A 57,671-nucleotide genomic window follows, 5' to 3' on the forward strand; every position below is an offset into this window, starting at 1 on the left:
TTTCTCGTTTTGACAAATTGGCCAGGAACTTCTTGAGTTTTCTCTATCTCGTCAGTGCTCTCTTTTGGCTCAAATGAAAGATCAACACAACCTAGGGACTTCAAAAAAAAGATTATGGTGAGCAATAGCTAGTCAATGTCAATGTGTCTGGGGTGAGCACATTGAATCATTCCAGTCGGATCTGGTAGTGGGGTGCTAAAATTATACAAAGTTTTATTAAGAGAGACATGAGTAGGGCTGCAAGTCAATTAAAGTGGATTAAAGTTTTAATCACCTTGCTGTACGGGAGACTGTGAGCTATGAAGGTCGTTGCAAGCACTGCGGCTCTGCGAGTTTATTTGGGGATCTCGGCGTTGTTACCCTTGGGAGGACAAGCGGAGATCATGTCTTGTGAATAGCGGGTGATTCCGCAGAGTTTTCATAGCAATCTAAATGGTGGTGGAGCAGCGGTACCTATTGGCTCCGCCAAATGTGATTCCGGAGGGATGTCAAAATCACCCTTTGCACAAGGTTCTATTGATGCGGCTCAATCCGGTGAATTGGTTGCGGATCTGGTTCGGCTGAAGGTATTTGTGAAATCTTAAGCCTGTGAGGTTGATATGTCGGGATCCATCGTGCTACAAATCTTGGGAACCAGCGATGTCCAGGTGGATGGACAGCCGGGAAGGGAGCAGATTAGGGGCTTTGATCTCCATGAAATGCAAGAGCTTGCTCAAGATCTCAAGAACGAATTGTTAGGTAACCTAAACCGTGTAGATTTTCCCCTAATTCGTCAGGCGCATCAGTATGTTCAGCATGTAAAGGGATCCCCCACATTCGTAGTGCTGTTAACAGATCAGACGGCTTGGTTTAGCACTCAGCCGATGGCGGCGGTGGGTTGGAAGGAGATCATTACATCCGATGGGCATTGGTGGGAGGAGGTGTTGCTGGCCTGGGCTGAAGAACACGGGATCCGCTGTCATTGTGTGCGGTTTGTGGTGCCACCAGAGGTGAGATCAGGGGTCGCAGATTGGGAAGGAATGGCAAAACTCGCTACCCAGTTTCTGAGCCAGCTTGTGCAAGACAACCAGATTCAGTTACCCAATAGCCAGGTTCTCCCTTTTGAAACACTCCTTATCCAGCACAGCAGCGGGACTCCGGCGTTGAGTAGTGCCCTGTATTTGTGGGGGATTGAGCAACGGCTAGAGGGACGAGCGGTGGAGTTTTTGTATATGTCTCGTCAGGATGAAGAACCCAGACATCATCCTGGATCCCATTGGCAGTGGCGGTTAAAAGTGCCTCAAATCCGACAATTATTGGCAGTGCAAGATTTTGCAGGGATCCTTCAGTTGGTGAAGGGACATGTGGGCAAGGATATGGAGAAACAGATCCGGCGACTGGATCGGGCGGTGTCTTTTAATTTGCGGGAGCTCAATTTGGGGCTGAATCCTGAAGAAGAAGTTCTGGAGCGGATTGCGATTGCCTGCTGGAGTGAGCGGGCGTTTCGGGAGCGGGGGCAATGGATGCACTGGATTTTAAGGGTGGCTGGAGCGTTTGAGTTGGTGTTGAAGTGTTTGGTTGTGCAGCAGGGGCAAGGGCAATTCTCGTGGCGGCGTAGGAACAATGGGTCGGTAGATTTGTTCCATCAACAGGATCCCGTTTTTGCCAACATCACAGCGATTGCGAGGGGGATCTCTCAAGGGAATTTCCTAGGAAGAAAGGATAATCAAGATTTCACATATCGGTTCGATCCTATTGCTAGAAGCCAGGAACTGAGTTATTTTCAGTCCTTTTACTGTGATGATCCAGGCTGGATCCTGAATAAAAATAAACAGATCAAATTTGCAGAGATTCGGAACGACCTCTATCACTCTTTGCAGGGGGATGTGATCGATCAAGCCTTGGATCAAAAGACGCTGGAGTTGGGATCCGTAACCCGTGCAGATCATCCGGCTCAGGTGGCGGTGGGTCACTTGGAGTTTTTGATTGGACTGGCAGGGATCCAGTCCAAAATCCAAGAGCGGGTGCGGGATTATCAAACTCAGGTGCAACGGATCGAGGAGCAACTGTAAATGGATTTGGAGCAATGGTTGGTTCAGCAGCGGCGGCTTTATGTGGGAGGGATCCCAGAGGGTGAAACGCGGTTGGCAACCCATCCGGTGAGTGGCGAGTGGCAAGAATCAGAGTATTTGCAAAACCAGTTTTGGTGGGGCGGAGGGGCGAGTCGAGAGTCGTGGCGGCAGATTGAGCAGGATTTGGGGGAACGACCCGAGCTGACTCAGGTGGCGGCCTTGACTTTTGGGCCGGTGCAGACATTTTTGGGGGCAGGGCAACGGCTACGGGACTGGGCGGTGGCGTCCTGGTTGTGTCATTACTTGGCGGCGGTAACGGTGTATCGCTGGCAGGAGCGAGGTGGGGTGGTGCTGTTGCCGCGTCATCAGGGGGTGGATTTGGTGCAGTGGTTGCGGGATCCCGACTACCCCGGTGGGGAAGGATTTTGGCGGGCAGAGTTGCCGAATGTGTTAACGGGATTACATCCTAGTCAGCCGGAATGGATTGAGAGTCAGCGTCAGGTGATCCGGCAGGAGTGGTCGCGGTTGATTGCAGTCCTTGAAGAGGTGGTGGTGGAGCGTTTTCCGAAGCTGCTGAATGGGATCGGGTGGCGGGTGATTCATCGGGATCATGCCTGCTTGTGGACGGTGTATGCCGAGTCGGAGCCGATGCAGGCTGAAGGGCTAAGTGAGCAGATTGGTAGGTTGCACGGGCAAATTGAGGCGCGGAAGTTAGCGCGACAGTGGCAGTATCCCTGGTGGGGGGGGCGAACGAGTCCGACGGCGGGGAGTCTTTCGACTTGGCATCCGGGTCTGAAGCCGCTGGATCAGGGGGGGACGTGGGGAATGCCGGATGAGCAGCTCCAGTCCTGGTGGGAAGGGGTGGCAGACCGCAGTGGTTTGGCGGGCTTGTTTTCTAAAGATGAGCGGCTGAATAGCCTGGAGATGGTGAAGCGGTTGGCATCGGCCCCTGATGTGATGGAGTTGGTTTTGCAGCGGTTGTGGGGGAAGAAACCTCCGGCCTGTCCTTGGGAGCGGTTTCCGGATCAGACGGCGACGGCAGCGGCTTGGATCACGCAGGTGGTGGATCCTGGGGTGTGGAATGAGAAGGTAGAGACGTTTAATGAGCTGATTTTTGAGCGGCAACCGTTGACGGAATGGGGGATCCCTGGGGTGGATGAGGCCGGGGAGAGGTTTGCCCATCCGCGGATTTTGGAGCGGCGAACGGTGCGGGATCAGGCTCCGGATCTACTGGATGAGTGGGAGCAAGAGAAGCTGGCGGGCTGGTAGAGTGTGATCGAGTGGACGGTGGGCTGGCGAGGCGATGGGGATCAAATGGGGCAATGGCTGTCGGGGACTCAGTATCGAGAGCGACAGTTCGCCTGGGAACGCTGGCACGTGGATGAGAGCAAGATCGAGGTCTATCGACTGGGGATCCAACCACCGCTTGTGCCATCCCAGCCCAGACAAATTGAACTGCCTCACGTATTAGACCTGTCGGTGTTGTTTAGCTATTGGAATGAGGTGTTGTATCCGCTGGTGGAAGATCACCATCTGGGACGGGTGGTGTTTGCCGGGGGGGATGATTTTCTGCTGCTGGGGCCGATCACCGAGGCGGTAGCGTTGACCAGCGATCTCTTGAAGCTCTGGCGAGGGTTACCCAATCCGGTGACAAAGCCGTTGGATCCGGTGTGTGATGGCTGGGTGCGGCGAGGAGATCAGGTGTATCCGGTGCCGGGTGGAGGGATGGATTTTAGTTTGGGGGTGGTGATTGCCCAGAGACGGATCCCCCAATCTCTTTGGCATCGCAACCTCAATCAGGCGTACAAGCAGGCAAAGAAAACAGGGCGTAACCGCGTGTGTGTGCGGGTGCTGTTTAACAGTGGCCAAAGCCTGGAGTGGGTGTGTCCGTGGCCGTTGTGGCTCCTGCTGATGGAGGAGGTGCAGCCGAAGCGGGATCCCAAGCAGACGGAGCTGAATCGCTGGGAGAAGTTGTTGGGGTATGTGGAGAGCACGCGGCTATCCTCGCAGGCGCAGACGGTGCTGGGGGTGGGATCTCTGATTCGGACGTTGTGGGCCAGTGTGGGCATCGATCCGGGGTTGTGGGATCAGGTGTTGGGATATCGGCAGAAATTTAGGGCAGAGCTATCGAGCTGGGAGTGGTGGCTGAGTTGGATCAGCCTACGGGGCTTTTTGGCTCGGCAAGAGCGGGATCGGCAGCGGTGGATTGAGAGAGTGGGAGGTCGGAGGGATGCTTGAGCAAGGGGTGAATTGGCTAACCTTGACGCCGGCGGGGCCGTTGAGTTTGGGTAATTTGACTCCGGTGGGGCAGAACAGTGGTCAGGTGGGGTGTCGTTGGCCTCCCAATGGGCATCAGTTGGCGGCGTGTTTGGGGTTGCCCAGTTCGGCGCGGTTGTGGGGGCCATTTTGGCATTCGCTCGCCTCGCCCAAATCCTTTTATGTGCCGTTGCCGTTGCCGGTGTATGCCTTGGATGAGGGCAAAGACAAGTTAGAGCGGGTGTTTCGCCTGCGGGAGGTGAGGGGATATTGGCAACCCCGACCTGAGCATGAAGGGAAGCCGAGCCAGGTGGTGGGCGGATCCCGGCTGATTTCGGGGGTGGGGCTCCGCAGTCTGTGGCGGGATGGAACGGTGAAAGGGGATGTGTTGGTGGAACTCCCTTGGCGGACGCTGACCTTGAGCCATAACAGCCGTGATGATTATCAGGTGAAGGAGGAGGGGGGCTTTTTTGCGGAGATGACGACGCTGATGGATCCCGGTTGGTCCATTTTGGTGGGGATCCTGGGGGACTATGAGCCGCCGCAGTGGGGCACTCTGGGAGCGGGCGGGATGCCGGTGGCCATTCAAGCGGTGAAGTTGATGGGTTGGGAGTGGCTGGGCGAAGAGTGCGAGGGGACAACCGGAGGGGTGCTGTTGACCGGGGCCTTGTGGAGCAAACAAACCTATTCGGTGCCCTGTCCTGAGGGGGTGCGGGCCTATGCGGCGGAGGCGGGGGTGCCGTGGCAGTCGTGGAAGAAGGTGAAGGATCGAAAGGATCCAGGGCGGCGGGTGGCGGTGTTGACGCCTGGAGAATGGCTAACTCCGGCAGGGGCGGTGTATTTGTGGCAAGAGGGATCCTCAATCCAGAAGTCGGGACCCATGCCGGATCCCTTTCATCGGGATGCGTTGGGGTATGGCCATATCTGGTTGTTTCGGGATGAGGAAAGGTAACGATGCCCAATGCGTGGTTGGTGTGTTTGTCGCCGGTGCATATTGGCGGGGCAGATAGCGAGAGCCGGGGCAACAATAATCCGGTGTTTCGCTTGCCGGATCGGACGCCTGCCATTCCGGGGAGTTCGTTACGGGGGGCATTGCGGGAGGATGCCGAAGGTAAAGATGCCTATAGGGGCCATGTCAAGAACTGGTTTGGAGGGCCGACAGAGGATATTTCGCCGGGGCGGATCTCGTTGGGGTGGGGCTGGCCGGTGTGGTGGCCGGTGCACGTACTGGGCTACGGCAATTGGTGGGTGAGTTGTCCGGCTTGGCTCAACCGTTTTCAACAACTGAATCACGGATCCCCGTTTAACTTTGCCCTGGATCAGGTGTATATGACCCATCCTGAATTGGCAGCGGGATCCAGCCTGTATTTGCGCTGGCTGAAGTTGACCAATATCCAGAAGTGGACAGAGGTGTTACCGGCTCCAGAGGGGGTGGATCCTGATTGTCGGATTGTGGTACCCAACCATTGCATCAATTTGATTGTGGATATGGGGTTGGTGCGGCAGCCGAGGGTAAGTTTGCGGGATGAACCGGATGCCAAGGGCAATTTGGTGGAAAACCTGTTTGCCGTAGAGGGGTATCCGCCGGGGGCAGTGTTTATGTTTAGCTGGACGGTGCGCCAAAAGGTAGAACATCTGGATCAGTGGCAATCCTTTTTGCAGGGGGATCACTCCCTGGGCGGACTGTGGAGCGTTGGTTATGGCAATGTGCGGATCACGAACATTGGGGGTGCATGATGGCGGTCGAACATTACGACTTGGATCGGCGGGTGTTTCATCGCCTCCAAGCAGGGATCCAACATCTGCAGGACTGGCAGGGAGCCGCCAGTGGCATTGCCGATTATGTGGCCACATGGGGGTTGGAGCGGTTTTGGTCGATGTCGCGGTCGATGGCTTTGCTGGGGGGAGCGATCCCGGCGGCGGGGCAGGGCAACAATGAACAACGGCGATATTTTGCCTGGGGAGTGGCGCGGATTGTGTTGGGAGAGATTGCGGGAGCAGAGTTGGGTATCCGGGGCGATATGACCACCCATGAGTTTCAGGAGCGGCTAAGGCAGTTGACCTTTAATCAGCAGGTGTTGATGAGTGACCTGTTGATTGCCATTGCCGAGACCATTCAGTTCTGGACGATGCGACTCAAAGACGCTCAACAGGCGGGTATGAATGCCTGAGCAATCACCTCGGCCAATGCCCTCAAAGGCTGATTCTTTCGTTGACCCGGTCGATGCCGCTCTGGATAAGGGTTTCAGCGATTTTGGATCCCTGTTTTGCGGCCTGGATGGGGTGGTTTTTGGGAGGCGGTCGAAAATGGTCTCTGGATCCCGCTCTGGGCAAGGGATGTAGAATGGAGGGGTCGCAGACCTTCCCAGAAGGTAAAGGTGTTGAAACGCTTAAAGAATGTTGACGTGTTTGAATGCGAAGTATAAGTCGCAGACCTTCCCAGAAGGTAAAGGTGTTGAAACTTAAAGTCTCGACGAATATCAGTCCGCTTAGCTGCCATACGAGCGTCGCAGACCTTCCCAGAAGGTAAAGGTGTTGAAACATGATCCAACCCTGCCCCCAGGGTTCGTAACCTCCACGCCGTCGCAGACCTTCCCAGAAGGTAAAGGTGTTGAAACACGTAATTCGCCTGTTTTACAATCTCTAAATTGAATTGTCGCAGACCTTCCCAGAAGGTAAAGGTGTTGAAACCTTACAGGCTTTGGAAGCAAGGCGGGAACGGGACGGTGTCGCAGACCTTCCCAGAAGGTAAAGGTGTTGAAACAAGTCAACGTGTAACGCCCCTGGGAACAGAAATCCCAGTCGCAGACCTTCCCAGAAGGTAAAGGTGTTGAAACTCAGGGACAAAGTCGGGGTTGTACTCGTACTCGTAGTCGCAGACCTTCCCAGAAGGTAAAGGTGTTGAAACTAGCTTGCAGCCTTGGAAAACTACCAAGACTACGTGGTCGCAGACCTTCCCAGAAGGTAAAGGTGTTGAAACTCCTTGGGCTCTAGCTTTCCACCATTCCCCACCCAATCTGGTCGCAGACCTTCCCAGAAGGTAAAGGTGTTGAAACGGTACACGGTATTGCTCCTCATTGATAAGGATGCAGGTCGCAGACCTTCCCAGAAGGTAAAGGTGTTGAAACATAAAGGTATAATTTATAGTATTTTTCTTGAAGAAGGAGAGTCGCAGACCTTCCCAGAAGGTAAAGGTGTTGAAACACGAAGCCGTTCGCCACTTGCAACGTGTAGGAGTTGCCGGTCGCGGACCTTCTCAGAAGGTGAGGGGGCTAAAATGCCCTATGAATTCTAAAAGTCCTCTCGTAGGTTGTCTCAGATTAAAACAATGGAGGATCCTAAACAATGCGCAAACTTTTACCTGCTGAACCTCCCCGCTGGTATGGACTGAAAAAAGAATGCGGCTATACCCCCCAAACCTCCGACATTACCGACAGTCGGGCTAATAGAGATATTACGGAAGCCTGGAATGGAAAGCCCTGCTTTGCCCTCAACAAAACTAAAGATCCACGCACAATATCCATCGGCGATCTCAAGCTGATCAGCCCCCTACAAATCGGCGGGGGTAGCTTTCCTGAAGGTGGGATCCTTCCAGCCCAAGCAGCCGGAATACCCTGGATCCCTGGCTCAAGTGTGAGAGGATCCTTGTTGCACTATTTGCGGAAACATTGGGACAGGATCCCGGCGAATGAGCAAGCCTTTTGGCGGACGCTACTGAATGAGAATCAAACCGCTTGGCTACCCAGAAAGATCCGGTTTGAGAATCTCTTTTTGGAGAAATCTAACCTCAAGCCTTATCCACTTAACCCTCAGCAACCTTGGCAAGTTTTTAATCAAAGGGATCCAAAGTTGGGCGTACAATGGCAGATCCCTGCCGGAGAAGGCATGAATGCTCCCAAATATGCTCTCAACATCACCCTTAAAGAGATCCCGACCGAAGAGCAGAAAAGCTGGGTTACTCAGCGGATGAAGGAAATGTTGCGCCATCAAGGGCTAGGACGTGGGATCCATGCAGGATTTGGACGGATAGCAGAACGGATCCCTGAGGGGCAATGGACGATAGAGTTACAGGGGATGAAGCCCTGTGTGCAGCAGCATAAAGTTGAGAGCGGTCAGGTGACGCAACAAGGGCAATATCGTTGGAGTCCGCAAGTTTTACGGGCCAATCTGCGGGGATGGTTTACTCGTTTGGCCTTGCCTTTGTTGGGAATACAGAACACTGAAAGGCTAACTAACAAAATCTTTGGCGGTTTGGGTTGTCCTGCCGATTTGGTGCTGTGTAGCTACAAAGCCTCGGATCCATTGCCTGCTCTCAGTATTGAGGATGGGTTGGCCAATGGCTACGCCAATATACCTGCCCGTGACGCCCATGAAACCTGGGGGATCCAAGTTGAATGCAATGAGCCATTTCAGCCCTTGATTGGCGATCTGCTGAACCTGGCCCAACAACTGGGCGGACTTGGCCCTGGCTGGAGAAGACCCCCGCATCAACTCACCAGCTTCCGAGGCTTTCGGGGCAGCCAATTTACCCTCAGAAATGTCAAGCCCTTGCCATTGGCTCCGTTGATCGACAGCCTCAAGGTTCAGATCAGAAGTTTGGCCGGACAATATGGGATCCCGGTTTTAAGTCAGCCTTATCTGGGGACGGGGTGTATCTTCAGCATTTGGGAATCAGAGGATCGCAAGGCTTGGATGGAGATTGTACATGGGGTGTGTAGTACCAAGACCAACCCTCGACCGGATTGGTGTGGCAGCTCAGAGCATCGACCCTCTGGGTATTCTGTTAGGGAACTCAAGGATCGGTGTCGGATTACAGTGCTGGATCCCGATGTGGTGCCAACCTTGAAAGACATAGGGTTTCAACAGGTCTGGAGCGCTTGATCACGGCCCAGGATCCAGGCGATAAGGGGGGGATCCCTGTGGTCAAGATAATACCGGACGGTTTGGGTCAGGTCGATCTCCAAGATGCTGGTGATCATCCTGTGCATGAGCTCCAGATGGATCCGGTCGTCCTAGGTAAGCAGAGCATACCTGCCATGGAGGCTGTTGTTGAGAGCGGCCAAGGCTGTTTGGGTGGCAGTAGCCATTCAAAGGGAGGCTTGAGGCAGGCATCCCACAGCAAGCGGAGTCGGGCCTCGGTGATGTGGAGAGGAGAATATGTTTTTGAAGGGATCCCTTTCAGCTCTCTCCCTCTGTTTTTTTCCGCGAGCGAGTTGAGGTCGCTTTCTTCGCGCCAGCGGATGCCGCAGATCTCTTGGATGATTTCTTCAGAGTAGGGGGCAACGCTGTAGGAGTTACGAAAAATACTTCCGATAGGGCATCCAGTTTTTTGCCTCGCGTAATTTTGCACCCAAGCTTGGTTATGGGGGTTAAGTCCTGCCACCAACTTCTATCCGCCTCTGCAATCCGGGCAGCTGCAATGGTTACATCGACTCCCTTGAGGGGACTGCTGGGTTGCTCGGCTAGGTATCTTAGCGCAGCCAAGATAGTCTCTCTCGATGTATTGGTCAAATTTACCTTCGGAACAATTTCTTTGGCGAGAATCTGGGCCTGCTTAACCTGCTCTGGATCAGGATCGACAACGATACACCATAGCCTTTCCAGTCCCGCTTCTTGAGCAACTGCATAGACAAAATGGTTACCAATGGCCTTGTACTGATAGTCGCCAGCCTCGACCACCAGCAGAGGAACCCAGTTGTGTCCTCCTGTCGCCCTTAGCTGATCTGCGGCTGCGGCAACAAGGAAGGAGGGAGCAGAAAACCCATCGGCGGGCGTAATGCTCTCAAGGGGTAAGTTAACCAACCTACCTAGATCTGAAAACTCACTCATCGATAAAGTACTCACGGGCAAGACTCTGGTAGTATTCTAAAACTCTCCGATTAAAGACGGCAGGCCTTCGATCAAAGCTTGCAGAGGATATCACTGCATAGTCAGGTATCCTAAAAATGCTTTTGTTTTCATTACCTCTCTTAAAATGCGGCCAGAAATATGGAAGTAGGTTCATGCTTCTCTCTTGGCTGACAATTTTTTCTATCTCATCATTTGCTCGTTTAATAGTGTTTTCGCTTTCTGAGGGGACGCCATTGAAAAAGATAGGCAAAGTCCTGGGGCCACCATCCTGTCGTGACCTAGCAGTTTCTGGAACAAATCTGGTGATTACTCTAGCAGCATTATTCAGGGAAGACAGATCGTCGGGGCGGGTAGGTATCAAAATAACATCGGCAGCAAAAACACCACTCTGGCTGAAGTAAAGCCATTGAGTTGGGCAGTCAATTAGGATGTAATCATACTCATTGCGAAGAGGGGCAATCAGATCGCGAAGGCGCCGAGTTCCCTTCTGGATATATGCTACCGCCTGGCTATCAGTTAACGTTTCCAGTTCAGGGTCTCTTGGGATGATGTCAAAGATGGAAACTATACTCTGTTTGCCTTGTCTAACCGTCTTGAGTCTGTATGTTTGGACAACGGAATGAACATCTATTTTGGGATCCTTTAAGCACTGCGTCAGTGTAATTTTTCCAGTAGTAACTCCCAAGCTTCTTGTCAGATCTCCTTGGGAATCAAAGTCAACAACTAAGACTTTCTTTCTCTTTGTTGCTAGTGCTGCTGCAAGGTTAATAACTGTTGTTGTTTTGCCTACGCCCCCTTTATTGTTATACACGCATACAGTCAGAGCGCGCTCATAGTTTTCTATCTTGTCTCGCAAGTTACGCACTATGCTCTCAATGTTATCTGAGCTAATATCAAGGTTTGCTGTAGCGGGGTGAACGACTTTTCCGTGCTTCCTCCAAAGCTGGATGTTATTTGCATTGGTGATAATTCCCCATTTTGCAGATTTGCAGTCCTTGGCAAGCAAGTAACTTTCTATCTGACAAACTGCATCTCTATAGCAAGATCCTTCTCTGAGATTAACTGCTCTAGATTTTGCCTCCAAAAGCAAGTAGGGATTCTTCGGGGATCTAAAGAAAATATCTTCAGGATCTCCGTTCTTTCTTGCTGCGAGATCGACCTGGCCGCAACCTGTCTCGAATTCTTCTCTAATTTCCGAGTCGTCAAAGCCAAGCGCCTGCAGGAGAGGAGAAGCAAAGTGTTGGACAACAACTCGCTCTACCCTCTCGGTGGGAGACATCCTCTCAAGCTTCTCTCGGAGATATCTAGCCGCAGTCATAGGAAAAAATAAGGTGGACAATGCTAACCAAGCTAAAAGCTCGCCCTCAGCATAGCAGTTGCTTGGCTCGTTCTGACAGTGCCTGAGCTGTCAGGCCGTTGTAGTCCATCAATTCGGCGGGGGTGGCGGTGGTTTCGCCGCGTTTCCAGGCAAAAATGTCGCGCGGGCCAGTGTAGCGCAATGTCAGAGGCTCCAACATCAGGCTGGCCCCGCCTGTTACCCCAATGAGGGCCTCGCCGGCAAACCAAGCGGCAAATTCTTGGTCGGACATGAATTCCCCATCTGGCTGAGCACAGGTGGACCAAGCCACGTCGCCGGGGCGATACAGACGGCGGGGGTTAATCACCGAGACGATTTTGCAGCCGATCCCTTGGGCTTGGAGCTGCTCAGCCGCCTCGAACACGGGCAGGAGAACCATATCCCCCACCACGGCAAAGACGACGGTTCGGGATCCGGGAAACTCCTGAAGGACGATGCAGCCCTGCTCTACTGCTTGGCGGGCTTGTTCTAGGGTGGTGCGGATGGGCAGGGGGGTTTTGCTGGCGATGATAGGGATCCCTTTGTTGCAGGTGGATAGGGCCCATTCGTAGGCAGCTTGGGCACAGTTGGCATCCGGCGGGAAGAGGGGAAAGATGTTGCCGTTGCGCATCATGGCCGCCAGGTAGGCCTCAATTTCCGGGCGTTGGTGGGTCCAGCCGTTACGCCCCTGTTCCAGAGCGCCGGCAGTGAAGAGGGCAATGGCCGAGGGGGTGGGCCGGCGCAGCTCCGCCATGGCTTGGGTTACCGTCTGCCAGATGGGTAGGCCGTTGACGGCAAAGGACTCGTAGGAGCACCACAGGGAGCGTCCGCCGAAGAGGGCTAGGCCCGCCGTTAGCCCCGCGCAGGCATCTTCGCTCAGGGGTTCGTAGACCTGGCCTTGGGGCTGTTGGTTGTAGAGGGGATCCACCGTGGGGTGAATCACCTTGAGACCTTGGTTCACATTGGCGATGCCGGAAGCTTCGTTGCCGTCGGCATTGGCCACCAAAAAGTCGGGATCTTTCTGCCCCACCTGTACCACGAGGGAGCCGATGGCAGTGGTGGAAACCTGCTTGTCTCCTAGGGGAAACTCCGTCAGGTTCAGGGATCCCAAAGGCGGCAAAGGCCGAACGAACTCTGTAACCGCCACCTTGGCGGCTGGCCCCCCGGCTGCCCGTTGGCAGTTTTGTCGCACCAGGGCCCAAGCTGCCGGATGTAAGGCCCGCGCCCGCAGAGCCGCCACAATGTCCGGGTGATCCAGAGTGTGGTGGCCGTAGAGGTTGTGGGACTTGGATCCCTTGGCATGTACCCCAGCCCCCTTCAGTTGTTTGAGGATGAAAACCGTTAATTGTCCGCTCAGGGCTGATTGGATGGCTCGCTCCATTTCGATCAGCACCCTTTGGGCAAAGGCAAGGCGGGCTTCTAGGGAAAACTGAGTGCTGTCGACGTAAGGGCCAGGCTGTTGGGCATCGTCAAAGTCCTTGGCATCCACCAACACCACTTCCTCAAAGCCGTTGCCCCGCCAATACTCGGCCATCTGGGCGTTGCTGGCGGTAGAGATCATGCTGTGGTGTTCTTGGCTGTAGCCGTTCCAGACCAGCACCGGCAGGAAGTTGGTGCGCTGCGGGAAAGCCGTGTGGAAGTGAATCATGGAGCTCATCACATAGGGCTCTCCCAGGCCGCCATCCCCAATCGTGACCGGGAAGAGGCGATCCGGGTAGAGTAATGCCCCCGCCATGGCAAAGTGCTGCCCCTGCCCCAGCGGCCCAGCCGGCGCCAGCAGTCCGGGAATGTAGCCAGAGAGGTGACCCAACAGCCCTTCCCGCTCTCGAAAACGGGCCCGTAGGTCGGAGACGGTGTGGATGCCCATCTCGGCCAGGGATCCATCCAAGAACATGGCCGCGTAAAAGCCCGGCGCGTGGTGCCCGACTTCGGTGGGGATGTTCTTCTGGCCCAGGTACACCAGAGCTGCATAGGCTTCTGCTTGGCTGGCAAATCCGCCCGGATGGCCTGAGGCTTTACTGGCGGTCATTTGCAGGGTGAGGTAGCGCAAGGCATCGGCATAGAGCAAGGTTTGGTAGGCGGCCATGCGACTGCCGGGATCCCTCAGTTTCCCGGTGCTGGCATCCACTGCGGGCGCCTGGCCCAGGTGGTCAAATTCCGGCCAGGGATCCCCGAAGTACTGGATCCCTTCGCAAAAGGCGGGGACTTGGGCAGTTGCCTCCTGAGCCAGTGTCATCGGTTCAGCCTCACGCTTGTTGGGTTATTCACACTCACTGTAAACCCGATAACGCTTTTTGGATGTTCTGACGACAGAAGTCCAGCAGTTCCTCCAGGGTGGGCACAATGGATCCCAGTTGGGTGACATCGTTGCCCAACATTTCCCCAAAGCCGCCCGGCTCCAGGAAATCTCGCTGCATATCGATGATCACCAGGGCCAACTGAGACAGGCCGGGAACTTCATACTCGTAGGGCAAGGCCGGGATCCGAACCATAGAGACCCCCAGTTGGGATCAATGCTGGGGCGGGGATCCTGCCTCGGCCAGGCCGATTTCCCTCAACCGCTGGGCCAAGTATTCTCCGGCAGTCAGGGAAGGAAACCGAGGGATCCCGCCGGTGCGGGCCACACAAGTCGGCAAGGGTGTGAGATCCATTTCTGCACGCGGATGCACAAAGAAGGGAATGGAAAAGCGGCGCTCTTGGGGGTTGTCGGGGTTGGTCACCCGATGGGTGGTGCTGCGCAGCAGGCCATTGGTGAGGTTTTGCAGCATATCCCCGGCATCGACAATGATCTGACCGGGCAGAGCCGAAATGGGCAGCCAAGATCCATCTCGTTGCAGAAGTTCTAGCCCTGGCGCGGTGGCTTCACACAAGAGCGTGATCAAGTTGATGTCTTCATGGGCTGCAGCTCGTAAACTCTGGGGAGGGGCTTCAGCGGGAAGGGGCGGATAGTGAATCACCCGCAAGAGATTGGCTCCTCCTTCCACCGCTTTGGGCAAGTATTCGGCAGGCTCCCCCAGATACAGAGAGACCGCCTGCAACAGGCCCTGGGCACAGGTTTCCAGTTGGGCGAACAGCTCTACCATCACCCTGCGAAATTGGGGCACCTCCCGAGGCCAGATGTTGGCAGGAAGGTGGGGATCCCCTTCGCGCCCGATGTGCCAAAACTCTTTCAAGTCAGGGTAGGGGTGATTTTTGGCATGTTCTTTGCCGAAGTGGGTGTACCCTCGTTGCCCCAGCAGGGCCGGATCCTCATAGGCTCTCTTGGTCGGCTCTGGCAAAAGAAAAACCGCTTCTGCCACCTCATAGGCTTCCCGGATCAATTCCGGCGATAGGCCATGGTTGACCAAGGCAAAAAAGCCAATCTGTTGCAGCGCTTCCCCCACCTGGCGGACAAACTGCTCCCGCTCACCTGACGTTCCTTTCTGGAAGGCGGCAAAATCGACAACTGGCAGAGTCTGGCGTTGGGGAGTGGTTACCACGGCAAAAGTCGTCTCCGGCGAAGAGTCAACGCTATTTCTAGGCAGCGGGCTTGGTACCCTATGCTATCCTTCCTAAGAAGCCAAGGGGAGAGTTCTGAATCGAAGACGGTCTGTTCGGGGTTCATCTACAATATCTAGAGTCTAAAGCTGCTCAGCTACTTGCCTTCCCACAAGATGCAGGTAGAATCCTGCCGGACAGCCTCTGTCCCTTTTGTCTGGAGATTGCACCTTAGTAGCGATTAGTAGTGACCTGTGCCCTTTTCGGGAAGGCTGTGATAGAGTCGATAAAAGCAAAGTTATGACTGAGTTTTCCCCAAGAGCAGTTTGAGCGCTGGGTAGGCGAAATGGAGGGAGTTGTTCTGTTGTTGCAGTGGCTTAACTTGGTAAGGCAGGGCAGGCTACTTCTCTCTTTTTTAGCTGATTAAAGTTTTTGTAAAGTTACGGATCCCTGTTGCTTGTCAACCATAACCGCGCCTAGAATTGCCGAGGACTGATGTTTTCGGAGATAGTTTGCAGACACTGTTGATGTTGCTTTCCTTTTGCCTACTCTCAATCTGTTGACCTTTCGAGACCGACTGCTCTATGACAGACACTCATCCCTGTGCCCCCTGTATTGTGAATACGGGAACTTTGGTGAACAAGCGGGATATTTACCGACTCCTATCCGATTTGGCCCGTGTTCGCTACTTCGATATCGTCGATGGCTCAGTGCGGAAGCAAGGGGAAGGCTGCGTGGTGGATGTTTTTCAGGATCCCACTGCTGCCACACTGGTGGTAAACCGTAGCCTCTACTTAAATGTGAACAGCTTTGACTATGCCTGTCTGCGGGATCCCGCTTCCGAAGAAGAGATTGCCAACCTGGGCAAGGAGCAGCCGGGCGTGGTTATCGACTTGGTTCAGGACGGACGTATTCTGCGCTTGGTTCCCCTGGTGGAGCCGCGTTCGGATCCCGAGGAGCTCTTGGGGGATAACCAGGCGCTGCGGGCAGCGGTGGACGTTTTGGCTGCGGGCTGGGGCATAGAAGAGGAAAACTCTTCCGACTCCTCAGATTGAGAGATCCTGACCTGAAAATATAGACCTCCAAACCCATCTCTTCCTGGCCTTGAAGTTGGCCGGTGCGGTGTGACGCAAATCATGCTCGGGAGGATGGTTGCAGCCGGTATGATCCACTTGGGTCATGGGGCTTTTTGGGAGGTGGTGTGAATTCAAGGCAGCGACTGCTTTTGGGCAGAGTGTGGGGCCTGCGCCTGCTTGGATCCCTGGTGGCTGTGCTTCTGGTACTGGTGCTCAAGGCTTGCGGCGGAAGTGGTGGTTCCTCTTCTGTAGGTGTCATTCCCACTCCCATTCCAACCGTCATTCCCACCTCTACTCCAACTGTCGTTCTCACCCCTACTCCGACTGTCATTCCTGCCCCTTTGCCCTCGCCAACGACTGCGCCTGCTTCCCAGTTCACCATTGACGTTCGCTTTCCCGACAACAGTCTCACCCCCACCCAGCAGTCGATCATCCGCAATGCCGCTCTGCGCTGGCAACAGATCATCGTTGGTGACCAGCCGGATCTGCCCCCCACCACCATTCGGGCCGACGAATGCGATCGAGGGTTTCCCAGCACGCCACTCAATTTCCCCATCGACGATCTGCTGGTGGAGGTGCGGGCCAGAAACCTCGGCAACGAGCGAATTTTGGGGGGAGCTGCTCCCTGTTTTGTGCGGGCCTCTAACGGTCTGCCTTTCTACTCCGTCATTTTGTTCAACAGCCAAAACCTATCGGCTTTGGAAGAGCGAGGGGATCTGCCCATTACTGCCCTGCACGAGTTGGGCCATGCCTTGGGCTTTTTGCCCATCGTCTGGGATCCCAAGGGGCTAACGGTGGGCTTGGTGGGACGGGATCAGCCTACGCCCCCTGGCTACGATCCCCGCTTCATCGGCCCCAGGGCGGTCAGCGCCTTCGCCACGCTGGGAGGAAACGCGCCCTCTGTTCCTTTAGAAAACGAGTTTGGGGAGGGATCCCGAGATTCCCATTGGCGGGAGAATGTCTTGGGCCGCGAGCTGATGACCAGCCGCATCGACCGGGGGGTAGCCAACCCCTTAAGCATTCTCACCGTCGAAGCAATGGCAGATATCGGCTATGACGTGAACCCGGCAGCGGCGGATGGCTTTGCTTTGGGGCGCGGCAGGGGGGTCTCTCAACCTTTGGAGCTGCAAGAGCTGGAGTTGACCCTACCCCTACAGCGATTTGACGCCGAGGGCAGGCGGGTGGGGGATCCCTGAGAAAAAGAGCATATTTACTCATGGCCAAGATGCTGCTTCTTAACAATAATGAAGGTCAAGTTGTACAACTTCACAACTTCGACAATCTCTCACCTCATTTCTTTGCAATGAGCCATGGGTATCCTCAAGAAGCTTTTCGGCGGCCTGTTCTCCTTTTTCGGCATTCTCTTCGGCGGCTTGGTGGATTTTGTTACCGGGCCTTTTCGTTCTGCACCAGCTTCTCCCAGCTCTGCTCCTGCGGCTACAGCAACTGCTCCTGCCAACAAGCCCAAGGTGGTGGTGGAGAAGCCTTTTGTGCCCAATGAGATCTCGGCTCCGCGTCCTAACCGTCGCCCTGGCCCGGCTTTGGATGTGTTCCGGGCTATGGTTCAGGAGATCCCTTCGGCGCGGGCTTAGTCTGCCCATCTTCGGGAGCAGCTCGTAAGATGGAGGTGACACCGCTGGAGACTGCTCTCTATGTCCGATCTCTCTTTCTCAGAACAAGAACGGCTGAAACAGCTTGAGCGTGAACTGGAGCAAGCGGCGGCGGCCTCTGGGGATCCAGGAACATCCGTTGCGTCTCAGGGGAAAAGTGCCGTCCGAGCTTGGGTTGAGACTTGGGGGCGTCCACTGGTGACGGTCTTCGCCATTCTGGGCTGTATTCTTCTGGTCGGGCTGTTCTTCCGGGTTTTCGGCACCGTTCTCAGGTGGGCAGTGGTGGCGGGGTTGGGCTACCTGCTCTACGCCTGGGTGGTGGCACCGCGGCTGGGCCTTCCCACCGGAGCTAAGTCGAAGCCAGAGGACGGCGGTAGCGGTGCGGAGCACCATCTCGACAGCTTTTGATGGGCAGGGATCCCTGGCGAGCATATGCTTACCTGGCGGCGGCCATCTTGGGCTGGGCTACGGCTGCCAGCGCTTTTAAGTTTGGGTTGCAGCACCTGTCGCCGACGGTCTTGCTGATTTTTTCGGCATTGAGCTCTTGCTTGATCCTGGGGATCGTTTTGGTGGTTACAGGGCGGGCGAGGTTGATCGGCAGGCAGAGGGGATCCCAAATCCGCCTGTCGGCCCTTCAGGGGCTGCTCAACCCCTTCGGCTACTATGGGGTGTTGTTCCAGGCTTATGACCGTCTGTCGGCTCAGGCGGCGATGGCTTTGAACTACACCTGGCCGCTGGTGCTGGCTCTTTTGGCGGTGCCGCTGCTGGGAGAGCGCTTCCGTTGGCGGCTGGTGTTGGCCTTGGGGGTGAGCCTGCTGGGGGTGGTGCTGGTGGCTACGGGGGGATCCTGGGGCACCTTGCAGGTGGAGGATCCCTGGGGGGTGCTGCTGGCGGTGGGCAGCTCTGGAATCTGGGCGCTCTACTGGCTGCTCAATGTGCGGGATGGGCGAGATGCGGTGCTGAAGCTGTTTATGGGGTTTCTCTTCGGCAGCCTCTATGGCCTGCTACTGCTGCCGTTTCAGGAGGTCTCTTGGACAGTTGCGGGGCTGGGTTGGGCGGCTTACATTGGTCTGGCGGAGATGGGCCTGACTTTTGTATTTTGGCTGCGGGCTCTGGAGTTGGCGGGCCATCGGGGATCCCTGGCCAACTGGGTGTATGTGACGCCCTTTTTGTCGTTGGGGTTGATTGCGGTGCTGTTGGGCGAGAGGATTGCGCTGGGATCTGTGGTGGGCCTGGGCTTGATCTTGGCGAGTAACCTGTGGGGATCCCATAGGGAAAAGCCCCCCGCGGATCCTGTTCTGTCCTGAGGCGGTTGCGTTCGCGCCAGCGGGACGGAGTCCTATCGCGTTAGCGGTGCAGAGCACAATGAATCCCGTTCCTCTGTATGTGGCGGCAACAGCGCACGGGTTTGGGCACGTTACCCGTCTGGCGGCGGTCGTGAATGCTTTGCTGCGGCGGGATCCCCATGTTCTGCCCATCTTTGTTACGCCGGCTCCCCGCTGGCTCCTGGAGCGTTACGTGGAGGGGAAGTTTCTCCATCGGCCGCGGGCGTTGGATGTGGGGGTGGTGCAGCCGGATGGGCTGCAAGCGGATCTGCCGGCTACGTTGGCTGCCCTCAAGGCGTTTAAAGCCAGCGCTGCGGAGCTTGTTCGAGAAGAAGCGGATTTCATTCGAGCCCAGGGGGTGCCTTTGGTGTTGGCGGATGTGCCGCCCATTGCTGCGGCGATTGCCCAGGCTGCTGGGATCCCTTGCTGGATGGCCAGTAATTTTGGCTGGGATTTCATCTATCAGGAGTATGGCCCGGAGTTTCAACCGTTTGTGGCCTGGGTTCGGGAGCTCTATGGGCAATGTGACCTTCTGTTTCGCCTGCCCTTTAGCGAGAGCATGGTCGCGTCAGCGGTGCGGAGCACTAGCGCTTTTCCGCGTCAGCAGGAGGTGGGGCTGACGGGATCGGATCCCCGCTACGGGCCGGAGGAGGTCGCCGCCCAGTTGGGGTTACACCCGGATCAACCCAGGGCTTTGTTCACCTTTGGCGGGCTAGGGGTACGGGGGTTTCCTTACGAGCGGCTCCAAGATTTTCCCGACTGGCAGTTTCTCACCTTTGATCCGGAAGCTCCCCCCTTGCCCAACTTGCGGGTTTTGGATGGGCGGGTGTGGCGACCGGTGGATGTGATGCCCCTCTGCCGCTGGGTGGTGTCCAAGCCGGGCTATGGCACTTTGGCAGAGGCCCTGCGCAGCCGCACGTCCATGGCCTGTGTCGTCCGCTCTGGGTTTGCCGAGTCGCCGTTGCTGGTTGAGGGTTTGCGGCGCTATGGCTGGCATCGCATTCTCTCGCCAGAGGAGTTTTTTCAAGGATCCTGGGACTTTTTGCGGGATCCCGCCCACCCGCCCCAGAGGCCGGATGGGTTGGATCTGCAGGGGAATGAAACCCTGGCTGCGGCCTTAGAGGCATTCCTGCGGGGGAGGGATCGCAGGTAGCATAAAGGGCAGCTTCCTGCAGCGGATCCCATGGCCAGCAGCTCGACAGAATCTCTGCGGCAACTGTACGAAGAATTGCCCTACCCCAATGTTTCCATTGAGGCCTCGGGCCGCAACGCCATTGACGGGTTGTACCGCCTAAGTTTGACCACCGCCCAATACGCCCGCACCCGCGCCATTGTGCCCAGCGAGGGTGCTCTCATTTTGAATGCCGGCTGCGGCTCGGGCTGGGAAACGTTGATCCTGGCGGAGGCCAATCCGGGGGCGCGGCTGGTGGTGTGCGACCTGTCGGCAGAGTCGGTACGGGTGACGGAGCGACGCTTGCGCTACCACGGTTTCGGAGAGGTGGAGTTGTATGTTCTCGACCTGTTGGATATCGAACAGTTGGGGTTGGAATTTGACTTCATCAGCCTTAACGATGTGCTCTATCTGCTGGACGATCCGGTGGCGGGGCTAAAGGCGCTTAAGCGGGTTCTCAAACCTGACGGGATCCTGCGGGCCAACCTACATCACGCCTACCAGCGGGAGGTGATCTTTCGCCTACAAGAGGCGTTTCGGCTGCTGGGGCTGTTTGATCTACCCACTCCTGAGGCCTGTCAGCGGGTACGGGAATTCATGGCCAGTTTGGCCTCGGACGAAATGCGGGCAGCCCTGCGCTGGAACCCTGAGATCTACAAAGACGACACCAACATCCGGGCCAACTACCTCTTGCCAGGAGACAAGGGCTTCCTGATCCCCGACCTGATGCGCATGCTCGAGGAAGCTGAGCTGGGCCTGGTTTGTCTGGTGGACTATGCCGACTGGGATCCGGCGCTTTTGTTCAAGGAGAGGGCCATGCCCCCCTGGTTGCAAGCTGAGTTGGACAAGCTCTCGCCTGCCGACCAGAATCACTTTTATGAGCTGATCTACCCCAACCATCGCCTGATCGATTTTTGGGCAGAACACCCCGGCTCTTCCTTGGTCTTGCCCTGGAGCGACGCCGATTGGCTGGGGGGCAGAGTGCAGCTCAACCCCATCCTGGCCGACAACGTCGAATTTCGCCAAAACTTTGCCAAAGCTCACGAGAAAAAGCTGGAGTTTGCTATGAATTGGCCGGGATCCAGCTATGGGCGCCTGACCATCTCAGCCCCTCAGATGGCTTGGCTGGGATCCCTGTTGCAGGGGCCAACGGCAGTGAAAGCCTTGATTGAGCAAGCGGCCCAGGTCAACAAGTTAGAGCTGGAAGCGGCCCGGGAGGAAGTGCTCACCTACCTGGCGGGGCTGGAGTCGTTTTTGTTTGTGATGTTGGATCCTGCACCCGTTCCAGGAGAAGGAGTTTTTCCAATCGCTTGAGATCCCCGAGCCTTTCTCCCAAGGGTAGAGGGAAGCCAATGGGCCGGTTCACGGCAACTTGGAACGACTATTGAGGGATTGAGGCTCTGCCGGGCTGCAAGAACGGTCTTGGGCAGATGTCAGATGGGAAGAGATCCCTCTCTAGCGATCCACCAGGCGCAGCTCGAAGGTGAGGATGTTGGCGGCCAAAATCTCCAAAGCCCCGCCCTCAATGAGGTCGCGAGTGAGGGCAGCCCCGGAGCCACTTTGTTGGATCAATTCGCGGCTGCGGCGCACCGTCTCCTGTCGCTGGGGGTCGTCCACAACCACCTGCCGCTGATTGGACAGGCTGAGGCGATAGAAGTTGGGCAAATCTCCCCGGGTGGCATCAATGGCCAGATTGGTCTCTTCAGGGGCTACGCGGAAGGGGGCACGGGCAGTGAGCAGAGCCACCTGGATATCTTGGTCTCGCCCATCAAGGCCCTGTAGCTCGGATATATCGATCTGGAAATTGAGGGTATCGCGGTCACGGGTAAGGCGATTAACCCGTACCTGGTTAAAGCCGACGGCAAACTCCCGTTCCGGCTCTCCAAACCGCTGGATGGTGGCCTGCAAGACTGACTCTTCGTTGAGGGGGGTAACCCGAATGAGGTAATCCCAGTCCCGCACAAAGGTGTACTCGTTGAGCCCCACACGGACGTTGGGATCCACCAAGTTGGCGGTAGGGCCAGGGCTGCCGGCCCGGCTGAGAGCTACCATGTACCAGTAGTTGGGGCTGATGGGCAAACCCAGGGTCATGCGTACTTCCAGCACTGGCCGCGCCCAAGCGGCAACAGCCGTGAGAGCCGTTATGGCCATGGCTCCCAAGCAACTCCACAGCCAGCGCTGAGGAGGAAAATTAAGCTGCGGCGGGCAAGAGCAAGTGATGGCTGGGGTTCTCATTCAAGCCTCTTCAACTCTCCGGCAGGTGGCGGCAGCCCGAACTCCTTTCCTGCTCACTCTGGAACAGTCTAGCCAGGAATGGCGTGCCCTCAACAGGGGATCCCAAGGGTCGGCGGCGGAGCGCCAGCAGAAGTTTTCGTTAAGCAGTGATGATTCGGTGTGGAGGATGGCTATGCGCATTGCTCAGATTGCCCCTTTGCATGAGAGTGTGCCCCCCAAGCTCTACGGCGGCACCGAGCGGGTTGTGTCTTGGCTCACCGAAGAGCTGGTGCGGCGGGGGCATGAGGTGACGTTGTTTGCCAGCGGCGACTCCCAAACCCAAGCGCGTCTAATCCCCTTTCGGGAGCGGGCTTTGCGTTTGGATCCCACGGCCATCGACACAGTGGCTCCTCATGTTTTGATGGTCGAGAAAGCCTTTCAGATGGCCGACGAGTTTGACATTATCCACGGCCACATCGACTACTATCCCTATGCCCTGGCCCGTCGCCACCCGCAGGTTTCTTTTTTGGCCACCCTACACGGGCGACTGGACATTCCGGAGCTGCAGCCCCTCTACACCGAGTTTCAGGACATTCCGGTGGTCTCCATCTCCAACGCCCAGCGGCTGCCGCTGCCCCAGGCCCGCTGGGTGGGGACGGTCTACCACGGCTTGCCCCTGGATCTCCACCGTTTCTATCCAGAAAAGGGGGACTACCTGGCCTTTTTGGGCCGGGTCTCCCCGGAAAAAGGGCTGGACACGGCTATTGAAATTGCGGCGCGGGCAGGGATGCCGCTGAAGGCTGCTATCAAGATCGATGCGGTGGATCGCCAGTACTACGAGTTAGAAATTAAGCCTTTGGCCAGTCGCCACCCCAATGTGGAGATCATAGGGGAAATCACCGACCAAGAGAAAAGCGAGTTTTTGGGCAAGGCCTATGCGGTGCTGTTTCCCATCCGCTGGCCGGAGCCCTTTGGGCTGGTGATGATTGAAGCGATGGCCTGTGGCACGCCGGTGATCGCCACACGCTTTGGCTCCGTGCCGGAGGTCATGGCCGATAGCCGCTCCGGTTTTATTGTCGACTCGGTGGAGGAAGCAGTGGAGGCTGTGGAGAAGGTGGGATCCCTGAGCCGAGCCGGGGTGCGGCAGGTGTTTGAGGAGCGGTTCAGCGTGGAAAGAATGGTGTCGGACTACGAGGCTCTCTACCGCCAACTGGTGAACGAGCGGCAGGAGATGTCGCGAAGAAGGCAGCTTAATAAGGCTTAGATGGGCCAAGTAGCAGCTAGGGCTGCTGGGCTGCATCGGGGGGCCCCTGCTTCTTCGCCTTCTTTGAGTGGACCGATAGCAGTAAGCTGTTCGCGTAGGAGACCGGCTGGATAGGGATCGAGAAGACCGAGATGGCAGAAGACATCATCCAAATTCAAGATCAGTACTACATTCGGGCCAGCGCCTCTTGGGTGGAGGCACGCTCTCATGTTCTCAAGCATGACAACTGCTTTGCCATCTTTGACCGGCGAGGGAACATGCGCCCCCTCGGCATCCGGGATCATGGCCTCTTCCGGGACGACACCCGCTTTTTGTCCCGCTGGGTGTTGGACTTGCAGGGAAAGCAGTTCCTGCTGCTCAGCTCAGAGGTGCGGGAAGACAAAGATATTTTGGCGGTGGATCTGACCAACCCGGAGTTCACCACCTCAGAGGGGCAGTTTATCGGTCAAGATACCCTGCATGTTCTACGGACTACTTTTCTGTGGAACAACGTAGCCTACGAGCGCATTCGCATTCACAACTACGGCTCGGAGCCGTTTCGCGTGCCGATTACCCTGCGCTTTGAGGCGGACTTTGCCGATATTTTTGAGATCCGGGGCATCCGACGGGCCCAGCGGGGTCAAGTGCTGCCGGCCCAGGTGAACCCTGAGGGAGTGGTTCTCCGCTACCGCGGCTTGGATGGAGTGGAGCGGCAAACCCAGTTGCAATTTTTGCCGGCGCCGGAGCTAGTGTCGGAGAAGCTGGCGCAGTGGTGGGTGCCCCTGGCTCCTCAGGAGGAACGGGATCTGGAGCTGAGGGTGATCTGCGGCTATGGCGGGGAGGAGATCGCCCCTTTGACCTACCAGGAGGCTCTGCAGGCGGAGCGGGAACAAAGGGCTTCCTTGCGGGCGCAAGCCCACCAGATTGACACCGGCAATGCTCAGTTTAACGATTGGCTCAACGCCTCGCGGGATGACCTGCTGATGATGCTCACCCGCACTCCCTACGGGCTTTATCCCTATGCGGGGGTGCCTTGGTTTACCACGGTCTTCGGGCGCGACGCCCTGATCACCGCCCTGGCCACTCTCTGGTGGTTTCCAGACTTGGCGCGGGGGGTGCTGCTGTATCTGGCGGCCCACCAGGCCCAGGAGGTGGATCCCAGCCGCGATGCCGAGCCTGGCAAGATCCTGCATGAGCAGCGCTCCAGCGAGATGGCCAAGACGCGCGAGATCCCCTTTGGCAATTATTTCGGCAGCATTGACTCCACCCCTTTGTTTGTGGTGCTAGCAGGGCGCTACGTGCGCCGCAGCGGCGATCTAGAGCTGTTGCGGCAGTTGTGGCCCCATATCGAGGCAGCCCTGAGATGGATGGACACCTACGGGGATCCCGATGGGGATGGCTTTCTGGAGTACGCGGGCAAAGCTCACCGGGGCCTGCGCAACCAAGGCTGGAAGGATTCTGAAGATGCCATCTTCTACCCGGACGGATCCCTGGCAGAACCCCCCTTGGCCCTGTGCGAGGTGCAGGGCTATGCCTACGAAGCTAAGCAGTTGGCGGCAGAGATGGCCGAGCTGCTGGGGCGGCAAGAGCAAGCAGCCCAGTTGCGACAACAAGCGGAAAAGCTGCAGCAGCAGTTTTGGGATCACTTCTGGTGCGAAGAGTTGGGGGGCTATGCCCTGGCTTTGGATGGCCAGAAGCAACCCTGCCGGGTGCGCAGCTCCAACATGGGCCACTGTCTGTTTTCGGGGATCGCCCATCCCGAGCATGCTGCCTGCATTGCCCGGCAACTGCTGGAGCCAGCTTTCTTCAGCGGCTGGGGGATCCGCACGGTGCCGGAGGGAGAGGGGCGCTACAACCCCATGTCCTACCACAACGGCTCCATCTGGCCCCACGACAACGCCTTGATTGCCGCAGGCTTATCTCGCTATGGCTTCAAGGGCGAAGCGGTGCGGGTTTTGACGGCGCTGTTCGATGCCAGCCAGTTTCTGGAGCTGAAGCGGTTGCCGGAGCTGTTTTGCGGTTTTGGTCGTCGGCAGCGGGAGGGCCCCACCCTTTATCCGGTGGCCTGTCTGCCCCAGTCTTGGGCGGCGGCCAGTGTGTTTTTGCTGCTGCAGGCTTGTCTGGGGCTGGAGATCGACGGGCTGGCTCAACGGGTACATTTAACCAAGCCCACTCTGCCCCTGTGGCTGCCCCATGTCATTCTTGAGAATGTGCAGGTGGGCCAGGGATCCCTGGACATCGGCCTCTATTTACAAGCGGGGGGAGTGGGGATCAACATTCTCAGGAGTGCGGGGGACGTGGAGTTGACGGTGAAATAGTTGCAAAATTCAGGACATCCGCAACCCAACCTACAACTAAGTTTCACCTGCCAAATGTGGCGATAGGGACACAACTCAACAGTTCAGACAGCCTCTCCCTATCTCACATCATCAGATGCATCATCAGACACGTCATCAGAAGTTCTACTCTTGAATGTAGAGCTGATCCAAATTCCACAATGGCCCCAGAATGGGTCGGGGATCCACCCCTTGAATGCGGTTGCGCAGGGCTGAGAGAACCAGGGGGTTGAAAGTGCCAATTTGGGGCAGCTGTTCCTGGATGATGATTTGAAACCGGTCGTAGAGGGCCTTGCGCTTTTCAAAGTCTAGCTCCCGCACCCCTTCGATAAAGATGCGGTCGATCTCCCGTTCCCAATCGCTGACCTCAACCCCTTCTGCCGGGTTGCCGGGCAAATCTCCCAGATTAAAGAGGTGCAAACGGCCGTCGCTGCGCCAGATGTTGGAGCCGTTGTTGGGCTCGGTGCCGCCGCCACCAAAGCCCAGCAGCAGGGTTTCCCAGTCGCGGCTATCGGTGCGCTGCACCAGGGTGTTGAAGGCGATGGGGGTAAAATCAACGGTGATGCCGATCCGCTCCAGATCAGCTTTGATCAACGCGCCGGTGGCCTCCCGCTGATTGTTGCCGGCGTTGGTGAGCAAGGTGAAACGGACACGGTTGCCCTCGGAATCCCGCAGGTGGCCCTCAGCATCGTAGGTGTATCCGGCATCGAGGAGCAGTTGCCGCGCTTTTTCAGGGTTGTAGTCGTAGGTGGGCAAGCCCTCTTCAGGGCTGAGGTAGAAAGGGCTGGCGGGGGAGAAGACCGAGTGCTGGATCTGGCCCAACCCTTGCAGGACGCTATCGACGTAAAACTGCCGGTTCATGGCGTGGGCCACCGCCTGGCGGAAGTTCAAATCGTTAAACCAGCGGCTTTTGACGGGATCCACAAAAGGCCGCCCGGTCTGGGGGTTACGGGCGCGGCTGAGGTTGAAGGCAAAGAAATAGTTGTTCAATGTCTGGCCGAGATTGTAGATGGTGAACTGATCCCGTTCTTCTTCCCGCTTCAAGAGCTGAAAATCTCTCCCCCGCACCGAAAACACGTCGGTCTCGCCGGAGCGAAACTGCAGCAGCGCGGTGTCCTCTGAGTCCACAATGCGCAGGATTACCCGTTCAATGCGCGGGATCCCTTCCCCCTTCCAGTAGTAGGGATTGGGCCGGTACACCAGCCGCTGGCCGGGGGTGTATTCCTGCAAGATATAGGGGCCGGCCCCCACCAACTCCTGCACCGGCGTGTCGATACCCCAGGTTTGCAAGAAAAGGGGGTTGCCCTGGCTGTCCACCTGCTCGACGGTGGGCTCGAGGATGTGCTTGGGCAAAATAGGGGATCCGGCCTGCAGCAGAAAGGGAGCGAAGGGCTCCGGCAAAACGAACTCAATCCGCCGCTCGTCCAGCGCCCGCACCTGAGGCAATGCTCCGGCTTCTCCAATTCGCTTCACATCCCGCGCAGAAGTCGGGATCCGCTCGTTGAAGATGATGCGGTTAAAGGTAAAGTCCACATCTGCTGCCGTCAGGGGCTCTCCATCCGACCAGCGCAGCCCCTCCCGCAAGGTAAAGACATACCGCAAGCCGTCCTCAGACACTTCCCAGCCTTCCGCCAGCTCCGGTTTGGGCAAGAGGGTATCCTCATCCAAGGTGACCAAGCCCGCCTCCAGGTAGGCGATAGCGTCGCGGCTAGAGCTTTCGGCGGCCAAATAGGTGTTGAAGGTTTTGGGATCTGAAGTCACTGTGGCGATCAAATGGGGCGGGCGGGCAGGGGCAGCACAGGCACCAAGCCAGAGCAGGAGGATCCCCAAGAGTAGAGGGACAAAAAGGCTTCTCTTGAGCTGGTCTGTTGAGGTGCTGTTTTGGCCCGCCATTTCTTTTGCCAAGTCGTTGTTCCAAGCAAGTTTGGGACGGCTCGCCCGCATCCCGCGCCCTGTGGCCCAAGCGCTCCGCGCTGCTGAGGCCCTCACCCCCAGCCCTTCTCCTAGAGGAGTAGCCCCCCTCCCGGCCCCTTTCCCAGAGAGAAAATTGGGGATCCAGGTAATGGGTGGTTTGACTGCGACTTGGGCAGATTCTGCGTTTTTGAGGGAGCGATTGCTTGCCAGTTTGGCAGCTCAGGCAGTGGGGTGACCAGGTTCTTTTCAGATTCTGATGGGAAGGTCAGAGGAAGCTTGTCCTCTCTGTTCCAGCAACAGGGCTACTGCGAAGGCAGCAATGGCCTCTCCCTGACCTATGGGGCCCAGTTTTTCGTTAGTAGTAGCCTTGACCCCCACTTGCTTGGGGGAGATCTGCATCGCCTCGGCTAGACGGGCCTGCATGGCGGGGATGTGAGGTTTGAGCTTGGGCTGCTCCGCCACCACCACACTGTCTACATTGGCAACGCACCAGCCCTCTTGGCCCACCAGCTGCACCACTTGCTGCAATAGAAGGATGCTATCGGCCCCTTTCCAGCGTTCTTCTTCCGGGGGAAAGTAAAAGCCAATATCCCGCAGGGCTGCTGCCCCCAGGAGAGCATCCATGATGGCGTGGGTGAGGACATCGGCGTCGCTATGGCCCAATAGCCCCTTTTCGTAAGGGATCCGGATCCCGCCCAGGATCAGGGGGCGCCCCTCGATGAGGCGGTGGATGTCGTAGCCCTGGCCAATGCGCACTTTTCCGGCTCCCTTGGGAAAACCATCGAGACCCTTGTCGACCATCGCCCCCTCCGAGGAGCTAGGGGGATGGGAGTCGAGTAACCGACAAGCAGCTTTTGAGAACGCCTCTTTCTATTCTGCCGGCTCCAGAGGGGAATAGCAGATGGGACAAGACGAACCACTGTAGCAGTCGAAGCAGATGAGGTGAGACTTCCCGTAGGGATTGGCGCAGCGCTTGGCCCACTGATAATCGCTGTAGCTAAGATCTTTTCCGCAAACGTCACATCTGGCCATCCCGCTTTCTTCTCCTCAAGCTTCCGAATTAAAACACCACACTAGAGAGATGATCCTAATCGATCCCTGAGCCCCAGCTTGAGAGAAACTATCCCCCAGCCCTGTCCAGAAGGGGATCCTGCCGCCCACAGGGGATCCCGTCTTCGAGAGGCGTCCAGCCCGGCTGCCAAAGATCCCGGTTCTTCAGGGTGGCCGCGTTGACCCAGAGGCGCACCTGGGGATCGCAGACGGCTCTGAGCTCGGCAAACACCAGCCCTCCTTCCCCTTGTTGGCGAGCGGTGACCTGAAAATGTCGCCAACCCAGAACAGGCTGAACGGAAGTCCATTTGGAGCCGAGGAGGTGCGGGAAAGGCTGTTTCCGACGGGGCTTGCTGCGGGCCATGGGTTGAGAACTTGTTGCCACCCTTGCCTGTGGGCGAGCAGGTCTGCTGTCGGCTTCTGAGAACGGGATGAAGTTGGATCGGGAAGATCGATATGATGGCTAGGGGTGCTATGGCATCCCAACCTACCCACTTAGCCTATCCAACAATGGTGCAAAACGGGCAAAAGCTCGGGTTCTTTTGGCGTCAGGTGTTCCTGAAAGGGATCCTCCTGCTGCTCATCCTGGGCGGTCTGGTTTTGGGAACGGGACTGCCTCTGGTCGCGGCAAGTAGTCCTACTCTCTCCGGCAAACTTACGGGGCCAGAGTGGCGACAAGCAGACCCGGAGGCCAAGCAGGACTTTTGTCGCAAAGCCTTTCAAGCGTTTCGCGCCTCTCCTTCCCAGAGCTACATCATCAGCTCCAATGTGCAGGCTTTGACCCCAGAAGGTTTGTGTCGGCGCTTGGATCAGTTTTATCAGTATGCCGTCAACGACGAGATCCCCATCAACCAGGCGGCCAATATTGCCCCATTGCTGTTCTCCGATCTACCTCTGGAGCAGCCTTGATCCCATGTGGAGCGCTTGGTCTGCTGGGGACAAAGGCGGCGGGCGAGGATCTGGGCCCAGCTCTCAACAGTTTGGCCGGATCTAGACAGGCGTAGCCAGAGGTTCCGGGGGTGTAGGGAAAGGGAGCTGTTGGAGTTGGGGTTGTTGAGGGCGGATCCCCATCGCTTGGCGCATCAAAGCAGGCTTGAGCAGCGGCAAAACCTCCAGTCCCCACAGGCCCAGGCGACGCAAGACCAGCAACGGCCAGCTTCGGTTGGAAAAGAGGCGATTGGCAGCATCGGTTGCAAAAAGAACCAGCGCGTTTTCTGGGCGGCGACAGCGCTCGTAGGCTTGTAGCAAAGCCGGATCGCCGGGATCCCGGCCCGCCATTTTGGCTTCGATCAACAGGGCAGCCAAGGCCGCCACATCCCGCATGCCCAGATTCGCTCCCTGCCCCCCCAGCGGATGGGTGGTATGGGCAGCATCCCCCACCAAAGCCAGCCGGGATCCGATATAGGTTTGGGCATGGGCCCGCTGCGGCTGATAACAAGCTCTGGGAGAGGCGGCCAGCAAGGCTCCCAACTGGGATCCAAACCAAGGCCGGATGGCCTGCAGAAACTCAGCCTCAGATAAGCCCATCAGCCGATCTCGATCCGCTTGGCGAACTGTCCAGACGACGCAACTGCGATGGGGATCGGGGGTGGGCAAAATGGCGAAGGGACCGCTGACCTGAAAGCGCTCGTAGGCCACCTGCTGGTGAGGATGCTCATGGGTGAGGGTGGAAACGATGCACACCTGCCCATAGCCCCAGCGGGATAACGGGATCCCAGCCTGTTCCCGCAGCCGCGAACGGGCCCCATCTGCAACCACCAGCAGAGCAGCCCGCAGGGTTTGCCGGGATCCCTCCTGAGCCAGCAGCTCTACCCGCAGGTGATCTGCTGCAGGGGAGAAACTTTGCACCTGGGCGGGGCTGAAAAGGGTTACCGAAGGGCACTCGCGAATGCGCTGCAACAGGGCCTTTTGGGTGATTTGATTTTCCACGACGTAGCCCAGGGCCGGCGCTTGGAGCATCTCACGGCGCAGCTGAGCCACCCAGGGGCCTTCCCCATCAGAGACCTGAATGCGGTGGATGGGAGAGACTCCCCAGGCCTCCATAAGGGGCCATACCCCAATCCGCTGCAGAATACGAGCTGTCCCCAGAGCCAAAGCGCTGGCTCGGCCATCGGGCCCCACCCCCTGCGAGAGATCCCGCCCCTCGATCAGCCCGACGCGGATCCCGGCCTGGCCCAAAGCGGCTGCTAAGGTGGATCCCACCATCCCAGCTCCGGCAATCACCACTTCAAAATCCAGTCGCCTCGGCGGGACGGTGTCCTCGGCTGTTGTCGGGGCAACGGCGAGCGGGGCAGTGGAAGTGGGCAAAGGGCTCATGGACACTCACGGCAAGTGGGCTCAACCTCCATTCTAAGGTTCCTGCACCTGGCAGGCCGCCGAGGATCAAGCAGTAAATTGGGTCAAAGTGCTACGAGGGATCCATGTCGGTTGCACCGTTTGATTTCAGCCACTTTTTTACCCATGCTGAGATTCTGGAATTTCTGCGGCAGATGGCGGTGGCCTACCCAGACTTGATCACGTGGGAGGTGATTGGGCGGAGCTACGAAGGGCGCGACATTGTTTTGGCTACTCTAACCCAGCGTCGCACCGGGCCAGCCCTGGAAAAACCCGCCTACTGGATCGATGCCAACACCCATGCCGGAGAAGTCACGGGATCCGCCGTTGCCCTTTACGACATCCACTACCTGCTCACCCACTACGGCCAAGAGGAGCGGGTGACGCGCCTGCTGGATGGCTACACCGTTTACGTGCTGCCCCGCATTGCCGTCGATGGGGCCGAGAAATATCTAACCACCCCCTACCGTTTGCGTTCGGGCCCTCGCCCCTATCCAGAGCCGGAACCCCAGCCGGGCCTCTACCCCGAGGACGTGAACGGGGACGGCAAGATCCTCCAGATGCGCAAAGAGGATCCCTGTGGAGCATGGAAAGTGTCGTCGTTGGATCCCAGGATCTTGGTGCGACGGGATCCGGAGGAATTCGGCGGCACCTACTACCACTTGATGACCGAAGGGCTGATTCGGGAGTTCGATGGCTACGATGTGCCGGTGGCCCCACCCCTTGAAGGGCTGGACTTCAACCGCAACTATCCCCACGAATGGGTACCAGAAAATGAGCAGGTGGGAGCGGGAGACTTTCCCTATTCTGAGCCGGAAACGCGAGCCATTGGGGAGTTTTTGCGCAGCCACCGCAATATCAACGGCTTTGTTACTTATCACACTTCTTCAGCGGTTCACATTCGCCCCTACGCCACCCACCCAGATGAGTACTATCCCCCAGAAGATCTGGACATCTACAAGTTAATTGGGGAGAGGGCCACCGAGATCACCGGCTACCCGACCATCTCTGGCTATCACCAGTTTCGCTATCACCCCAAGAAGGTTAGCCACGGCAATTTCAACAGCTACGCCTATGACACCTTCGGCTGGTATGGGTTCACCACGGAGCTTTGGGATCTGCCCACGGAAGCCGGCGTGGTGAAAAAGGACTTTATCCAGTGGTTCCGCTGGCACCCCGAAGCTGACGATTTGAAGATGTTGAAGTGGAATGATCGGGTCTTGGGAGGGCGTGGCTTCATCGACTGGCAGCCCTTTGAGCACCCCCAGTTGGGCAGGGTGGAAATTGGCGGTTGGGACTACAAGGCCGTTTGGCAAAATGCGCCCCCAGAGATGTTGCCGGAACTGTGCGAGAAGCACTGCCGTTTTGCCATTGCCCATGCCCTGATGTCGCCGCGGCTGGCCTTGGCCCGCAGCGAAGTTCGCCGGCTTGGGTGGGCACGTGAGGGATCCCAGTCTTTGTTCCGGGTGGTGGTGCAATACGAAAATCAAGGGTTCTTGCCTACCTACACCAGCCAAAAAGCCCTAGAACGCAGGGCGGTGCGGCCCATTCAAGTCCGTCTGGAGTTGCCTGAGGGATCCACTGTCATCGTGGGATCCCAGAAGCAGGAGATCGGGCATTTGGAGGGCCGTTCCAACAAAGCCTACGGAGAAATCCTGTCCTCAGGCAGCGGCGTGGATTACCGCCGCAAGGTGGAGTGGGTGGTTCAAGCCCCTGTGGGCAGCTCTCTGCTGATTGTTGCCCAGGCGGAGCGGGCTGGAACGGTGCGCACCAGGGTCACGTTGTCGGACGAAGGGGTGGGTGCTGGGACTCCATAGACGGCAGGGGGTCAGGGAAAAGTAGCTCTGAGCCATGGCCGATAATAGGACTGTCCTCTTGCCATCTCACTTTTATGCCCAGCTCCATCATTTCCCCGGAAAACCTGCTGGATCTTTGTGAACAGGGTGTACACAAGGCATTGGCTGCTGGAGCCGACCAGGCAGAAGTGTTTGCCAACTCAGGCCGGGAAACGGAAGTCACGTTTGAAAAAAACGACCTGAACCTGGCCCGCAGCAGCAGCGAGACCCTGTTCGGCGTTCGGGTTTTCTGTGGCGGCAGGCTGGGCTTTGCCACCTCCAACCGCCCGGAAGAGTTAGCTGAGACGGCGGCTGAGGCTGTGACCATGGCCAAGGCTTCGCCGGCGGATCCCCTCAACGGGCTGCCGGAGCCCCAACCTTTGCCCCAGGTGCCCTTTGCCCTCGACCCAGGCCTGCTGGAACTGGATGCCGCCGAGCTGACCCAGTTGGGATCCCAATTGCTGGAGTGGGTGCGCTCCAAAGACCCTCGCATCACCATCGACAGCGGCTCCCTCAGCGTGGAGGAAGAGACCCTGGCCATCGCCTCTTCCACCGGCATCCGCGCCAACCATCACAGCGTGGAAGCGGGGGGATCCCTGTTTGGCATGGCCATCGACGGGGACGAGGTGGGCAGCTTTGCCTACGACGGCGACAGTGTGCAGAAGCGGGCCGATCTGGTGCCGGCGCTGGAGCGGGCTTTTGATCGCTTTGTCCAGAAATGCGTGGGCGCGCTGGGGGCTGGCGAGGGGGAGAGCTTCCGCGGCCCCATTGTCCTGCCGCCAGATGTGGTGGAGGAGTTTCTAGGGGATCTCCTCTTTGTGCTGGGGGCGGATGCGGTGCGCAAAGGCAAAAGCCCCTTGGCGCAAAAAATGGGATCCCGGATCGCCAGCCCGTTGCTCACCGTGGTTTCTGAAGGCCTGGGCCTGCCCGGCTACCCCATTGAGCCCTTCGACCGCGAAGGGATCCCTCGCCAAATCACCCCCTTGGTTCACGAAGGGATCCTCTGCAACTTCATGTACAACAGCTACGAAGCTCGCGCTGCTGGCGTTCCCTCCAACGGCCATGCCACAGGGGGAGCAGGCAGCCTGCCGGGAGTAGGGCCGGCTTGCCTGAGGGTGGCGCCGGGGACAACCCCCCTGTCTGAGCTGTATGCCATGGAGCGGGGCATTATTGTCACCCGTCTTTCCGGCAGCAGCAACCCCATTACCGGTGACTTTTCCGGGGTGGTGAAAGGGGGCTTCTTGGTCAAAGGCGGCGAGAAACGCCCCATCCTGGAGACCACCATTGCCGGCAATCTCTACGATTGTTTGCGCAATATCTCCGCCATTTCCCAGGAAGTAACGGTTTTCAACGGCACGGCTGCCTTTCCCGCCCTGCGCATTGAAGATGTATCCATCACTGCGGGCTAAGTAAAGCTAGGGGTGTCGAGATCCCGGCAACAGCGATTAACCTCATTCCCAAAAGCTGCGGAGTTGTTCCCATGGGCCAGGAGATCACCTGCCTCCGTTTTGGTACTGCAGACTTTGCTCAGTTTGCAGCTCGGCTCCAGCAAGAGACGAAGTTGCTCGAGCGCTGGTTGGCCGGTGCGCCGGGGCTGGATCCGGCTTGTCAGCCCTTTGCCCAGGGATCCCCGGTGGGCGGGTTTGAGCTGGAGGCGTGGCTGGTGACCCCTCAGGGGGATCCGGCCCCGATCAACTCAGCCTACCTGGAAGCGGTGAATGATCCGCTGGTGGTGCCGGAACTGGCCCAGTTTAACGTGGAGATCAACAGCCGGCCCCAAGTTTTGACCGGCTTGGCTCTGCGGCAGTTTCAGCAAGAGCTGGGCCAAACGTGGGATCGCTGTTGCCGGGTGGCCGAACACTTGCAGGTGGGGCTGATGATGATCGGCATTTTGCCTACGGTGCAGCAACGGCAATTGACCTTGGAGATGATCTCCCCCCGCAAGCGTTACCTGGCCCTCAATGAGCAAATCCTGAACTTGCACCGGCGCGAGCAATCCCCAGGGATCCCTTCCCTGGGGCTAGATATCGAAGGACCGGCTGGGCGGTTGCGGGTTACCCACCCGGACATCATGCTGGAGGCGGCGACCACCTCCTTTCAAATCCATCTGCAGGTGGCCCCCCACCAGGCAGCCCGCTACTTCAACGCTTCTCTCATCGCCTCGGCCCCTTTGGTGGCGCTGGCGGCCAATTCCCCCTACCTGTTCGGGCACGATCTGTGGGCAGAAACCCGCATCCCTTTGTTTGAGCAAGCTTTGGATGGGCCACCCCCGCCCTCCCCCACCCACTGCCCCCGCGTCACCTTCGGGCAAGGCTATGTCCAGGGATCCCTAATGGAGCTGTTTTGGGAAAATGTGCATCGCTACCCGGTGGTATTGCCACAAAGGTTAGCCACTTCCCCATCAGAGCTGGCCCATCTGCGCCTCCACAACGGCACCATCTGGCGCTGGAACCGCCCCCTCATCGGCTTGGATCCGGTTCCCCATCTGCGCATCGAACAGCGGGTGGCGGCGGCAGGCCCAACCCTAACCGATATGATCGCCAATGCGGCCTTCTACTTTGGTCTGGTGCAAGCCTTGGGATCCCAGCCCGTCCCCCCCGAGCAGGAGCTGAGCTTTGCCCAGTGCCGCGCCAATTTCTACACGGCGGCCCGCTGGGGTCTGGAGGCCCCCATCACTTGGCTCAAGGGTTGGCAGGGATCCCTGCGCCAATTGCTGCTGGAAGAGCTGATCCCCCAAGCAGAGGCGGGTTTGGTTCAACTGGATCTGGCCCCCTCCGATATTCAGGAGTACCTGGGCATTCTCCGCGCCCGGGTGGAGTCGGGGCAGAATGGGGCCACCTGGCAGCGCCGCTATGTGGCTCGGCATGGTAAAGATATGCAACAATTAACCTGTGCCTACTGGGAACGGCAGCGGCAAGGCCAACCGGTACACACCTGGGATCTCAACTAGGGCTGATACATTTACGCTGAACACTGCTGAACATCACTGTTCAACTATGCAGCGATAGCATTCTGTTTGTTTCCAAACAGAATGGCGGTATCCCGCAAAGCTTTGAGTAGAATACCCAAAGCGCAGTTTCCGTGTCGTCTTACTACCAATTTTCTGCTTTGCTTTGGCTACCATGTTGGCAGACTCGAAAGTAAACAGAAAGATCAACTGGTAGTAATCCGTACTGAACATATTATACATTATTTTCATTATTGACTAGAGTCATGCTCTCCCCACAGCCAGTTGCACCAGCGGTGGGCCACCGCGGCGGCAGGGCGGATCCCTGGCCCGCATCTCGAGTGGGCAAACTCTCTCTCAGATGGCCTTGTTGCGACCCGAGCTACCGCAGCGAAACGGTTCATTCGCGACCAAGGACTTCGTTGGACTTCTGCTCCCTCCTACCCCAGGGAGAGAGGCCAGAAGCCAGAAGTTTGAGTCGAGCCTCTTAGCCCAAACAGTATGCTCACCGTTCTCGATCATCTACCGGATCAACTGCTGGATCTAGAGGCCCATCAGCTTTACGACCGATTGGGTGGGCCAACCCTCATCCATCTGCCGGGACGACGGGATCCGGCCCTGTTTGTCTCCGTGCTGCTGCACGGCAACGAAACCACCGGTTGGCAGGCGGTGCGGCAGCTCCTCCGCCGCTACAGTCCTCTGCACCGCTGCCGCGAACGGGAATTGCCCCGCTCCCTTTCCCTCTTCATCGGCAATGTTCAGGCAGCCCGTCAAGGACAACGGCGGCTGGATGGCCAACCGGACTACAACCGCATTTGGGGCCCCGGCTCCACCCCCGAGCACGCCATGGCCCAGGCCGTCCTGCAGCAAATGCAGCGGCGGGGCGTTTTTGCCAGCGTCGATATCCACAACAACACGGGCACCAACCCCCACTACGCTTGTGTCAATCACCTGGATGCCCCTACCCTGCACCTGGCCACCCTGTTTGGGCGCACCGTTCTCTATTTCACCAAGCCAGAAGGGGTACAGAGCATGGCCTTCGGGCGCTTCTGCCCGGCGGTGACCCTGGAATGCGGCAAGCCGGATCAGCCCTATGGCACCCAGCATGCCTACGAATTCTTGGAAGCCTGCCTTCACCTGTCGGCGATCCCGCAGCGCCCTGTCTTCCGCCAAGATATCGACCTGTTCCACAGCGTCGCCATTGTCAAAATCCCGGATCAGGTGAGCTTCAGCTTTGGGGAAGAGGATGGCAACCAAGAGGGATCCCCCTCTCACATCCGCTTCCCGCCGGATTTGGATCTCCTCAATTTTCGGGAGCTTCCCCCCCACACCCCTATTGGCTGGACGAACAACGGCTTCCACCTGGAGGTGCAAGATGAGCAGGGCCAAAATGTGGCGGATCGCTTTTTCTATGCCTGCAATGGAGAAATTCGCACCAGCGTGCCCATCATGCCGGGCATGCTCACCCTCAACAGCCGCATCATCCGCCAAGACTGCCTCTGCTACCTGATGGAGCGCTACCCCCTGGTGGGCTGAGCCGGGCTGCCAATTTCCGATCCCCAAACCAGAACAGGTGGTGCTCCCCACCCCTGCAATAACAGACTCCCCGCTGGCCGCTGTACCCGTCCGCCGAGGGATGGTGAGTACGCTAACGTGGGACAGAGCGACCCCTGCAAGCCCTATCCTGAAAACTGCCAACGGCACGCTGAGCCCACGGGATCCCTATGTTGCGCCTGCTGCGGATCGAGAACTTTGCCCTGATCGAGCAATTGGAGATCCCTTTTCGAGCGGGGCTGAACGTGCTCACCGGAGAAACCGGGGCCGGCAAATCCATCATCCTCGATGCGCTGGATGCAGCTCTAGGAGGTACAGCTCGGGCTCTGCGAACTGGCAGCGAACGAGGTCTGGTGGAAGCGATCTTCAGTCCTAATCCTGAACTGCAAGCCTGGCTAGAACAAGAGCACATCGACCCCCTAGAGGAGGGCCTGGTTTGTAGTCGCGAGCTGGTGTTGCGCAACGGCAAGCTCACCAGCCGCCTGCGGGTGAATGGGGTGCTGGTGAACAAAGCCCAGATGCTCAACCTGCGGGCCAAATTGGTAGAGATCACTGCCCAGGGGCAAACCGTTCAAATCCAATCTCCCCAAACCCAGCGCCGTTGGCTGGATGACTTTGGCGGCGAAGAGTTGTTGCGAACACGGGCAGAGGTGGCTGCCCTTTACCAAACCTGGAACCATCTGAAAACAGAGGTGGAATCCCGCCGGCAAAGCCAACAACTGCGCCTGCAACGGCTAGACCTGCTGGAGTTTCAAGCGCAAGAGCTGGCCGCCCTGCGCCTGGAGGATCCCGACGAAATGGCCAAGCTGGAGCGGGAACGGGAGCGCCTGGCCCACCGCGTGGAACTGCAACAGCAAAGCTACGCAGCTCACCAATTGCTCTATCAAAACGACAGCGGCTCACCGGCCATCGCCGATCTGTTGGGCCAGGTAGAACGGTTGCTCCAGACCATGACCCAGCGGGATCCCGACCTAGCCCCTCTGGCGGAAATGGTCAGCAGCGCTCTCATTCAGGTGGAGGAGGTGGGGCGGGAGCTGGTTCGCTACGGCGAGACGCTGGAGGCGGATCCCGGTCGGTTGAACAAAATTGAACGGCGCTTGGCGCAACTCAGACAAGCCTGCCGCAAATACGGCCCGACCTTGGCCGAGGTGATGGCCCATGCGGAGCGGGTGCAGACGGAGTTGGCCCAACTGCGAGGAGACAACACCGACCTAGAGGAATTGCAGGTGCGGCTGGACAAAGCTGCCCAAGACCTGGAGCGCCATTGCCAGGTGCTCTCTCAACTGCGGCAACAAGCGGCCCGTCAACTGGAAAAGGCCCTCATAGAAGAGCTCAGCCCGCTGGGGATGAGCGCAGTGCAATTCCAGGTGCAGATCCAACCCGGCCCCCCGACAGCAGAGGGGGTGGATCAGGTGAGCTTTTGGATCAGCCCCAACCCGGGTGAGCCTCTTCAACCTTTGGCCAGCATTGCCTCGGGCGGCGAGATGAGCCGTTTTCTGCTGGCCTTGAAAGCCGTATTCAGCCGCATCGATCCGGTGGCCACCATGGTTTTCGACGAGATCGATACCGGCGTGTCCGGCAAAGTGGCACAAGCCATCGCCACCAAGCTGCACAGCATCGCCCGAGATCACCAGATCCTCTGCGTCACCCACCAACCCCTGATCGCTGCCCTGGCGGATCACCACCTGCGGGTTCACAAGGTGGTGCACCAAAAGCGAACTTCTGTGCGGGTGGAGCTTTTGGGAGAACGAGAACGCCGCGAAGAACTGGCCCAACTCACTGCCGGCCACTCCGCCCAAGAAGCGATGACGTTTGTGGAGGCTCTCCTCAACCAAGCAGCTCAACTGCGCAAGCAGCAAATGGCCAGCCCCGCTTGACCCTCCTCTCCTTTTGTTTTGATTGTTTTGAGTGAGGGGAGGGGGGTGAGGGCCTCACCCGCCCAAGAACAGCTCCAGCACCTCAGGATTGTTCAACAAGTTGGGGCCAGTATCCTCAAAGCGGTTTTCTCCCGTGGACAAGACATAGCCCCAGTCCGCCATCTTCAGGGCCTGCTTGGCATTTTGCTCCACCATGAGGATGCTGATGCCAAGACGGTTGATCTCTCGCAGGAGGGCGAAGGTCTGTTCTATATACAGCGGCGACAGGCCAGCGGTCGGCTCATCCAGCAACAGCAACTGCGGCTCCACCATCAACGCTCGCCCCATGGCCAGCATCTGCCGTTGTCCACCCGATAGGGATCCCGCCGCTTGGCGTCGTTTCTCTTTCAGGGGTGGAAACAGCTCATAAACCCGCTCCAGTTGGGCGGCAGGGTTGTCGCGTCGGATGAAGGCCCCCATCTCCAGGTTCTCTTGCACGGTGAGGGAAGGGAAGACATTGTTGGTCTGGGGCACAAAGCCGATTCCCCGTCGCACCAGTTGCTCAGCGGGCAGGTGGGTGATGTCGGATCCCTGAAACAGCACTCGGCCTGAGCGGATGGTGGCCAAGCCAAATAAGGATTTCAGCACTGTCGATTTGCCGGCTCCATTGGGGCCGATGATCACCACAATTTGCCCGGGGTTCACCTTCAGGTGGATCCCTTTGAGGATGTCCACTCCCCGGTAGCCGCTGTAGAGATCTTGGATGTCCAGCAAAGGGGTCATGAGAGGGATCCCTCCGAAGGCAGAGGGGAGGGTTGGGGTGGGTTTAGGGAGTCGGCCAGTGCCACAGATCCCAAATAGGCCTCCCGCACGGCTGGGTTTTGTTTGATCTCCTCCATGGATCCCTGGGTGAGAACCTTGCCGGCAGCCATGACCACCACATGGTCGCAGAGACGGGTCACCAGATCCAGATCGTGCTCGATGATGCAGAAGGTGCAGCCGCGCTCGCGGTTGAGATACTCGATAAAACGCATCAAATCCGCCAGCAGAGTGCGGTTGACGCCGGCCCCCGGCTCGTCCAGCAGGATCACCCGTGCATCGGTCATCAAGGTACGTCCCAGTTCCAAGAGTTTTTTTTGCCCCCCGGAAAGGGTGACGGCCAGTTGATCCCGCAGATGGATCAGGTTCAGCCGTTCCAGAACCTCTTCCGCCCGAGCTTGCAGGTTGCGTTCTTGTCGTTGCACCTGCCGCCAACTGAACCAAGTGGCGAATAGGTTTTCCCCTATCTGGTTGGGGGGAACCACCATCAAGTTCTCCAAGACGGTCATGCGGCCAAACTCCCGCGGGATCTGAAAGGTGCGCACCAGCCCTCGACGGAACAGATGGTGAGGGGGCAGGCCGGTGATGTCTTCCCCATCTAGCCAGATGCGCCCGCTGCTGGGCCGAATAAACCCGGCAATGATGTTAAAGAGCGTGGTCTTCCCTGCCCCATTCGGGCCGATCAAGCCCGTAATCCGACCGGTTTCGATGCGGAAGGAACAGTGATCCACCGCGCTAATGCCGCCAAACCGCTTGGAGATGTCGTCGATAACAATCACGCCGCTGCCTTGGGAAAACCCCGCCGACCGATGAGTTCAGTATTTCTCAAAATATAATGAGCCCAATGGCCGAGTTTGCCCATTATCCTTCCTGGATTCCTACAGGGGCAACTGCCTTTGGAGGCCGCAGCCAGCCCTACAGCAGCCAAGGAACGGGCGAGATCCTGAGTCTGGCCCGCCTGTTTCCCGGAGCCATCTTTTCTTGAGGGAGTGGGGAACGCTTTGAGGTGAGCCAACGTCTGACTGCTACGACTCAACACTTGCTTGACTTTTGGGATCTGAGTTCTACTTTCTCTTCCCTCACAGGAGGTTGTCGGCTATGTCTCGCATGAACAAACTCACCCGACGGGCCTTTGCGGCGGCGGCTGCCCTGACGGCTGCTGCTCTTGCCACCACTCTGCTGCCCAGCACGGCTCAGCAGGCCACTCAGGGGCCGGTCAAAATCGGGGCCTTGATGTCTCTTACCGGGGATCTGCAGGCCTTCGGGGAAAACTGCCTCAAAGGGATCAAGCTGGCGATTGACCAAATCAACGCCGCCGGTGGCATTTTGGGATCCCCTGCCCAAGTGGTCGAAGCGGATGACCAGACGTCGGCTCAGCCGGCTATCGACGCAGCTCAACGGTTGGTCACCGTGGAGAAGGTGGCCGGCATCATCGGCGCCTTGGGCAGCGGCATCACCATTCCGGTGGCCACGACGGTCACGGTTCCCAATCGGATCCCGCAAATTTCCCCGGCTTCCACCGCTCCTACCATTACCACCCTGGAGGACAACGATTTTCTGTTTCGCACGGTTCCTTCCGACGCCTACCAAGGGGTGGCCTTGGCCCAGATCACCCGTGAAGAGAAGCTGGAGCGCCTGGCCATCATCTACATCAATAACGACTATGGCCAGGGCCTGGCCGACAGCTTTAAGACGGCTTTTGAAAAGCGGGGCGGCACCATCACCAAGTCGGTTCCCTACGAGCCCGGCAAGGCTTCCTATCGCAGTGAGCTGACCCAACTGAAGGAAGGGGATCCCCAGGCATTGGTGCTGATCGGCTACCCCGAAAACGGTGTGGTCATTTTGCGGCAAGCTTTGGAAGAGGGGCTGTTTGACCGCTTTGTCTTCACCGATGGCATGCGCTCTCCCGATGTGGCAGCCCAGGTGGGAGCCGAAAAGCTAGAGGGATCCATCGGCGTTTCGCCTCAGGCCCTCACCGATAGCAAGGCTTACCAAATCTTTGCCGAAGCCTACAAAGCCGCCTACGGGGAGCTGCCCCCCACCCCCTACATCGACACCGCCTACGATGCCGCTTTTGTCCTGGCTCTGGCCATTCAGAAAGCCGGCAGCACCGATGGCACTGCTGTTCGGGATGCTTTGCGGGAAGTGGCCAATCCCCCTGGCACCGAGATCCTGCCCGGAGAGTGGGCCAAGGCGGTGGAGCTGATCGGCAAAGGGGAAGACATCTTCTACACCGGCGCCTCTGGATCCATCAACTTCGATGAGAATGGGGAGGTGGCCGGCACCTTTGCCCACTGGACTTTCCAAGGGGGGAAGGTGGTGGATCTGAAGGTGTTTGAGCCGGAGAGCTAATTTTCCCCTACGGCTCCTGAGCGGGGGCCGGTTTCTCCTTCCGAGCTCCATCAAGACAATCCAGACGAGCAAGACGGGCCTGCACAGAGTACTCTCTGCAGGCCTTTTTGTGGGTTTGGGCCGCGCGGCTGTACGTCCCCAGCAGGGATCCCTCCCCATCACGTAGCTTTTTTTGCGGCAACTCAGCGGAGGGCAAAGCAGGCTAAAGTGTCGGCATCCTGGCGTCTTGTGGAGAATCCTCGATGTTGTCCACCCAACTCCTCCTCCCCGGAGTGGCAGCTCTGCTCGGCTTCGGGTTTGCTCCAGCCGTCCTGGCTCAGACTTCCCACACCCAGCAGATGGCGATCCTGAACGGCAACGCCACCACCCTGCAAAGCAACGTCCTGCAAAACACCGTCCTGATCCTGCCCAACGTTCCCCCACAACAGTACGCCGACAGTTGGGGCTGGAGGAGCAGCCGCTCTTTGCCTCCCACTCCTGCTCCCATCACCGTCGTCATCCTCAACTCCCAAGTCAACCTAGCTGCCGAGGAAGTCGAGCCGAGGTCTTGCGGCCAGCGCTGTAGGGGATCCCTGCGCCTGCCTTGAGCGGGGGAGACTGCTTTTTGCACTCCAGACTGCCCAAGTCCGCAATCCGGTTCGCGGCCACGCTCGGATCTGGGTGGATGGGGATTGATATAATCCAGGGCAATTGTCCGCTGCTGGGCGGCAGAGGGTTTTAACGCAAGCTTGGCCCGGCTCTGCAATCTTGCTTTTTGGTGTGCGAGGGATCCCCATGAATCGTTCCAGGCAACTTCGCCCTTGGCTAACTTCAGCGCTCACCCGCGGGATGGTGCTCTGCACCGCTTTTGCGTTTGCTGAAGCGTCCCGTAGCGCTCTGCTGATGGGATCCCCGGCTTGGGCGCAATCGGTTCCTCAGCCCGGCACCCTCGACCTGCGCACCGGTGGCGACACCCCCGCCCAGCCCTCCCCCACCCCACCCCCCACTGCCGGCGAGCCAGAAGTGTTGGTAGCGGAGGTAGTGGTTGAGGGCACTGAAGATCCGGAGCTGATCAACCGGGTTTACAGCGTCATCCGCACCCGCGCCGGCGAGGTTTCCACCCGATCCCAGTTGCGGGAAGACATCAATGCCGTGTTTGCCACCGGATTGTTTGCCGATGTGCGGGCAGTGCCTTCCGATACGCCTTTGGGGGTGCGGGTCACCTTTGAGGTCAAGCCCAACCCAATCCTGAAAGCCGTGCGCACGGAAGGGGCGAAAGTTCTGGATCCGGAAGTGCTGCGGGCCGCCTTTGCCGACCAGGAAGGGCGGGTGCTCAACTTCGGCGAGCTGCAACTGGCTGTGGCCGAGATCGAGCAGTGGTACGCCGATAAGGGTTACGTGCTGGCCAAGGTTACGGATGTGCGCTCCTCCGAAGATGGCACCATCGTCCTGGAAATTGCCGAGGGGGTGATCGAGGATATTCGCGTTCAGGGCAACACCAAAACCCGTGACTTCATCATCACCCGCGAGTTGAAGTCCAAGCCGGGGGATGTGTTTAACCGCAACCAAATCCAGGAAGACCTGCAGGCGGTTTTTAATCTCAACCTGTTTCAAGATGTGAATGTGGGGCTCAACCCCGGCCAGGATCCCGACAAGGTGGTGGTGGTGGTGAACGTGGAAGAACGTCGCACCGGTACCTTGGGCGGCACCATCGGCGTTAGCTCCGCCACAGGGGTCTTCGCCGGCCTCAACGTCTCCGAACAAAACTTGGGCGGCAACAACCAAAGTGCCAGCTTCAACGTGCAGGTGGGCACCAACGAAACCCTCTTCGATTTGAACTTCACCGACCCGCGGATTGCCACGCTGGAGATCCCCACCTCCTACAACGTCAACATCTCCAACCAGCAGAGCTCCAGCTTTGTCTTTAATGAGGGATTGACCCTGCCCAATGGGGATCCCGTGCGCATCAACCGTCTTGGCGGCGGGGTGACTTTCTCTCGCCCGATTGGGGGCAATTGGCGGGCCAGCTTGGGCACCCGCATCCAATTTGTAGAAGCTCGCAACAGCAACGGGGAGCAGCAGCGCTTCGATGTGCTGGGCAACCCGATTACCTTCAGCGAGAGCGGCCAAGACAGCTACACCACCCTGCGCCTCGGCCTCATCAACGACGCCCGCGACAACCCCAACAGCCCCAGCCAGGGCTCGGTCTTTCGCATCTCCACAGAACAGTCGGTACGTCTGTTTCAAAATGGCTTGAATGCCAACCGCCTCGAGGCCGGCTACAGCCAGTTCATTCCCGTCAACCTGTTTGAAACCCGCAGCGAGCGACCGCAGGTATTGGCCTTTGATGTGCGAGCAGGCACGACCATCGGCGACTTGGCTCCCTACGATGCTTTTGCCATTGGTGGCGGCAACTCGGTGCGGGGCTTTTTCGAGGGGGGTATCGGTTCCGGTCGCAGCTTTGCCACCGCAACCGCCGAATTGCGCTTTCCCATTTTCGACCCGGTGGGGGCAGTGGTCTTTGCCGACTACGGCACCGATTTGGGCAGTGGAGCTGCGGTGGCCGGCAATCCTGCCCTGGTGCGCAACAAGCCGGGCAGTGGTTTGGGGCTGGGGGTCGGCATTCGCATCCAATCTCCCTTGGGGCCATTGCGCATCGACTACGCGGTTGGGCAAGGCGGAGCCGGCCAAGGCCAACTGCATTTCGGCATTGGCGAGAAGTTCTAACTTGGCCGTGGATTTCCCTGCCGGCTTGCTATCTTGGGAGCAGGTGCTCGTAATGGAAGCAACCCATGAAACAGCGACTCGGCCTACCTTTCCCCAAGGGATCCCTGGTGTTCTTGCTGTGTTTGAGCCTGGCCCTAGCCGGGTGTGGGCCACTGGCGCGTCTGGGCATCGGCACAACTCCTATCGCCCAGATCGAACAAAATCCCTCCCGCTACACCAATGTGTATGTCCGCGGTCGCGTGGTCAACCAGATAGGGGTGTTCGGCCAGGGTGTGTATGAGCTCCAAGACAACAGCGGTTCCCTTTGGGTCATCACCGACAAGGGCCTACCGGCCATGAACAGCACAGTGACCGTGCGCGGCAAGGCCCAAGAGGGGATTGTGGTGGGGGGACGCAGCTTCGGGGTCTCGTTGGTGGAAGCAGAGCGCTTCTAGCCTGCCCCCAAAGCCAACATGGAAACGCGGCCTGCCAAGGTTTTGGCAATCTGCTTCAAGGCCCGGGCTGAAGCCGACTCAGGTTGGCCGATGACAATAGGCGTACCCATATCTCCCCCTTGGCGCAGGGCGATTTCCAGCGGGATCCGCCCCAGCAGCGGGACACCAAGCTCGCGGGCCGTGGTCTCTCCCCCTTCTGAGCCGAAAATATCGTACTGGCGATCCGGCAGGTCGGGCGGGATGAAGTAGCTCATGTTTTCCACAATACCCAGGATGGGCACCCCCAACTGCCGAAACATGTTCAAGCCCTTGCGACTGTCCAGCAGGGCCACCGATTGTGGCGTGGTGACGATCACAGCTCCTGCCAGCGGCACTGCCTGCACTAGGGTCAATTGGGCATCGCCGGTGCCGGGGGGCATATCTACAATCAAGTAGTCCAACTCTCCCCACTGCACCTGATAGAGGAATTGCCGGATCACCCCGTTCAACATCGGCCCCCGCCAGATCACCGGCTGATCCCGCCCCACCAAAAGGCCCATCGACACCATCTTGACGCCGTAATTTTCCAGGGGGAAGATATCCTCGCCGCCGTCCTCCCGTTTTTGCACAACCAGAGACCGATCCTGCAGGCCCAACATCAGCGGCACATTGGGGCCGTAAATGTCGGCATCCAGTAGCCCCACCCGGGCCCCGCTTTGGGCCAGCGCCACCGCCACATTCACCGACACCGAGGTTTTGCCCACGCCCCCCTTGCCACTGGAAATGGCGATGATGTTGCGCACACCGGGGATGGACTGGCGATCCGGCAGGGAAGGGGAACGGGGGGTTTCCGCCGTTACCGTGACATCAATGGCTTCGATGGGGGTCAACCGGCGGATGGCAGCTTTGCACTCCTCCACAATGAATTCCCGCAAAGGGCAGGCCGGCGTGGTCAGCACCAGGGTAAAGGCCACTCGCCCAGGCTCGACGCGAATATCCCGGATCATGTTCAGTTCCACCAGGCTGCGGCGCAGCTCCGGATCTTGAACAGGGCGCAACGCCTCAAGGATGGCAGCAGCATCAAGGGTGGAGGTGGTCATGGAATCGGAAGGCTCAGCGGGTCAGTCCATATTTCACTCTAATCGGTTTTTCTCGGGTTCTTGCCGGCAGGGAAGGACAGCTCCAAAACGGGCTGCCACGCTAGTCCTGGGCAAGCAGGCTGGCCGAGGCTGATTCTGGTTGGAAGACAACGCTGTTGGCCGACGGGGGAGGGCAATTGTGCAAGCGCTGAGTGGGAGTTGGCTTGTGGTTGGGGCTAAGGTTCTGGGCTCAGTTGATCCCTCTGCTGGAAAAGAGGGGATCCCGCCGCCTCTCAATCGGGGACGAGCGCCGGGCCATGCCAACTCTCTTTTCTGACTCGGCCTGGGATCTCTTCTGCCGTTACTTTTCTCGGTCACCCTACCTGCCTTGTGCGGTGAGTCCTCTGGGCCCCTGCCGCTGCCCCCACCACGCTGCGCGTCCAAAAGATGCTGCCTGGGCGTTCTGTCCACAACAAGAATAAACTGTGGTCTGTTCTCGTGCCGGTATCTCAGGAAATTCAAGGAATTGGTTGTGAAGCCAGGCAAAAGTATGGAAATCCGTCCTGCCACCGCCTTAGATGTGCCCGTTTTGTTTGACCTCATCTGCGCCTTGGCCGAGTACGAGAAGCTGAGCCACCTGGTAACGGGATCCGCTGATCTGTTGCGCCACTATTTGTTTGGCCCAGAGGCTTTGGCCTCGGCGTTGTTGGCAGAAGTGGAGGGGCAAGCGGTGGGATTTGCCCTCTACTTCCGCAATTTTTCCACGTTCCTGACCCGACCAGGGATTTACCTTGAGGATCTGTTCGTGTTGCCGGAGTTTCGAGGCAGAGGCATTGGCAAAGCGCTCTTGGCACGGGTGGCTCAGGAGGCGGTGGCCAAAGGATATGGACGGCTGGAGTGGATGGTTTTGGATTGGAATCAGCCGGCGATAGAGTTCTATCGACGCATGGGTGCCCAGCAACATCCCGAATGGATTCTCAACCGCGTGGTGGGTGCTGATTTGGAGGCTCTGGCTCGGCTGGCCAAGGATCCCTGTCGATCTTGAGCAAGCTCCCCTCTGTTACAGACCCTAGCATTCGTGACATCCTCCCGGCGCTCGTCCTACGGACAGAGCGCGGGCTTCCCTTGGCGTCAGCGGGATGGAGTCTTTACCTCATAGCATGCAGGGATCCATGTATCCCGACGCTAACCCTGCGGGTAGAGCGCGGGGCTTGTTGCCCCCGCACCCCCGTTGGTTAAACATTAGGTTGCCCAGGAAAGGGATCCCAGCGGCACTCACGTTGTATTATTGGCTACTTCAGCCGGCAGGTCGAGCCTCTTTTGGGGAATCGGGCTAGATTGGATCCCACTGTTGATTTCTGCTGTCCACTTCTAGGGTTCTGGCGGCATGAGTTCTCCGGCCATCCAGTGGTATCCTGGCCATATTGCCAAGGCAATTGGCCAGTTGCGGGAAGAGTTGCAGCGGGTGGATGCAGTCATCGAGGTGTTGGATGCGCGGATCCCGTTGGCCAGTCGTCATCCTGAGCTGGGCCGGTGGTTGGGGGAAAAACCTCGCCTCCTGGCTCTGAACAGGGCGGACTGCATTGAGGCTGGGGATCTGAAAGCTTGGCAGGAGTATTTTTTACGGCAAGGGATCCCTGTCTATCCCACCAATGGCCGCTCAGGAGAAGGGGTGAATCGCCTCAAGCAGGCGGTCTTGCAACTGGGGCAATCGGTCAATATGCGGCGTCAACAGCGGGGAATGCGACCGCGGGCCGTTCGGGCGGTGGTGGTGGGCTTTCCCAATGTGGGCAAATCTGCTTTGCTGAATCGACTGTTGGGGCGGCGGGCAGCTGAGAGCGCAGCACGTCCTGGGGTGACGCGGCAACTGCGGTGGGTGCGGCTGGGGGGAGAGTTGGATCTGTTGGACTCGCCGGGCATCCTACCGCCCTCTCTGCCGGATCAACAGGCGGCCTCTCTATTGGCCATCTGCGATGACATCGGCGAAGCGGCCTACGATCCCGAACGGGTGGCGGCCCACTTTTTGGATCAAGTGCTGAGGGTGCAGCCCCAAGCCGGATCTCTCTTGCAAAAGCGCTACGGTTGGCCGGATCCGATCCCTCCCGGTGGTGCCGCAGTGCAGGAGTTGGCCGAGCGGCGGTATCAAGGGGATCCCCAGCGGGCGGCACGGCAAGTTCTCAACGACTACCGCAAGGGCTTGCTGGGGCCGCTGGCCTTGGAACTCCCTCCCAAGGCTTGAGCCCCTTAGAAGAAATCACGAAAGAAAGTCACGTTGTTGCTATGCCCACGGCAGGGAAACCGCTGCTGTGGGGCGTTGACTTTTCCCGAAACTGTCTACACTTGTCCCCAACCGGGATCCAGCCTCTGTTTCCAAGGCCGATACACCTTGAAGTAGACAACGGAACCCACTTGTCTGGCCAAGGCTTTGATGCAAGTGTCTCCACCCATACAGCGCTGGCAAACGGGATGGTTCACCTGCAGACGATTGAACCCCCGCCGCAGCGCACAGGCCGGTTGGCCCCGCAAAATCTCGGCCAGGGATCCCCCCAGCGTCACTTGCCCCAGCGGGATTTGCCCTTCATAGTCCTTGCAACAGGGCACCACCGTGCCGTCGTAGAGGATCCCCGCCTGACCGGAAGCGCCATTGCAGTATCCCCAGCGAGCTGGGATTACCCGTTCTGTCTCCACGTTGCCCCAACTGTCCAGGGGAAACGTTTCCAAAACCAAGCGGGGATGGATGCGGATCTGCTGCCAGCGGCCCGGTCGGTAAGTAGCAATCTGGGCTTCTACCCAATCGAGAGCCGGTGCATCCGGGATCCCTTGCAAAGCTCGTCTGGCCCAAGCCGAGAGCTGAGCGCGCATCTGCTGTGCAGAATCGATCACCGAAAGAGCCTTATGCGGCACCAAAAACGGGTGGGGGCTAGTATCCAGGAATTTGAGATGCACCTGCGTAGGGCTGGAGGAGCGCAAGTGCACCTGCAGAAATTGGGTAATCCCAGCAAAGTAGCGCTCCGGCGTGAGGCGGGGAGGTGCTCCGCGAATGCTGAAGGTGACTGGATCGGGAGTTTGCAGGGAAATGGTTAGCTTAGCAAAGGGGCTGCGGTTCAGCTTTTCAATGTGCTCCGGCCAGAGGGCAAAGGTGCTGCCGTTGCTGGTCAGGTGCAGGCGAAGGCCAAGCTCAGCGGCCCTGCGAATACCCTCGAAAAGGTATGGGTAGAGCAGCGGCTCCCCCATCAGGTGAAAAGCCATCACGCGGGCCAGCCCTGTTGCCGCTACTTCCTCCAAAATCTGCTCCAGCAGAGCGGGCTCCATGTGCCCCCGCCGCCGTTGCATGATCCCATCTGGACAAAACTCGCACTTAAAGTTGCAAACGTTGGTCACCTCTATGTGCAGGCGTTCCAGTTGGGGAATAACAGCAGACATTAACAGCAGACATAGAGAGGGCCGGAACAAGTCGAGGGCAAATAGCGGATCCCCCACAAGCGCTAGGTAGTGATACGCTGTTTATCAGGTTAGATCCGGAGCGGAGCCATCGCAATGCTGAAATGCACCACTCGCCACGTCCACATTTTTGCCGGTGAAGTTACTGCCGACAACAACTTCGTGCCCCGCGACGACCTGTTTACCCTCGATGTGGATCCGGACAACGAGCTGGTCTGGACGGATGCTGCCCTGCAAAAGGTCTATGCCCGTTTCGAAGAGTTGGTGGAAGAATACCGGGGGCGAGACTTGACCGAGTACAATATCCGCCGCATTGGGTCTGACCTGGAACATTTCATCCGCTCCCTGCTCAAGCAAGGGGAGATCGCCTATAACCTGCAGGGGCGTGCCCCCAACTTCAGCATGGGCTTTCCCCAGATCCCTGCTGAAGAAATTGTCGGCCAATACATCCCCAAGGGCTAGCTCTTTGCCGGTTCTGGACAGAGTTTTTGATTGTTCTGCATCTAAGGCTTTTACCCATCTGATTGTCGGAGCGTTTCCCCATGTCTGGAGAACCCACCCCCGAAGTTGCTGCTACCGAGAAACCTGCTGAAGCTGCCAAGCCTGCTGCTGAGGATTCCCCCAAAGCTGCCGGGAAAAAAGTCGCTAAGGAAGAAAAGCCCTTCGAGCAACAGATCACGGAAGAGGTAATCCCGGCGGCCATTGCGGCTTTTCAAAAGCGTGGGGTCAACGATCTGGAGCTGCGCCTAGAAGGCAAGACGCTGATCGGGGCGTTTGCAGGAGGCAAGAAGCAGTTCAGCGTGCTGTTTGCTGAGGGATCCCTAAATGGTCGCAAGTTCTTTCGCTGTACCACGGCGGGATCCCCGGCCAGCACCATCGAGTCTTTTATGATCGACGAGCGGCGCGTGGATGTCAACCTATTCGTGTTTTATTTGGTGCAGCGCCTTTACGCTCAGCAGTGGTATTGAGTTCGCGTGACCTTCAAGGATCCCTGGCTACCCCTAGCCGGAGAGAGTAAGCCTGCTCGCAAGAGACGAGGGGAGGTGCAGCCGGCTGCAGTTACCGTAAAGCCAGGATCCATCCGGCCATGTTCTTTGGCATGCCCACGATCCCAGAACGGGCACCTTGGCTGCCGCCTTCCCGGAAGATGAGCTGCGCACTTGGCTCGAAGAACGGTACCGCCCCAGCGGGATCAGCCGTTCATAGTCGCGTTTCAGGTTAGGGTGAGAGGCCTGGGCTACTGATCGCGCCAGCGGGACGGAGTCCTTGAAAAGCCTTCTGGCCCCGTGCATTCAACGTTTCTAGTTTGAATCGAAATGCTCATAATTCCCCAGAGGGCTGCTCCCGTAGATCAGGTTCCCCGGCAAACGGCGCAGCTGGGGCTCGAACCCGGTCGGCCCAGAGGTTGTTCCCCAGTGCAGGGATCCCTTGCCATTGAGAGGGATGTTCTGTCGGGGCCAAAAACGATTATCGTTTTGTGAAGAAAGGTAAGGCTCTGCTACAGGAGATCTCGAAATGTACATCGTGCAGATTGCGTCTGAATGCGCCCCGGTTATCAAGGCGGGGGGACTGGGGGATGTGGTGTACGGCCTCAGCCGCGAGCTGGAGGTGCGGGGCCACTGTGTCGAGCTGGTTTTGCCCAAGTACGACACGATGCGCTACGACCAGATCTGGGGTTTGCACGACGCCTATCGCGATCTCTGGGTGCCCTGGTACGGGGGAGCCATTCACTGCTCGGTGTACTGCGGCTGGGTGCATGGCCGCCTTTGCTTTTTTATTGAGCCCCACTCGGGCGATAACTTCTTCAATCGCGGGTGTTATTACGGCTGCCCGGATGACAACATGCGTTTTGCTTTTTTCAGCAAGGCGGCTCTAGAGTTTCTCCTACAAAGCAACAAGCGCCCCGACATCATCCATTGCCACGACTGGCAGACAGGGTTGGTACCGGTGCTGCTGTTTGAGATCTACAAGTACCACGGCATGGGAAACCAGCGGGTGTGCTACACCATTCACAACTTCAAACACCAAGGCTTTGGCGGCCCAGAGATTCTTTGGGCTACCGGCCTCAACCGCGAACCCTACTACTTCCACTACGACCGTTTGCGCGATAACTTCAACCCCTTTTCTCTCAACTTTATGAAGGGGGGAATTGTTTTTTCCAACTTTGTCACTACGGTCTCTCCCAATCACGCGCTGGAGGTGCAATTTGGCGACTACGGCTATGGACTTGGCCATACCCTCTACTTGCACCGGCACAAGTTTCGCGGCGTTTTGAATGGCATCGATTACGACATTTGGAACCCGGAGATCGACCGCTTTATCCCCGTGCGCTACACTGCTCAAACGCTGGAAAATAAAGCTAAAAACAAAAAAGCTCTGCGGGATCGGCTGCTACTGCAGGATGTTGACAAGCCTATCGTGGCCTATATCGGGCGATTGGACGAGCAAAAGGGCGTGCATTTGGTGCATCATGCCATCTACCGCTCCCTGTTCAAAAATGCCCAATTTGTTCTGCTGGGATCCGCTACGGAGCTAGGGATCGGCGCTTGGTTTGCCCACGAGAAAAGCTACCTCAACAACAACCCCGATGTTCACATTGAGTTGGGCTTTAACGAAGAACTTTCCCACCTTATCTATGCGGGGGCAGACATCATCGTAGTGCCCAGCCACTACGAACCCTGTGGACTCACTCAGATGATTGGCTTGAAGTATGGCACAGTTCCGGTGGTGAGAGGAGTGGGTGGCCTGGTGGATACCGTCTTCGACCGCGACTACGATCCCCACAAATTGCCCGAGCAACGCAACGGCTACGTCTTTTATCACACAGATCCAGCTGCTTTGGAGTCGGCTCTGGATCGGGCCATCGACCTTTGGTACACCGCTCCTGACCAGTTCCGTCAACTGCAGATTCAAGGCATGAGCTACGACTACTCCTGGAACTATCCTGGCAAGGAGTATCTGGAGATCTACGACTTCATTCGTCACCGCTGAGCCCAACAGCGATCCCCAGCGATCCCAGCTCTTGACCCCAAGGACGAAATGCTGGACGATAGGTAGCAATCTTGGGCTTAACCTTCTCTACAGATTTGCTGCTGAGAAGGGTAAGTCTGCTCCGTTATCTTTCCCTGTCTGTAAGGATCCCCGGCTGCCATGGGTTATCTCGCCTTGGTACTCCACGCGCACCTGCCCTTTGTGCGCCACCCTGAGCAAGACTTTGTGCTGGAGGAAGAATGGCTCTACGAAGCCATCACGGAGACCTATGTGCCGCTGCTGCACATGTTCGAGGGGCTACAGCGAGATGGCATCGACTTTCGCTTCACCATGTCCCTGACGCCGCCCTTGGTGTCGATGCTGCGGGATCCCTTGCTGCAGGAGCGCTACGACCACTACCTAACCAAATTGGAAGAGCTGGCCCAGCTGGAGTACGACAAAAACACCACCAACGGCCACATTCGCTACCTGGCGGAGCACTACATCAAGCAGTTTGCCATGGTGCGGGATCTCTGGGAGCGCTATGACCGGGATCTGGTGCGAGCTTTTAAGCAGTTTCAAGACAGCGGCAACCTGGAGATCATCACCTGTGGGGCTACCCACGGCTACCTGCCCTTGATGCAGATGTACCCGCAGGCAGTCTGGGCGCAGTTGATTGTAGCTTGTGAGCACTACAACGAGCACTTTGGCCAATGGCCGCGGGGGATCTGGCTGCCGGAATGCGCCTACTACCAAGGACTGGAGCGGATGATTGCCGATGCCGGCCTGCGCTACATGATCACCGACGCCCATGGTCTTCTCTACGCCAAGCCCCGGCCTCGTTACGGCATGTACGCCCCTATTTTTACCGAGACCGGCGTCGCCGTTTTCGGGCGGGATCACGAGTCTTCGCAGCAGGTGTGGTCGGCAGAGGTGGGCTATCCAGGGGATCCGGTTTACCGCGAGTTCTACAAAGACCTAGGGTATGAGGCCGACTACGAGTACATCAAGCCTTACATCATGCCCAACGGCCAGCGGAAAAACACCGGCATCAAGTACCACCGCATCACCGGGCGCAACCTGGACCTGGGGCAAAAGCAGCTTTACGACCCCTATTGGGCGCGGGAGAAAGCGGCAGAGCATGCGGGCAACTTTATGTTCAACCGCCAGCGGCAAATCGAATATTTGTACAGCGTCATGGGCCGCCCGCCGCTGGTGGTGGCCCCCTACGATGCGGAGTTGTTCGGCCACTGGTGGTACGAGGGCCCTTGGTTTTTGGATTTTCTCATCCGCAAGAGCTACTTCGACCAAAACACCTACCGCATGACTCACCTGGCGGAGTACCTGCGGGAGAACCCCACCCAGCAGGTGTGCAAACCTGCCCAGTCCAGTTGGGGGGCGCGCGGCTTCCACGAGTACTGGCTCAACCCCACCAACGCCTGGATCTACCCCCACCTGCACAAGGCCACCGAGCGGATGATCGAGCTGAGCCGTCGCGAGCCTGCCGATGACCTAGAATGGCGGGCCTTGAACCAGGCGGCGCGAGAATTGCTACTGGCTCAATCGTCTGACTGGGCTTTTATCATGCGCACAGGGACGATGGTTCCCTATGCAGTGCGCCGCACCAAGTCCCATCTGCTGCGCTTCAACCACCTCTACGAGAAGATCAAAGAGGGTCAGTTTCGGCGAGAAAAAGCCACCCCTGAAGAGGAGCAGTGGCTGGCCAAGGTGGAATACATGGACAACATCTTCCCCAATATCAACTACCGGGTTTACCGACCCCTCTAAGCCGGTTGGGCAGGTCTGGAGGGTGCCTGCTTCCGACCGCCAGAGACACCAGAGGCAGAAGTTTCCGGCTACCCTCCTTGAGGGGATCGAACTACCCCAGGGCAGGAGGGATCCTCCGTTCGTTGCGCTGATCCCAACCTTCCTCTCCTTTTGGGAAAGGGGCAGGAGTCGCTCGTGTTGGCCTCGCAGAGCGCTCAGGGAGCGTTTTAATCTGGCTTGTTCAGTAGCCCCGATATCCCCGAAGACTCCCTGCTGCTGGGGCCCGCCTTCCCCAGCCGAATGGTCAGGCCGTCGGTTCTAGAGCTTGGTGCCGCACTCGGCGCAAAACTTGTGCAGGGTGGGGTTTTTGGTGCCGCAATTGGGGCAGTAGATCAGCTCGGCGGCTTGTTCCAGTTGCCGCTTCTCCGGCAGCCCGATCATCTGATAGTTAGCTTTGCCGGCAGGCACCATCGGGTAGCAGTTTTCGTCCCGCTTGACCACAAAGTCGGCCACTACCGGCCCCTCGTGCTTGAGGATCTCCTGGATGGCATCTTCCAGTTGATCGGGGTGATCGACGCGGATCCCTTTTACCCCAAAAGCCTCGGCTAGCTTGACAAAATCCGGCATTCCGGGAGACATATCCGAGTGGGAGTAGCGCTCGCCGTGGAAGGCCTGCTGCCACTGCCGCACCATGCCCTGCCAGCCGTTGTTGATGATGGCCACTTTGGTGGCAATGCCGTACTGAGCCACTGTGCCCAGCTCTTGCATGTTCATCTGGAAGCTGGCATCGCCACTGATGCAGATGACTTCTTCGTGAGGCAGGGCTACCTTGACTCCCATCGCCGCGGGGAACCCGTAGCCCATGGTGCCCAGCCCAGAACTGGAGATCCATTGGCGCGGCCCGTTGCGCAGAAACTGCGCCGCCCACATCTGATGCTGGCCAACATCGGTGGTGTAGTAGGCGTGGGGAGCATGACGACGAAAGGCATCGATCACCTGTTGGGGGGCAATCACGCCTTCGTAGCTGGGCACCTGCAGGGGATAGTCCCGCTTCCAGCGCTCGATCCGATCCAGCCAAGCCTGAGTTAGGCCTGGAGTAGAGGGCATTTTGCTCAGTTGAGCCAGCATCTCCACCAGAACAGTGCGCACATCCCCTACAATCGGCACATCGGGCGCACGGTTTTTGCCCACCTCGGCTGGGTCGATGTCGATGTGAATGACTTTGGCGTGCTTGGCAAATTCATCTAGCTTGCCGGTCACGCGATCGTCAAAGCGGGCCCCCACCGCAATGAGCAGGTCGCACTCGGTGACGGCGAAGTTGGCATAGGCCGTGCCGTGCATGCCCAGCATCCCCACCGACAGGGGATCGTTCTCATCGAAAGCCCCTTTGCCCATGAGGGTGGTGGTCACCGGGATCCGATAGGTGTGGGCCAGCTCGGCAATTTCGGCGTGGGCACCGGAGATGATCGCCCCACCTCCCACATACAGCAAGGGCCGCTTGGCCTGCAGGATCAGCTTGGCCGCTGTGTGGATTTGCCGTGGGTTGCCACGCACGGTGGGCTTGTAGCCGGGGATGTTGATCTCGCTGACAGGTTGATAGTCAAACTCTTCCAGGCCCACATCTTTGGGGATGTCGATCAGCACCGGCCCGGGCCGCCCTGTCCCGGCAATGTGAAAAGCCTCTGCCACGATCCGAGACATTTGGCGCGGATCCCGTACCACGTAGGAGTGCTTCACAATGGGCAGGGTGATGCCAAAGATGTCCGTCTCCTGGAAGCCGTCGGTGCCAATCAGATGGCGAGGTACCTGCCCAGTGATGACCACCATGGGTACAGAGTCCATCATGGCGTTGGCGATGCCCGTCACCAGGTTGGTCGCCCCTGGGCCAGAGGTAGCAAAACACACCCCCACCTTGCCAGTGGCGCGAGCATATCCGTCGGCGGCGTGGGCAGCCGCTTGTTCGTGGCGTACCAGGTAATGTTTGAGCAGCCCCTGAGACTCGGCTTTGTACAGCTCGTCGTAGATGGGGAGGATGGCTCCCCCCGGATAGCCAAAGATGTGTTGCACCCCATGCCGGTGCAGGCTGTCCACCAACGCATATCCACCAGTCGCCACGGTGTCTCCTCCCCACTGAGATGACCGAACGTCAAACGCCCGCTCTCAGGAGCGCCAGCGCAGACAGGGTACTGGCCAGAAGTTGGCCAACTTTGTATTCAATTCTACAGTCTAGCAGTGGTTTGCTTTGGAATCGCTTAGACTTTCACGGTCGGCTAAAGTAACACTGGGGATCCCTAGGGATCCTCGCCGGAGTGTTGAGAGTGCCCTATCCATGACTGGAGAGCCAACCCCCATTGACCCCGGGCCGGAGCGGTCTCAGGGCAGCTTGCTGCTGTCTGGGCCCATCCTCGGATCCCCGCACAGTGCTGTGGGATCCCGACAGTGGCTGGTATGGGGAGCGCTGGGGATCTTTCTGGTGGGTCTGGGGTTGCGCCTGTGGCGGCTGGACGAGTTCCCGGCCCCCGTATTCGATGAGGTGTACTTCCCGGAGTTTGCCCAGAACTACCTGGATGGCAAGCCTTTTTACGATGTGCATCCCCCCTTGGGCAAGTACTTCATTGCCCTTAGCATTCAGGTGTTTGGCCGCAACGAGTGGGGATTCCGCTTCGCCACTGCTTTTTGCGGATCCCTG

47 protein-coding genes, 2 pseudogenes and 1 CRISPR repeat array (1 of these 50 running past the window's edge) are annotated in these 57,671 nt (G+C 58.1%); of the genes and pseudogenes, 34 read left to right on the forward strand and 15 right to left on the reverse strand.

Annotated features, from left to right (window positions below; translation table 11 throughout):
- Positions 1-599: 599 nt before the first annotated feature.
- From ACVWY8_RS06270 to ACVWY8_RS06300, 7 genes are all read left to right on the forward strand, one after another.
- Entirely contained in the window at positions 600-2,051 is a 1,452-nt protein-coding gene (locus ACVWY8_RS06270) for a hypothetical protein (RefSeq protein ID WP_457393806.1), read from the forward strand.
- Positions 2,052-3,320, forward strand: coding sequence for a type III-B CRISPR-associated protein Cas10/Cmr2 (locus ACVWY8_RS06275; RefSeq protein ID WP_457393803.1), 1,269 nt, complete (start codon positions 2,052-2,054; stop codon positions 3,318-3,320).
- 3 nt (positions 3,321-3,323) lie between these two features.
- A complete protein-coding gene (locus tag ACVWY8_RS06280; RefSeq protein WP_457393801.1) occupies positions 3,324-4,289 on the forward strand; it encodes a Cas10/Cmr2 second palm domain-containing protein in 966 nt (321 codons plus the stop codon).
- Positions 4,282-5,259, forward strand: coding sequence for a hypothetical protein (locus ACVWY8_RS06285; RefSeq protein WP_457393798.1), 978 nt, complete (start codon positions 4,282-4,284; stop codon positions 5,257-5,259). Before ACVWY8_RS06280 ends, ACVWY8_RS06285 begins: the two co-directional genes overlap by 8 nt.
- A 2-nt stretch (positions 5,260-5,261) precedes the next feature.
- Entirely contained in the window at positions 5,262-6,044 is a 783-nt protein-coding gene (locus ACVWY8_RS06290) for an RAMP superfamily CRISPR-associated protein (RefSeq protein WP_457393795.1), read from the forward strand.
- Positions 6,041-6,478, forward strand: coding sequence for a hypothetical protein (locus ACVWY8_RS06295; protein ID WP_457393792.1), 438 nt, complete (start codon positions 6,041-6,043; stop codon positions 6,476-6,478). Before ACVWY8_RS06290 ends, ACVWY8_RS06295 begins: the two co-directional genes overlap by 4 nt.
- Positions 6,479-6,659: 181 nt before the next feature.
- Positions 6,660-7,511: a CRISPR direct-repeat array (repeat unit 36 nt; unit sequence GTCGCAGACCTTCCCAGAAGGTAAAGGTGTTGAAAC).
- Positions 7,512-7,652: 141 nt separating this feature from the next.
- Positions 7,653-9,188, forward strand: coding sequence for an RAMP superfamily CRISPR-associated protein (locus ACVWY8_RS06300; protein ID WP_457393790.1), 1,536 nt, complete (start codon positions 7,653-7,655; stop codon positions 9,186-9,188).
- Positions 9,189-9,485: 297 nt separating this feature from the next.
- Here ACVWY8_RS06300 and ACVWY8_RS06305 read toward each other — a convergent pair whose 3' ends face one another.
- The 5 genes and pseudogenes from ACVWY8_RS06305 to ACVWY8_RS06325 form a co-directional block, all read right to left on the reverse strand.
- Entirely contained in the window at positions 9,486-10,151 is a 666-nt protein-coding gene (locus ACVWY8_RS06305; protein WP_414328947.1) for a Rho termination factor, read from the reverse strand.
- Positions 10,129-11,436, reverse strand: a complete 1,308-nt coding sequence (locus ACVWY8_RS06310) for an AAA family ATPase (RefSeq protein WP_414374527.1) — start codon at positions 11,434-11,436, stop codon at positions 10,129-10,131. The genes ACVWY8_RS06305 and ACVWY8_RS06310 overlap by 23 nt, the downstream gene beginning before the upstream one ends.
- An 85-nt stretch (positions 11,437-11,521) precedes the next feature.
- On the reverse strand, positions 11,522-13,729 hold the full coding sequence (locus ACVWY8_RS06315; protein ID WP_457393784.1) for a phosphoketolase family protein: 2,208 nt from the start codon (positions 13,727-13,729) through the stop codon (positions 11,522-11,524).
- Between the two features lie 70 nt (positions 13,730-13,799).
- Positions 13,800-13,985 (reverse strand): annotated as a pseudogene (locus ACVWY8_RS06320) (cysteine hydrolase); the annotation flags it as partial.
- An 18-nt stretch (positions 13,986-14,003) separates the two neighbouring features.
- Positions 14,004-14,972 carry an isopenicillin N synthase family dioxygenase gene (locus tag ACVWY8_RS06325; RefSeq protein WP_457393781.1) on the reverse strand — a complete coding sequence of 323 codons (969 nt, stop codon included), beginning with the start codon at positions 14,970-14,972 and terminating at the stop codon, positions 14,004-14,006.
- A 582-nt stretch (positions 14,973-15,554) separates the two neighbouring features.
- Between ACVWY8_RS06325 and ACVWY8_RS06330 the strand changes: the two genes are divergently transcribed.
- The 7 genes from ACVWY8_RS06330 to ACVWY8_RS06360 all read left to right on the forward strand — a co-directional run bounded on the left by ACVWY8_RS06330 (position 15,555) and on the right by ACVWY8_RS06360 (position 21,466).
- Positions 15,555-16,025 carry a hypothetical protein gene (locus ACVWY8_RS06330; protein WP_414331929.1) on the forward strand — a complete coding sequence of 157 codons (471 nt, stop codon included), beginning with the start codon at positions 15,555-15,557 and terminating at the stop codon, positions 16,023-16,025.
- Positions 16,026-16,171: 146 nt separating this feature from the next.
- A complete protein-coding gene (locus tag ACVWY8_RS06335; RefSeq protein WP_457393779.1) occupies positions 16,172-17,242 on the forward strand; it encodes a leishmanolysin-related zinc metalloendopeptidase in 1,071 nt (356 codons plus the stop codon).
- 114 nt (positions 17,243-17,356) lie between these two features.
- A complete protein-coding gene (locus ACVWY8_RS06340) occupies positions 17,357-17,638 on the forward strand; it encodes a hypothetical protein (protein ID WP_011432432.1) in 282 nt (93 codons plus the stop codon).
- A 60-nt stretch (positions 17,639-17,698) separates the two neighbouring features.
- The gene (locus tag ACVWY8_RS06345) at positions 17,699-18,064 is read left to right on the forward strand and encodes a hypothetical protein (RefSeq protein WP_457393778.1); all 366 of its coding nucleotides are present in this window, start codon (positions 17,699-17,701) and stop codon (positions 18,062-18,064) included.
- Entirely contained in the window at positions 18,064-18,963 is a 900-nt protein-coding gene (locus ACVWY8_RS06350; protein WP_457393776.1) for a DMT family transporter, read from the forward strand. Before ACVWY8_RS06345 ends, ACVWY8_RS06350 begins: the two co-directional genes overlap by 1 nt.
- A 58-nt stretch (positions 18,964-19,021) precedes the next feature.
- Complete coding sequence (locus ACVWY8_RS06355) at positions 19,022-20,134, forward strand: glycosyl transferase (RefSeq protein ID WP_457393774.1); 1,113 nt, start codon at positions 19,022-19,024, stop codon at positions 20,132-20,134.
- 30 nt (positions 20,135-20,164) lie between these two features.
- Positions 20,165-21,466, forward strand: coding sequence for a class I SAM-dependent methyltransferase (locus ACVWY8_RS06360; RefSeq protein WP_457393772.1), 1,302 nt, complete (start codon positions 20,165-20,167; stop codon positions 21,464-21,466).
- 141 nt (positions 21,467-21,607) lie between these two features.
- Here ACVWY8_RS06360 and ACVWY8_RS06365 read toward each other — a convergent pair whose 3' ends face one another.
- Entirely contained in the window at positions 21,608-22,303 is a 696-nt protein-coding gene (locus ACVWY8_RS06365; protein WP_041436270.1) for a hypothetical protein, read from the reverse strand.
- A 256-nt stretch (positions 22,304-22,559) separates the two neighbouring features.
- Here ACVWY8_RS06365 and ACVWY8_RS06370 point away from each other — a divergent pair, with 256 nt between their 5' ends.
- Entirely contained in the window at positions 22,560-23,630 is a 1,071-nt protein-coding gene (locus tag ACVWY8_RS06370) for a glycosyltransferase family 4 protein (protein WP_457393832.1), read from the forward strand.
- 131 nt (positions 23,631-23,761) lie between these two features.
- On the forward strand, positions 23,762-25,927 hold the full coding sequence (locus tag ACVWY8_RS06375; RefSeq protein ID WP_457393770.1) for an amylo-alpha-1,6-glucosidase: 2,166 nt from the start codon (positions 23,762-23,764) through the stop codon (positions 25,925-25,927).
- Between the two features lie 144 nt (positions 25,928-26,071).
- Here the strand turns inward: ACVWY8_RS06375 and ACVWY8_RS06380 are convergent, their stop codons facing one another.
- The 3 genes from ACVWY8_RS06380 to ACVWY8_RS06390 all read right to left on the reverse strand — a co-directional run bounded on the left by ACVWY8_RS06380 (position 26,072) and on the right by ACVWY8_RS06390 (position 29,273).
- On the reverse strand, positions 26,072-27,838 hold the full coding sequence (locus ACVWY8_RS06380; protein WP_457393829.1) for an ABC transporter substrate-binding protein: 1,767 nt from the start codon (positions 27,836-27,838) through the stop codon (positions 26,072-26,074).
- Between the two features lie 267 nt (positions 27,839-28,105).
- Positions 28,106-28,615 (reverse strand): 2-C-methyl-D-erythritol 2,4-cyclodiphosphate synthase, encoded by a 510-nt coding sequence (ispF, locus tag ACVWY8_RS06385; protein WP_457393827.1) that lies wholly within the window; start codon positions 28,613-28,615, stop codon positions 28,106-28,108.
- Between the two features lie 364 nt (positions 28,616-28,979).
- On the reverse strand, positions 28,980-29,273 hold the full coding sequence (locus tag ACVWY8_RS06390; RefSeq protein ID WP_457393769.1) for a TIGR02450 family Trp-rich protein: 294 nt from the start codon (positions 29,271-29,273) through the stop codon (positions 28,980-28,982).
- Positions 29,274-29,383: 110 nt separating this feature from the next.
- On the opposite strand from ACVWY8_RS06390, the gene ACVWY8_RS06395 reads away from it, so the two are divergent.
- Positions 29,384-29,818, forward strand: coding sequence for a hypothetical protein (locus ACVWY8_RS06395; protein ID WP_148202694.1), 435 nt, complete (start codon positions 29,384-29,386; stop codon positions 29,816-29,818).
- An 81-nt stretch (positions 29,819-29,899) separates the two neighbouring features.
- On the opposite strand, the gene ACVWY8_RS06400 is transcribed toward ACVWY8_RS06395, so the two are convergent.
- Entirely contained in the window at positions 29,900-31,225 is a 1,326-nt protein-coding gene (locus ACVWY8_RS06400) for a UbiH/UbiF/VisC/COQ6 family ubiquinone biosynthesis hydroxylase (protein WP_457393767.1), read from the reverse strand.
- Between the two features lie 104 nt (positions 31,226-31,329).
- Between ACVWY8_RS06400 and ACVWY8_RS06405 the strand changes: the two genes are divergently transcribed.
- The 5 genes from ACVWY8_RS06405 (at position 31,330) to recN (ending at position 39,456) form a co-directional block, all read left to right on the forward strand.
- Positions 31,330-33,060, forward strand: coding sequence for a M14 family metallopeptidase (locus ACVWY8_RS06405; RefSeq protein WP_414329941.1), 1,731 nt, complete (start codon positions 31,330-31,332; stop codon positions 33,058-33,060).
- Between the two features lie 74 nt (positions 33,061-33,134).
- Positions 33,135-34,487, forward strand: coding sequence for a TldD/PmbA family protein (locus ACVWY8_RS06410; RefSeq protein WP_457393765.1), 1,353 nt, complete (start codon positions 33,135-33,137; stop codon positions 34,485-34,487).
- Positions 34,488-34,558: 71 nt separating this feature from the next.
- Positions 34,559-36,028, forward strand: a complete 1,470-nt coding sequence (locus ACVWY8_RS06415; RefSeq protein ID WP_457393763.1) for a glutamate-cysteine ligase family protein — start codon at positions 34,559-34,561, stop codon at positions 36,026-36,028.
- 498 nt (positions 36,029-36,526) lie between these two features.
- A complete protein-coding gene (locus tag ACVWY8_RS06420; protein ID WP_457393761.1) occupies positions 36,527-37,561 on the forward strand; it encodes a M14 family metallopeptidase in 1,035 nt (344 codons plus the stop codon).
- Between the two features lie 188 nt (positions 37,562-37,749).
- On the forward strand, positions 37,750-39,456 hold the full coding sequence (recN, locus tag ACVWY8_RS06425; protein WP_457393759.1) for a DNA repair protein RecN: 1,707 nt from the start codon (positions 37,750-37,752) through the stop codon (positions 39,454-39,456).
- A gap of 54 nt (positions 39,457-39,510) precedes the next feature.
- Here the strand turns inward: recN and ACVWY8_RS06430 are convergent, their stop codons facing one another.
- Both ACVWY8_RS06430 and ACVWY8_RS06435 read right to left on the reverse strand, forming a co-directional pair.
- The gene (locus tag ACVWY8_RS06430) at positions 39,511-40,218 is read right to left on the reverse strand and encodes an ABC transporter ATP-binding protein (protein WP_414399912.1); all 708 of its coding nucleotides are present in this window, start codon (positions 40,216-40,218) and stop codon (positions 39,511-39,513) included.
- Positions 40,215-41,033, reverse strand: coding sequence for an ABC transporter ATP-binding protein (locus ACVWY8_RS06435; protein ID WP_414342883.1), 819 nt, complete (start codon positions 41,031-41,033; stop codon positions 40,215-40,217). Before ACVWY8_RS06435 ends, ACVWY8_RS06430 begins: the two co-directional genes overlap by 4 nt.
- Positions 41,034-41,352: 319 nt before the next feature.
- Here ACVWY8_RS06435 and ACVWY8_RS06440 point away from each other — a divergent pair, with 319 nt between their 5' ends.
- The 4 genes from ACVWY8_RS06440 (at position 41,353) to ACVWY8_RS06455 (ending at position 45,746) form a co-directional block, all read left to right on the forward strand.
- Positions 41,353-42,606: an ABC transporter substrate-binding protein gene (locus tag ACVWY8_RS06440; RefSeq protein ID WP_414342885.1), complete on the forward strand. Its 1,254-nt coding sequence runs from the start codon at positions 41,353-41,355 to the stop codon at positions 42,604-42,606.
- Between the two features lie 242 nt (positions 42,607-42,848).
- Positions 42,849-43,193 carry a hypothetical protein gene (locus ACVWY8_RS06445; RefSeq protein ID WP_011432412.1) on the forward strand — a complete coding sequence of 115 codons (345 nt, stop codon included), beginning with the start codon at positions 42,849-42,851 and terminating at the stop codon, positions 43,191-43,193.
- Between the two features lie 187 nt (positions 43,194-43,380).
- A complete protein-coding gene (locus tag ACVWY8_RS06450; RefSeq protein WP_457393757.1) occupies positions 43,381-45,312 on the forward strand; it encodes a BamA/TamA family outer membrane protein in 1,932 nt (643 codons plus the stop codon).
- A 65-nt stretch (positions 45,313-45,377) separates the two neighbouring features.
- A complete protein-coding gene (locus ACVWY8_RS06455; RefSeq protein ID WP_457393755.1) occupies positions 45,378-45,746 on the forward strand; it encodes a hypothetical protein in 369 nt (122 codons plus the stop codon).
- Here the strand turns inward: ACVWY8_RS06455 and ACVWY8_RS06460 are convergent.
- A complete protein-coding gene (locus ACVWY8_RS06460) occupies positions 45,743-46,825 on the reverse strand; it encodes an Mrp/NBP35 family ATP-binding protein (RefSeq protein WP_457393753.1) in 1,083 nt (360 codons plus the stop codon). The two genes, ACVWY8_RS06455 and ACVWY8_RS06460, sit on opposite strands and share 4 nt — an antisense overlap.
- Positions 46,826-47,121: 296 nt before the next feature.
- On the opposite strand from ACVWY8_RS06460, the gene ACVWY8_RS06465 reads away from it, so the two are divergent.
- From ACVWY8_RS06465 to ylqF, 3 genes are all read left to right on the forward strand, one after another.
- On the forward strand, positions 47,122-47,286 hold the full coding sequence (locus ACVWY8_RS06465) for a DUF6464 family protein (RefSeq protein WP_414330238.1): 165 nt from the start codon (positions 47,122-47,124) through the stop codon (positions 47,284-47,286).
- Positions 47,287-47,354: 68 nt separating this feature from the next.
- Positions 47,355-47,849 carry a GNAT family N-acetyltransferase gene (locus ACVWY8_RS06470; RefSeq protein WP_041436262.1) on the forward strand — a complete coding sequence of 165 codons (495 nt, stop codon included), beginning with the start codon at positions 47,355-47,357 and terminating at the stop codon, positions 47,847-47,849.
- A 342-nt stretch (positions 47,850-48,191) separates the two neighbouring features.
- Positions 48,192-49,043, forward strand: a complete 852-nt coding sequence (gene ylqF, locus ACVWY8_RS06475; protein ID WP_414343260.1) for a ribosome biogenesis GTPase YlqF — start codon at positions 48,192-48,194, stop codon at positions 49,041-49,043.
- Between the two features lie 95 nt (positions 49,044-49,138).
- Here the strand turns inward: ylqF and ACVWY8_RS06480 are convergent, their stop codons facing one another.
- A complete protein-coding gene (locus tag ACVWY8_RS06480; protein WP_414374724.1) occupies positions 49,139-50,227 on the reverse strand; it encodes a radical SAM/SPASM domain-containing protein in 1,089 nt (362 codons plus the stop codon).
- Positions 50,228-50,341: 114 nt separating this feature from the next.
- Here ACVWY8_RS06480 and ACVWY8_RS06485 point away from each other — a divergent pair, with 114 nt between their 5' ends.
- The 4 genes from ACVWY8_RS06485 to ACVWY8_RS06500 all read left to right on the forward strand — a co-directional run bounded on the left by ACVWY8_RS06485 (position 50,342) and on the right by ACVWY8_RS06500 (position 55,003).
- Entirely contained in the window at positions 50,342-50,707 is a 366-nt protein-coding gene (locus tag ACVWY8_RS06485; protein ID WP_011432289.1) for an NAD(P)H-quinone oxidoreductase subunit M, read from the forward strand.
- Positions 50,708-50,787: 80 nt separating this feature from the next.
- Positions 50,788-51,213 (forward strand): DUF2996 domain-containing protein, encoded by a 426-nt coding sequence (locus tag ACVWY8_RS06490; RefSeq protein ID WP_414408205.1) that lies wholly within the window; start codon positions 50,788-50,790, stop codon positions 51,211-51,213.
- 547 nt (positions 51,214-51,760) lie between these two features.
- Complete coding sequence (gene glgA, locus ACVWY8_RS06495) at positions 51,761-53,236, forward strand: glycogen synthase GlgA (RefSeq protein WP_457393752.1); 1,476 nt, start codon at positions 51,761-51,763, stop codon at positions 53,234-53,236.
- Positions 53,237-53,395: 159 nt separating this feature from the next.
- Positions 53,396-55,003, forward strand: coding sequence for a glycoside hydrolase family 57 protein (locus ACVWY8_RS06500; protein ID WP_457384135.1), 1,608 nt, complete (start codon positions 53,396-53,398; stop codon positions 55,001-55,003).
- 297 nt (positions 55,004-55,300) lie between these two features.
- Here the strand turns inward: ACVWY8_RS06500 and ilvB are convergent.
- Positions 55,301-57,100, reverse strand: a pseudogene (ilvB, locus tag ACVWY8_RS06505) (biosynthetic-type acetolactate synthase large subunit); the annotation flags it as partial.
- A 211-nt stretch (positions 57,101-57,311) separates the two neighbouring features.
- On the opposite strand from ilvB, the gene ACVWY8_RS06510 reads away from it, so the two are divergent.
- Positions 57,312-57,671: the 5' portion of a phospholipid carrier-dependent glycosyltransferase gene (locus tag ACVWY8_RS06510; protein WP_414387889.1), read on the forward strand. It continues 1,218 nt past the right edge of the window; 360 of the gene's 1,578 nt are visible here — the first part of the coding sequence; the start codon lies at positions 57,312-57,314; its stop codon lies beyond the right edge, outside the window.

It is taken from the genome of Thermostichus sp. OS-CIW-32, from assembly GCF_054060415.1.

Excerpts from the sequence above, each read along its gene's own strand:
- ACVWY8_RS06420 (WP_457393761.1), top strand. The coding sequence starts at position 36,527 with ATGCTCACCGTTCTCGATCATCTACCGGATCAACTGCTGGATCTAGAG.
- ACVWY8_RS06355 (WP_457393774.1), top strand. The coding sequence starts at position 19,022 with ATGAATCCCGTTCCTCTGTATGTGGCGGCAACAGCGCACGGGTTTGGG.
- ACVWY8_RS06285 (WP_457393798.1), top strand. The coding sequence starts at position 4,282 with ATGCTTGAGCAAGGGGTGAATTGGCTAACCTTGACGCCGGCGGGGCCG.
- ACVWY8_RS06465 (WP_414330238.1), top strand. The coding sequence starts at position 47,122 with ATGCCAACTCTCTTTTCTGACTCGGCCTGGGATCTCTTCTGCCGTTAC.
- recN (WP_457393759.1), top strand. The coding sequence starts at position 37,750 with ATGTTGCGCCTGCTGCGGATCGAGAACTTTGCCCTGATCGAGCAATTG.
- ACVWY8_RS06295 (WP_457393792.1), top strand. The coding sequence starts at position 6,041 with ATGATGGCGGTCGAACATTACGACTTGGATCGGCGGGTGTTTCATCGC.
- ACVWY8_RS06375 (WP_457393770.1), top strand. The coding sequence starts at position 23,762 with ATGGCAGAAGACATCATCCAAATTCAAGATCAGTACTACATTCGGGCC.
- ACVWY8_RS06450 (WP_457393757.1), top strand. The coding sequence starts at position 43,381 with ATGAATCGTTCCAGGCAACTTCGCCCTTGGCTAACTTCAGCGCTCACC.
- ACVWY8_RS06315 (WP_457393784.1), bottom strand. The coding sequence starts at position 13,729 with ATGACACTGGCTCAGGAGGCAACTGCCCAAGTCCCCGCCTTTTGCGAA.
- ACVWY8_RS06300 (WP_457393790.1), top strand. The coding sequence starts at position 7,653 with ATGCGCAAACTTTTACCTGCTGAACCTCCCCGCTGGTATGGACTGAAA.
- ACVWY8_RS06365 (WP_041436270.1), bottom strand. The coding sequence starts at position 22,303 with ATGGCCATAACGGCTCTCACGGCTGTTGCCGCTTGGGCGCGGCCAGTG.
- ACVWY8_RS06410 (WP_457393765.1), top strand. The coding sequence starts at position 33,135 with ATGCCCAGCTCCATCATTTCCCCGGAAAACCTGCTGGATCTTTGTGAA.
- ACVWY8_RS06400 (WP_457393767.1), bottom strand. The coding sequence starts at position 31,225 with ATGAGCCCTTTGCCCACTTCCACTGCCCCGCTCGCCGTTGCCCCGACA.
- ACVWY8_RS06405 (WP_414329941.1), top strand. The coding sequence starts at position 31,330 with ATGTCGGTTGCACCGTTTGATTTCAGCCACTTTTTTACCCATGCTGAG.
- ACVWY8_RS06390 (WP_457393769.1), bottom strand. The coding sequence starts at position 29,273 with ATGGCCCGCAGCAAGCCCCGTCGGAAACAGCCTTTCCCGCACCTCCTC.
- ACVWY8_RS06350 (WP_457393776.1), top strand. The coding sequence starts at position 18,064 with ATGGGCAGGGATCCCTGGCGAGCATATGCTTACCTGGCGGCGGCCATC.
- glgA (WP_457393752.1), top strand. The coding sequence starts at position 51,761 with ATGTACATCGTGCAGATTGCGTCTGAATGCGCCCCGGTTATCAAGGCG.
- ACVWY8_RS06380 (WP_457393829.1), bottom strand. The coding sequence starts at position 27,838 with ATGGCGGGCCAAAACAGCACCTCAACAGACCAGCTCAAGAGAAGCCTT.
- ACVWY8_RS06290 (WP_457393795.1), top strand. The coding sequence starts at position 5,262 with ATGCCCAATGCGTGGTTGGTGTGTTTGTCGCCGGTGCATATTGGCGGG.
- ACVWY8_RS06330 (WP_414331929.1), top strand. The coding sequence starts at position 15,555 with ATGACAGACACTCATCCCTGTGCCCCCTGTATTGTGAATACGGGAACT.
- ACVWY8_RS06440 (WP_414342885.1), top strand. The coding sequence starts at position 41,353 with ATGTCTCGCATGAACAAACTCACCCGACGGGCCTTTGCGGCGGCGGCT.
- ylqF (WP_414343260.1), top strand. The coding sequence starts at position 48,192 with ATGAGTTCTCCGGCCATCCAGTGGTATCCTGGCCATATTGCCAAGGCA.
- ACVWY8_RS06460 (WP_457393753.1), bottom strand. The coding sequence starts at position 46,825 with ATGACCACCTCCACCCTTGATGCTGCTGCCATCCTTGAGGCGTTGCGC.
- ACVWY8_RS06500 (WP_457384135.1), top strand. The coding sequence starts at position 53,396 with ATGGGTTATCTCGCCTTGGTACTCCACGCGCACCTGCCCTTTGTGCGC.
- ACVWY8_RS06395 (WP_148202694.1), top strand. The coding sequence starts at position 29,384 with ATGGCATCCCAACCTACCCACTTAGCCTATCCAACAATGGTGCAAAAC.
- ACVWY8_RS06340 (WP_011432432.1), top strand. The coding sequence starts at position 17,357 with ATGGGTATCCTCAAGAAGCTTTTCGGCGGCCTGTTCTCCTTTTTCGGC.
- ACVWY8_RS06270 (WP_457393806.1), top strand. The coding sequence starts at position 600 with ATGTCGGGATCCATCGTGCTACAAATCTTGGGAACCAGCGATGTCCAG.
- ACVWY8_RS06490 (WP_414408205.1), top strand. The coding sequence starts at position 50,788 with ATGTCTGGAGAACCCACCCCCGAAGTTGCTGCTACCGAGAAACCTGCT.
- ACVWY8_RS06480 (WP_414374724.1), bottom strand. The coding sequence starts at position 50,227 with ATGTCTGCTGTTATTCCCCAACTGGAACGCCTGCACATAGAGGTGACC.
- ACVWY8_RS06430 (WP_414399912.1), bottom strand. The coding sequence starts at position 40,218 with ATGACCCCTTTGCTGGACATCCAAGATCTCTACAGCGGCTACCGGGGA.
- ACVWY8_RS06470 (WP_041436262.1), top strand. The coding sequence starts at position 47,355 with ATGGAAATCCGTCCTGCCACCGCCTTAGATGTGCCCGTTTTGTTTGAC.
- ACVWY8_RS06415 (WP_457393763.1), top strand. The coding sequence starts at position 34,559 with ATGGGCCAGGAGATCACCTGCCTCCGTTTTGGTACTGCAGACTTTGCT.
- ACVWY8_RS06345 (WP_457393778.1), top strand. The coding sequence starts at position 17,699 with ATGTCCGATCTCTCTTTCTCAGAACAAGAACGGCTGAAACAGCTTGAG.
- ACVWY8_RS06485 (WP_011432289.1), top strand. The coding sequence starts at position 50,342 with ATGCTGAAATGCACCACTCGCCACGTCCACATTTTTGCCGGTGAAGTT.
- ACVWY8_RS06310 (WP_414374527.1), bottom strand. The coding sequence starts at position 11,436 with ATGTCTCCCACCGAGAGGGTAGAGCGAGTTGTTGTCCAACACTTTGCT.
- ACVWY8_RS06360 (WP_457393772.1), top strand. The coding sequence starts at position 20,165 with ATGGCCAGCAGCTCGACAGAATCTCTGCGGCAACTGTACGAAGAATTG.
- ACVWY8_RS06275 (WP_457393803.1), top strand. The coding sequence starts at position 2,052 with ATGGATTTGGAGCAATGGTTGGTTCAGCAGCGGCGGCTTTATGTGGGA.
- ACVWY8_RS06370 (WP_457393832.1), top strand. The coding sequence starts at position 22,560 with ATGCGCATTGCTCAGATTGCCCCTTTGCATGAGAGTGTGCCCCCCAAG.
- ACVWY8_RS06455 (WP_457393755.1), top strand. The coding sequence starts at position 45,378 with ATGAAACAGCGACTCGGCCTACCTTTCCCCAAGGGATCCCTGGTGTTC.
- ACVWY8_RS06445 (WP_011432412.1), top strand. The coding sequence starts at position 42,849 with ATGTTGTCCACCCAACTCCTCCTCCCCGGAGTGGCAGCTCTGCTCGGC.